Raw genomic sequence first — 43,661 nt, forward strand, 5'->3', positions numbered from 1 at the left:
GCCAGGGCCTCGTCCAGCGGGGGCTGATGCCCAGCTCGTGGCAGGTCTGGCGCCAGGTGTTCTTGGTGTAGGCCCAGGCGTTGTCGGTCAGCACGCGCTCGACGGTGACGCCTTGCTGGGCGAACCAGGCAGTTGCCCGTCGCAGGAAGGCTGCGCAGGTGGCGGCCTTCTCATCGGGCAGGTCCTCGGTGTAGGCGAGGCGGGTGTGGTCGTCCAGGGCGGTGTGCAGGTAGGCGTATCCGGTGCCGTTGCGGCGGTCCTGGTTGGCCCGGCCGGCTGCCCGGCCGAGGACCTTGTGGCCGCCGCCGTCGGGGATGCGGCCGAGCTTCTTGACGTCGATGTGGACCAGTTCGCCGGGCCGGGCACGCTCGTAGCGGCGGACGGGTTCGCCGGTGGCCCGGTCGCAGGCGGCGAGCGCGGGCAGGCCGTGCCGGACGAGGACGCGGTGGGCGGTGGAAGCGGCGATGCCGCAACGGGCGGCCAGCCGCACCGGACCGATCCGGTGTTCGCGTCGCAGCCGCACCACCTGCTGTTCGACCGGGGCGGGCGTCTGGCGCGGGCTGTGGTGGGGGCGGCTGGAGCGGTCGAGCATCCCGGCCGGGCCCAGTTGCCGGTAGCGGCCCGCCCAGCGTGCGGCGGTGGTGTGGCTGACCTGGAAGCGTTCCGCGGCCCGCCGCAGCGGCCAGCCTTCGTCCACGACACACCGGGCCAGGCGAAGCCGTCCGGTCGGAGTCAGCGGGGCGTTACGGTGGGACACGAGGGCCTCCTGCGGTCGGGCGTAGATGTCGCAATCCACACCGAACCCAGAAGGCCCTCACCTGTTCAAGCACCCAGCACGCGTGTCACCAACGTCCCGGGACAGCACACCTAGGGCGTCGAAACGGCGCGGTACGGGGCACGGCGGGGCGTTCAGCGGTTGATGGCCTGGATCTCCTGGACGACGACGTCCTGTGTCGCTCCGAAGTCGCCGTCGGGAAGGTCACCGCCCGCGCCGTCGGTGCCCGTCCAGTGGATCTCCCAGGTGACCGTGGCCCGGAGCGGGAACGAGCCGTCGCCTGAGGAGCGCAGGTACTTCACCCCGCACGGCGGCGTCTCGTCCGCCTTGCCCTTCGCGTAGGGCTCGCCGATACGGCCGTCGTTGATCTCGCAGACGCCCGAGGCCGGGTACGTCTCGGCGTCCGGGGTGCCCGGCTTGATCTGCAGCGAGACCGGCTCCGCCGTGGCGGTCGCCTGGATGCCGATCGTCGGCACCGACGCGGTGACCGAGACCGGCTTGAACTCCGCGCCGTCCAGCCAGGCCCAGGTCGGCAGGTTCACCTTGGTCGCCTCCGCCGGGGCCAGCGTCACCTCGGTGCCCGGGACGCGGATCTCCGCGTAGGCGAGTTCGGCGAGGACCTCCGGGGTGACGGCGTTCTCGATGCCGGCGGGCGGGGGGTCACCCTTGTCCACCCAGAAGTAGTCCTTGTCGCAGGCGTCCCAGCCGGGCGGGTAGCTCTCGTTGACGTACGAGCCCCACCAGTAACCTTCGCCGGACTTGTCCTTGTTGAAGGCCTTCTTCTCGTCGTCGGCGTTGTACTTCTTCCGCTGCTCGGCGTCCCACTCGTACCCCGTGGAGCCGGCTTCCCAGATCGGCTCCAGGTACTTCTGCAACTGCTCGGGCGTGTACTTGGGGGCGTACCAGCAGGCCGGGGGCGTCCATGACGTGGACGACGTCAGCGCGCCCGCGGAACCGCCGCTGCCGTTCTTCGAACGGTCGAAGACGATGCCGCCCACGGTCACGGAGACGGTTCCGTCGGGGCCGGTGTCGGCACGTTGCTCGGTGTCGCCATTGTTGCCGTACTTGCCCCGGTCGGCGAAAGCAGCCGGGACTGCGAAGAGGGACACGCTCAGGAAACCAAGTACCGTGGCGACCCTGAGTGAGTTCTTTACGGCTGGCACTCCTTGGCTCCCCTCTTCGAAACGATGTCGGTGGTCTGCCAGACTCCATCGCCGTTCTTCGCCAGCTTGGCGTTGTACAACACGTAGCTGTCGGAGGTCGCCGGCGACCTGTCGACCTTGTTGGTCTTCTTGCTCTTGATGTAGGACTTGCTCTCGTCCGAGCAATAGGTGACGTAGGCCTCGCTGTCGCTGCTGAGCGTCACCTTGCGGTCGAAGTACCGCGTGACACCGATCCAGGTGTCGTTGCCGTCGATGTAGCGCTGGGCGTACGTGATCGACGAACTCAGGGCCTTCTCGGTGTTGTAGAAGCCGAGCGCCTCCGTGTCCGTGCTGCCCGTGAAGATCGCTTCATCGACGGAGTTGATGCCCAGAGCACTGTCCGCGAGCACGGCGTCCTTCGTCGGGTCGCCCGTCTTCCCACCTTCGAAGACGTTCTTCGCGTCGGCGGGGAAGGTGATCTTCGGGCGATCGGCCGAGGCGGAGGCCGACGCGGTCGGGGACGCCGACTTCTCGGTGCCCGTGTCAGCGCCCGCGATCTTGTCGTTGTCCTTCGTGGAACTGTCGTCGTCGCTTCCGCACGCGGACAGCGTCAGGGCCGCGGTGGCGATCAGCGCGAACGCTGCGAGCAGGGTGGGGCGGCGGTTCACAGTCGGCTCCCGGTGGGGCGAGGCTTCTCTTGAGCGGACCCAAGCTATCCGCGTCATGCGTGACGACACCAGAGTGATGGATGCCAACCTGTGGGGACGAAAGCCCAATTGGAGCAGATCACCCGTGCCGCCGGCCCGCGGTGAGCGGCCCGCTTGCCGCCCGTCCCGGCAAGCGTGTGCGCGACGAGGGCGCCGGGCGCGGCCGTGACCCAGAGTGTTTTCGGCCTTCAGCCAGGCGACGAGCTTCATGTGTTCGCGCTGTCCGCGCTCTTCGCGCTGTCCGGCCGCCGTCCCGGCCGCCGGACGGCCGGGTCGGCTACCGGCGTCGGTCCGGGTCGGCGGGTTCCGTGATCGGGCGGGCGCTGATCAGGGCGGTGATGATCATGGGGGCGTCGCCGTCGGACTGGTTGAGGGAGACGGCCGCCCAGCGGGGGGCCGCGCCGGGCAGGGGGCCCCACACCGTCAGGTCGCCGTGGCAGTCCTTGGCGGACAGGGTGCGGAACGGCTCCGGGAAGGGCTGCGCGGTCCGGCCCCGCAGGAGGGGCAGGTGCAGGGGCACCGTGCGGTGGGGGCCCCAGTGGCGGTCCAGTTCCGCCGTGAGCGCGGTCAGATGGGCCTCGGCCGTCGCCTCGGCCTCGTTCCAGGCACGGCCGTACACGCCGGTGAGGGGGTCGCTCTCCCAGACGGGGAAGAGCAGGAAGCCCGCGCCGCGGGTCAGGGTCCACTCGCCGGTGACCGGCTCGCCCTCGTCGGCCGTCGGGCCGGTCGGCGGCACTGGGCCGGCCAGGTGGGCCAGGACGACGGACGCCGCCCGGCCGGCGTCGAAGGGCTCGCCGGAGCGGGCCGTCACAGCGTGGGCCTCGTCATCGGCTGCGGCAGCGGCTCCAGCGCCCCGGCCTCCTTGAGGGACCGGTAGGCCGTGACGACGGCGGCGACGTCACCGGGCGACGCGAGGGTGAGCAGCAGGCCGCCGCCGTCCGGGAGTTGGTGCCGGGAGCCGGCGGCCAGGGAGGCCGGGACGCGGCTCGCGCGGGACGGGGACAGGTACGCGATCCAGCCGACCGCAGGGGTGCCGACCTTGAAGCCGGCCTCCTTCTTCAGGGCCGACGTCACGGCGCGGTCGCCCACGTCGCCGTGATCCGGCTGCCAGGCCTCGGCGACGGCGGTGAGCAGCCGGTCGTCCGGCAGGTGCGCGTCGTCCGGGGCGACGACCGTGGCCACCAGGGACTGGAGCAGGAACTCGGAGGTGCCGCCCGCCAGTCCGGCGATCTCCACCTTCCAGCCGGGCGCGGTGTCGGCGAGCAGGCGCAGCGAGGTGCCGTTCGCGGCGGACCAGTCGTCGGCCGCCTGCGCCGTGCGCAGCGCCTCCGGCAGCGCCGTCCGGTCCGCCGGCCGCAGTGTCACGGCCGGTCCGGACGCGGGGACCGTGCGCCAGGTCCATCCCTCGTCGTCCGATCCCGGTGCCCCGGCGGCGGGCAGGAGCCGCGCGAACCGGTCCAGCGTGGTCGTCCACCGTCCGGCGAGGGCCTCCGCCGACTCCTGCCGGGGCCCCCAGAAGCCCCGCACCACTCGTCGCATGACCTGTGCTCTTCCCTTCCGCTGCCAGTCCGCTGCTTTCCGCTTCCTTTTTTCTGTTTCTTCTCCGCTTTTCTGTCTTCTCCGCTTTTCTGTTTCTTCTCCGCTGCCTTTCCGCGTCGTCGGCGGCCGTTCCCAGCCTAGGTTCGCCGACGCCGTCCGGCCCGTCAGCCGAACGCCTCGGGGCGGCGGTCGCCGGCGACGGGTGCGGGGGCGGTGTGGACGACCTCGATGTCCAGGTTGGCGTCGTCGAAGGCGTCCCGCGCCGCGTCGGCGACCTCCTCGTTGGAGAAGTGCCACTCGATGTCCTTGCCGTTCGCCGCGCTCACCTGCCTGCGGGCCTCGGCCAGCAGGCGTTCCCGGCCCGACGGGGTGAGTTCGGTGCGGTCGGCGCTCAGGAAGCTGTCGTAGCCGTTCTTGGCCTCCAGATAGGTCCGGCGGGAGGAGTCCCAGCCGTCGAACTCGACGTCCGGCACGTCCGGGTCGGGGTGCGGGACGACGTACTCGTGTCCGCGCTCGGTGCCGGTGACCTGTTCCTGGTAGCGCAGCCACGACTCGTTCTTCCAGGTGGGCGCCGGGTTGCGGTCGCGGCTCGCCCAGAAGCCGTCGCCGTGGTCGGCGTCCCCGTAGGTGCGGCCGTGCAGGTTCTCGGCCCAGTCCGGCGGGTTGTAGTTGCGCGGGTCGGCGGTGTCGCCGTGCCGGGGCTCGGGCCACGGCTTCTTGTTCTCCAGTGCCCGCCGGGCGCGTTCGGGTTCCTCGGCGCGCTTGCGTTCCAGGTAGGCGCGGCGTTCGTGCGCGCGGGCCTCGCGGGCCTGTTCCGCGGCCTCCTCGTCGCAGCCGCCCTCCGCGCGGACGGCGTACGGGGTGCGGGCGAGGGGCGCGGCGAGGACCGTGCCGCCGCCCTGGAGGTGCGGGGGCGTGCCGCCGCCGTACGGGATCCTGCGCGGCGGTGCGGAGAGGGTGCAGCCGGTCCTGCGGGCCGTCTCCTCCGCCTCGTCCGCCGCCTCGTCGGCGCGCCGCGCGGCGTCCTCGAGAGCGTCCAGGTCGCCGGTTTCGGCGGCGCGGCGGGCGTCCTGCGCCGCCTCGGACGCGTCGTCCACGACCCGGCTCAGCCTGCCGAGCGAGCCGACCTTCTCGGCGATCTTCACTTCGCCGTAGCCGGGGATGAAGAGGGAGCCGACGTTCCAGACGACGGTGGTGACGGCCCGGGTGCCGTTGCCGTCGTTCCACTGCTCGACGACGTCGTCGCCGACGAACGCGTCGAACAGGACGGTGCCGCCGGTGCCGAGCGAGGCGCCGCCCCAGTCCAGGACCGCGCCGAGGTAGTCGCCGTCGCCCCACATCCCGCGGGCGTCCTCGGTGGCGCCCCACCAGTCGTCGCCCAGTGAACGGCCGTAGTCCATCAGGCCGTTCCAGGTGTCGACCGGGTTCGTCGCCACGTCCCAGATGCCGGTGACGTCGCCCCAGATGCCGTCGACGAAGAGGCCCCCGCCGACCTGTCCCAGCTGGTCGCCGGCGCAGCCGAAGAAGGCGCCGAAACCGGAGAAGCAGCCCTCGCCCTCGCCCTCGCCGTCGCCGCCGTCGGCGTCGTTGTCCTCGTCGCCGTCGTCGCCGGCCGGTTCCTCGTACGGCGGCTCGTCGGTCTCGTCCTCGGCGGCCACGGGGTCCGCGGGGTCCACGACGGCCCCGTCGCCGGCGGGCGGGGCGTCGCGGTCCGGGTCGGTGCCGCCGGGGTCGCCGCCCGGGTTCCCGGTGCCGCCCGTTCCTCCGGTGCCGCCCGTGCCGTCGTCGCCCTCCGCGGTGGTCCGGCCGTCGTCGCCGCCCGGTGCGGGACACGCCGTCCCGGTGACGCGGCACACCTGCGCCTGGATGCCGTTGAGGACCTGGGTGCCGAGGCCGGAGACGACGAGGGCCGTGACGATCGCCGCGACGACCGCGACCAGGCCCGCGTACTCCACCGCCGTCTGGCCCTCGTCCCGGCGCATGCGGATCATCCGGGCGAGGGAGAAGGGGCGGCGTTCGCGCCGGTCCGGCCCGGGCAGGCGGTACCAGGCGCGCGCGTCCGGGCGGGTGAGGAGGAAGAGGACCGCGAGGGGCGGGAGGAGCTGGGTGAGGCCGCGGGCCGAGCCGTCGGCGAGGTTGGCCACCGCGCCGAGGACGAGCCAGGCCTGGACGGCGATCAGGCCGGACAGGATCGCCGTCCCGCCCCGCCAGGTGCGGCGGGCCAGCCACCAGCCGAGCGCGCCGGGAGCGGCGGCGTGGGCCACCTGGGCGAGCAGCGCACCGTCCACGGCGTCGAGCGAGGCGGCGGTCAGGAGCAGGCCCAGGCCGCCGAGGACCGTGAGCGCGAACAGCGTGTGGACGAGCAGCAGGGCCCGGGACAGGGACCGCGGCACGTCCCTGCGGCCCGCCCCGTCGCCCGGGGCCCGCGCGGGCCCCGGCTGCGCCCCTCCTCCGGTCCAGGCCATGGCCGCCCCCTTCTCGACTCCCCCGTCGGGCGCCGCGGCCGATGCGCGGCACGGCCCGAGGGTAGGGAGCGGCGGGCGCCGGGGCATGGGCCCGTGGGCCCAAAGCGGTGCCCCAAGTGCCCGACGGGAGGCCACCGGCCGCCGGGCGGCGGGCGTTGTCGGACCCGGGCGCTAGGGTCCCTGATCACCGTCACCGCCGCATGGCGGCAACGCGGTCCGATGACCAGTCAGGGAGCTTGAGCGCCATGGGATTTGATGTCACGTTCGCGGACTTCTCCGTCGATCCGGCCCGGTCGGCCAACGCCGAGGTCCGGTACCACGGGGCCCGCTTCGCGGGATCGCATGTGGCGCTCAGCGCGGGCGGGTCCGTGACGCTGGACTTCGAGGTGGCGCACCTCAAGGACGTCCCCCAGGCGACGCTCACCGTCACGGCCCTCGTCTCCAAGCTCGGCTCCTCCCCGGGTCACGCGCCCATGGACGTCCTCCTCCAGGGCGAGGTGCTGGCCGGGGGCCTGACCGTGCCCGGTGGCGGCGACCTTCCGCACGACAACGTCTTCGCCGTGCCCGGGGATCTGCTCGGGCCGGGCACCAACACGCTGGAGATACGCTCCTCGGCCGAGGCGAGCAGCATGCTGTGGCTGTACCGGATCACCCTGGACCCGGTGTGGGAGCGGGGCCGTTCGGAGCGTGCACGGACGGCGGAGGCCGCCCGCGACTCGGTCTTCACCTACCGCACGGAGCGCCGCCCGGCCCACGCCGCCTCCGCCCCCTGGCAGGCGGCCCCGCGCCTGCTGTTCCACATCGACCGGGACGAGCGCTCGCTGCCCGCGCAGCTCGGCTGGCGCACGGAGGACGGCGCCGAGTCCGCCATCAGCTTCCAGGCCAACATGTCCGACTTCCACGGCTGTCACCGCGCGGCGGACGGGACGGCGTACGAGTACCGGGGGCTGCTGACCGACCGCCGGCCGTTCTCGGAGGAGACGCCGAACCTCGCGGCGTCCCCGCTGTACCGCTTCTCCACCGAGGAGGGATGGGGCGGCCGCTGGCACGCCTCCGGGGAGCTGCGGCTGCTCGTGGACGACGGCGGCGCCCTGGTCGACCGGGTGACCTGGCGCGACCAGCGGGGCAACTCCGGCACGGCCGTACTGCACGCACCCGACGCGGAGGTCGAGGCGACCGGTGTGGAGGCGAGCGAGGAGTTCGACGACGGGGGCGAAGGAGCGGACAACCTGCTCGAGAGCCACCACGGCAAGTGGCTGGCGTTCGAGGACACCGCGCGGCTGGACTTCACCCTCGCCCGGCCGGCCGCCGTCGCCTCCTACTCCTTGACCTCGGCGAACGACTGCGCCGACCGGGACCCGCGCGACTGGACCCTGTACGGCTCGCACGACGGCCGGACCTGGACACCGCTGGACACGCGCAGCGGCGAGACGTTCCCCGAGCGCCACCACACCCGGGAGTTCCACCTGCGCACCACTGCCGCGCCCTACGGCCACTACCGTCTCGACATCACCCGCAACTCCGGCGCGGGCGAGACCCAGCTCGCCCGGGTCCGGTTCGCCGAGGCGCCCGCCGGGCGGGCGTTCACCGGCTACTACCAGCGCCACAACGAGGGCCCCATCGGCTACCGCGGCACGCCCGTCGCCGCCCCGGCCGTCCCCGTCGTCGCCCCGCGTGTGGCCGCGGAGCTGGAGAGCGCCGTGGCGAGCCTCGCGGCGACCGCCGAGGCGCTGGCCGCCCTGGCCGCGCAGTTGCGCCGGCACTGACGCCGGACGGCCACCGGGGATACGTTCGGTGCGGACGGTGGCCGGTGGGGACAGAGGGGGTCGGTGGCATGGCGCGCTGGCGGGACGGGCACGGGGAGCTGACGGTGGCGGCGGTGCCGGACGGCGGCGGTGAACTGCCGCCCGTACGGGTGCCGTTGGAGATCGCCACCTCCTACCGGGCCCGTACGAGGGGCCTGCTGGGCCGGGACGCGCTGGACGGGGCGCTGCTGCTCTCCCCCGCGAGCGGTGTGCACACCTTCCGGATGCGCATGCCCATCGACGTCGCCTACCTCGACCGGCGGCTGCGGGTCCTCGCCGTGCGCACCATGCCGCCGGGGCGGCTCGGGCTGCCCCGGCCGCGGGCCCGGCACGTGCTGGAGGCCGAGGCGGGGGCGATGGCGCGGTGGGGGCTGCGGGCCGGGGCCGAGGTGCGCGTGGTGCGCGAAGGGCCGTGACGGGCCCGTACCGCGCACCACGCGAACAGAACCGGCGTGGGGCTCAGATGGTGGCGGCGCCCCGCGTTCCGCCCTGCCCGGGGACGGTCGCCGAGCCGCCGCGTGCGCCCTGCCAGCCGGACCGGCGCAGATGACGCTCCGGGTCGCGGATGCCGGCGATCTCGCCGAGGCCGATGACGTACGGCCGCAGGTTCCGCTGGAGTTCCCGCAACGCCTGGCGGAACTCGGCGTTCAGCTCCCACGCCGACTCGTCCTCGCCGGGGTGTGCCTCCTCGAAGGCGCGCAGCCGGGGGTGCCAGGTGGCGAGGAACGGCGCCAGTTCGAAGTTGAGGATGTCCAGCACGAGTTCGTGGACGGAGTCGCCGTCGCGCGGAGGCGGCGGCGCGGTGCCGGACTCCAGGGGCTCGCGGTACATGTCGAACAGCGTCTTGAGGGACGTGAGGGCCTCGCGCAGATTGCCGCTGCCGTCGTCCAGCGGCCGGGTGGCGACCCGGGTCGCGGCCTGGAAGAACATGCGCAGCGCCGCCTGCCGCATGTCCGTGTTGACCTGGAACGTCATCTCGCTGCCGGGCAGGACGAGGCGCAGCTCGGTCAGCTGGACCGACCTGCGGTACAGATCGGCACCCAGCACGAGCGCCAGGCCGAGCACGGCGCCGACCACGACGGACAGCAGCCGGCCGCCGGTCTGCGCGATGGAGTAGGCGGCGATCCCCACGACGGCACCGAGCGCGGCGGCCACCGCCGCCCGCCCCGCCGTGCGTAACCCGTTGTTGACGCCCCGCCCCCGACGCACCGTCACTTGCGCTGTCCTTTCCCGAGTTCCGCAGAGGCACGGCCCGCTGTCCGTGCCGGTGGGGAAACCTACCCGGTCAGCGGTCCTGGCGCAGGCGGGCCAGGCCGCGGGCGGCCAGCGCGGTGATCTCGCCGGGGTCCCGGGAGCCGGCCAGCCGCCGGTTCTCCTCGTCGGTCAGGCCGTTGCCGGAGTTCCGCCGGGCCGCAGCGTCCGCGAGGGCGCGCAGGCGGGCCAGGCCGTCGAGGAGGCGGGGGTCGGGCGGGGTGGCGTCGGAGGGGTCGGGCAGGTGCGGGGCGCCGTCGATACCGAGGGCCTTCGCGATGTCGGCGGTGACTCCGCCGTATCCGGCCGCGGGGTAGACGGGCAGCCCGGCCTCCAGCGCCAGCAGCGCCTCCTCCACGAGGCCCGGCAGCGCTCCCTGGAACCCGCCGCGCCGCCCGCCGAGGAGCAGGTGCGCGTCCACCCGGCGCATCAGGTGGCGCCGCATCCCGGTGAGCGCGCGGTGGCGGGCGCCGGGGTCGGTCACGGGCTCGGGTGCCTCGCCGCGGCCGGTCGTGGCGTCGACGGGGCTGCCGTCGGCGTCCAGGCAGACGATCTCCGCCTGCCGGCCGAACCGTTCGAGGCGGCCGGCGAGTTCGGGCAGCGGCAGCGAGCGGTGCTCGCTGAAGGGGACGCAGGCGAGCAGCGGGCGCGAGCCGGGGGCGTGGAGGTGCGCCTGGCCGGCCAGGAAGGCGGTGTAGCCGTCCTCGCTCAGGTTGCCGCCGTAGGCCAGCCGGCCGTCCGCGGTGACGACGGACCGGGCGAGTTCACCGAGGACGGCACGGAACCGGGCCTCGGTGAGTCCCAGCCGGTCCAGATCCGCGCTCGGGGCGACCGAGACGCCGATCCGCAGTCCCTTCAAGCCGCCGGGCGGCAGTGCACCGGACATGTCCATCCCTCCGTGGTTCTGCCGGTAGCGTTTCCGCTCGGGACGGCCGGAAACCGCGCGCCGCGGCGGCCGGCACCGTGCACGTGCGCCACGAACGCGCCAACACGACCGCGTTCGGGCGGACTTCGCCGCTTCGCCCGCGTCCGTTCGTTCGTACAGGCTATGTTTTCTCCCCGCCCTGTGCAGGGAACTGAAGATACGCATGTGGCCCGACGGCCACTCGGCACGGACGCACCGCGGGACGCTCGGGGGACGGTGACCGTTCCCGCGGCTGCCGCATCGGGAGGTGGCACCGTAAGCCGCGAGTCGAGCACAGCCGTTGAGCACCCTGCCGCCGAGTACGACGCCTTCATCTCGTACAGCCATGCCTGGGACCGGGAGGTCGCCAAGGCGCTGCAGAACGGGCTGCAGAGTTTCGGCCGTCCCTGGTACCGGCCGAGGACCCTGCGGCTGTTCCGTGACGAGACCAACCTCACGGCGAGCCCGCACCTGTGGCGGGACATCGAGGCGGGGCTGTCCCGCTCCCGGTGGCTGGTGGTGATGGCCAGCCCGTCGGCCGCCGCGTCCCGGTGGGTGCGGCAGGAGATCGCCTGGTGGCTCACCCACCGGTCCGCGGACACGCTGCTCATCGCCTGGACCGACGGCACCCTGGCCTGGGACGCGGAACGGGAGTCGTTCGACTGGTCGAGGACCGACGCCCTGCCGTACGAGGTGATGTCCGGGGCGTTCGCGCAGCAGCCCCGCTGGGTGGACCTGCGCTGGCTGCGCAGCCCCGAGCAGACCCGGTCGGACCCGCGGCTCGTCGACTGCGTGGCGGAGTTCGTCGCGCCGCTGACCGGCCGGTCGAAGGACGAACTGATCGGCGACCACGTCCGTCAGCGGCGGCGGGCCCGCCGCCGGCTGCGGGCCACGGTCGCGGTGCTCACCGTGCTGCTGCTGCTCGCCGTGGCCGGCGGGATCACCGCCTACGACCAGCGCAACCGCGCCCGCGCGCAGACCCTGGTCGCGCAGTCCCGGCAGCTGGTCGCCGAGGCCGCGTCGATCAGCGACACCCATCCGGACCTGGCGCGCCAGTTGATGGTGCAGGCCTACCGGTTCGCGCCGACGGCCGAGGCGGTGGGAGCGCTCGTGGAGTCCCACGCGATGCCCCGGGCCGTGGAGCGGCACGGCACGGTCCGCGCCGCCGCGTACAGCAGCCGGGGCCTGCTCGTCGTGGCCGACGACACCGTCCGCCTCCTCGACCCCGCCCGTCCGGGCCGGCCGGTGACGGTGGACCGCGGGAAGCCGGGAGTGAGGGCGGTCGCGTTCAGCCCGGACGGTGACCTGCTGGCGCTCGCCCGCGCCGACGGCCGGATACGGCTGCTGGACGTGTCGGACACCGGCCGCGTCCGGACGCTGTCGACGGGGCGCGTGCCGGCCGGCCGCTGGGGCCTGGCCGCCCTGGACCTCACCTCGTCCGGACTGCTGGTCGCCATGAGGGAGACGGGCGGTGCCGTCCTCGACGTCCGGGACCCGGCGCGCCTGCGCCGCCTCGCCGACCTGCCCGGCGACCCGGTCGCGGTGAGTCCGACCGGTGAGCTGCTGGTGACGGCCACGCCGGAAGGGAAGCTGCGGCTGTGGACCGTGTCCGGTTCCGCGCGGCCGCGCGGGGTCGCCACCCTGCCAGCGCCGCCCAGGGGGCTGGAACAGCCGGTGCGGCGCGCCACGTTCAGCCCGGACGGCCAGACGCTCGCCGTCGCCGGCGGCGACAGCCGGGTGCTGGTGTGGGACGTCGCCGACCCCGCCCGTCCGGTCGCCCGGCCCGAGCTGTACGCGCAGAGCCGGTTCGGCATCCACGTCGTGGCGTTCTCCCCGGACGCGGCCACCCTGGCCGCGGGGGACAGTGACGGCACGGTCGCCCTGTGGGACCTGTCCGATCCGCTGCGGCCGCGCCCCGGCGACCGGCTGGCCGGCCACACGGCGGGGGTGCGCGCACTGTCCTTCGGCCCGGACGGGCACAGCCTGGCGTCCGTCGGCGCGACGGACGACGCGGCCGGAGCGGTACGGCTGTGGTCCGTCTCCGGGAGCGAACGGACCTCGGCGTCCACCACGCTGCCGGCCGACGGCGACCATCCCCCGTCGTTCAGCCGGGACAGCCGTCTGCTGGCCGCGGGCGGCCGGCCCACCACCGTCTGGCGGGTGGACGGCGCGGACACGCCCCGTTTCACGTCCGCCGTGGAGACGGTCAGCGTCACCGGCCAGGCCGCGGCCTTCGGCACGGACGGCCGCACCCTGTTCTCCGGTCTGCCGGTGACCGCGTGGGACCTGACCGATCCGCAGCGCCCGCGCGGCCTCACCCGGGGCACGTCCCGCACGTGGGGCGCGAGCGACGTGCAGGTCAACCCGGAACTGCCCGTGCTGGCCGTCGCGTCCCGCACCGGCGAAACCGTCGAGCTGTGGAACGTGCGCGACCGGACGCGGCCCCGGCTCCTCGCCGAACTGACCGATGTCGACACCTGGCCGCACGCGCTGGCGTTCAGCCCCGACGGCGCGCTGCTCGCCGCACCGGCCGACGACGGCGACCGGGTACGGCTGTGGAAGGTGAGCGCACGCGCCCGGCCCACACCGGCGGGGAACGTCCCGACGCCGGGCGGGAAGGCCACCGCGCTGGTCTTCGACCCGGACGACCGCACCCTGCTCGTCGGCGACGAGACGGGAACGCTCACCGTGTGGGACGTCTCACGGACCGGCCGGCCGGTCCGCAAGGGTGCCTCCACCCGGCACACCGGTGAGGTCAGCGGTGCCGCGGCCCACCCCGGCGGGGAACTGGCGGCCACCGCGGGCCTGGACGGCCGGGTCCGCCTGTGGAACGTCCGTGACCCGGCCCGGCCCGTCGAGGTGACCGTGCTGAGCAGCGGCGACCTCTATCCGGGCGCGGCCGTGGGGTTCAGCCCGGACGGACGCCTCCTGGCGGTGAGCGGGGACCGGGGCATGCGGCTGTGGACCGTGGACCCGGACACCCTGCTGCGGCGGCTGTGCGCGGAGTCCGCCGGCATCCGCCGCGACCAGTGGGCGCAGTACCTGCCCGACCGCCCCTACGACCCGCCCTGCGCCTGACGACAACCGTCCCTGCGACCCGGCATGCGTCCGCATCCGAACCGGAACGAACCGGAGGACACCGTGAGAACCGGCTTACCACGCGCCACCCCGCTCGCCGCGCTCCTGGCCGTCCTGGCCGTCCTGGCCGGGACCGGCGCCTGCGACAGCCCGAGCCCCGCTCCACCCGTCGAGTCGGCCGGCCGGGACACGTCCGCGCCGGCCACCGCGTCGCCGAGCGCCTCGTCGGTGTCCGGGCCGGTGGTCGTCGGGCCGGCACCGGCGGACCTGCACGACGTGGACTGGGCGCGGGTCCCCGTCCCGGGCACGTTCTGCGACGTGCCGGGCCTGGTGCGCTTCGGCGGCGAACCCGAGACACGGGCCACGTCCACGGTGTGGGGGACGGTCCGTGTCAGCAGGGGGAAGCACGTCCTGTACGGGGACACCGACGGCGACGGCCGGGACGAGGCCGCCGTGTACGTCGGCTGCCGCGACACGGTGACCATGAACGCCCAGATCGCCTCCGCCTACGTGGTCTACACCCACCAGGGGGACAACCTCGCCGCCCTCGGCACGATCACCCCGCGGCGCAAGGCCGGCCCCTACCCGACGATGGTCGTGGGGGCGGACTTCGAGCCGGGCCGGATCGTCGTGCAGGAGAAGTGGTGGCGCACCAACGACCCGCACTGCTGCCCGAGCGGCGACGCCACCACCGTCTGGTCCCGCGTCGGCGACCGGCTGACCGCGGGCACCACCCGCGTCACCTCGTGACGGGCCCGGCGCGGCCCACGGACGAGTCCCCCGCGGAGGCGTCCGGCGGCGACCCGACCGCGCGGCGGCCGGACGGCGACGCACCGCACTACGACGTCTTCATCTCCTACAGCCAGCACCTGGACCGCGACGTCGCGACGGTCTTCCAGCGCGGCATGGAGAACTTCGGGCGGCCCTGGTACCGGCCGGTGCGGCTGCGCGTGTTCCGCGACATGACCCATCTCGCCGCCAGCCCCGACCTCCAGGGGGACATCGAGCGGGCGCTGGCCCGTTCCCGCTGGCTGGTGGTGATGGCCTCTCCGCTGGCGGCGGCGTCCCCGTGGGTGCGCGCCGAGATCGACTGGTGGGTGGCGAACAAGCCCGGCACGCGTGTGCTCCTCGCCTGGACCGACGGGCAACTGGAGTGGGACCGCGAGGCGCAGGACTTCGACTGGTCCCGCACGGACGCGCTGCCGCGGGAGCAGATGCGGAAGCTGCTGGCGGTGGCGCCCGGCTGTCCGCGGTGGGTGGACCTGAGATGGCTGCGCGCGCAGATCGACGAGCGCGGCTCCGTCCCGGTCAACGATCCGCGGCTGCTGGCGGACGTCGCGGAGTTCGTGGCACCCGTCCAGGGCCGGTCGAAGGCCGATCTGATCGGGCACCACCTGCGGCTGAGACGACAGCGCAACCGGCTGGTCGCCGCGACGATCCTGGTCCTGACCGCGCTGCTGGTGACGGCCACGGCCCTCGGGCTGACCGCGGACCGCCAGCGCGACATCGCCACCGAACGCCAGCTGGCCGCCACCTCGCGGCAGTTGGTCGCGGAGGCCGCGTCCATCCAGGACGCCCGGCCCGACCTGGCCCGCCAGCTCCTGGTGGAGGCCTACCGCCTGTCGCACACCGAGCAGGCCGTCGGCGCCCTGCTCGGCAGCGGGTCCCTCCCCCGCGTCCTGCACACCGGCCCCACCTCCGGCGCCCTCGCCTTCGGCCCGCGCGGACGGCTGCTGGCCGCCGCCGACGACGGCGGCGTCACGCTGTTCGACACGGCGACGGGCAGGGCCGTGTCCACCCTCGACGGGCCGCGGCGCTTCACGCGGTCGGTCGCCTTCGCCGCGGACGGCCGCATGCTGGCCGAGGGCGACAACACCGGCCGCATCCGCCTGTGGGACGTGTCGGACGCGACCGCGCCGAGGCTGCTCGGGTCCGTTCGGCCCGTCGGCGACGCGCAGCACGTGGCGTTCGCGGGCACGGCACCGCTGCTCGTGGTGGACACCGGGACGCAGAGCGTCCTCCTCGACGTCCGCGACCCGGACCGCCCCCGGATCACCGGCGGCTCGCCCTCCGCCGAGTCGGCCCTCGGCTTCGGTGCCGCCGCGCACCCGGAGGGGCACCTGGTCGCGACGGGCGTGGGAGACGACCGCGTACGGCTGATGCGTCTGTCCCCGTCCGGGAAGCTGTCGTCACTCCACACGTTCGCGGCGCCGTCCGCAACCCTGGACTTCAGCCCTTCCGGCCATCTCCTCGCCACATCCGGTGAGGAAGGCGTGGTCGAGCTGTGGGACGTCGCCGATCCCCGGCACCCGGTACTGCGGACGACGCTCAACAACCCGAGCCCGTCGCTCTTCCCGGTGCTCGCCTTCGCCGCCGACGGGAGGACCCTGGCGACCGGAGCGGACGACGGGACGATCCAGCTGTGGGACCTCTCCGACCCCCTGCGCCCCCAGCAGGGTGACCGTCTCACCGGGCACACGCGGTCCCCCGACGCCCTCGCCTTCTCCCCGGACGGCCGCATCCTCGCGTCCTCCGCCGCGGACGGCCCGCCCCGGGCGGACGACGCGAACCTTCGGGAGACCACCGTGCGCCTGTGGAACGTCGCCGGCCCGCACGGTTCGTCCGCGCAGGCGTCCCTGCCCGCCGGCCAGTTGTCCGGCCAGCCGTTCGCTCCGGACGGCCGGACCGTCGTCACCGGCCGGCCCGGCGCTCTCTGGCAGGTGGGCGGAGTGCCGGAACCACGGCGCCTGGCCACGCTTCCCGCCTTCAACAGGGGCGGCCAGTCCTTCTCCTTCAGCCCGGACGGACGCACGCTCGCCACCGGTCACCCGCTCGGCTTCTGGGACGTGAGCGACCCGTCACACCCCCGCCGACGGGACGGCCCGCGCGAGGTCGAGGCCCCCCAGAACGTGGTGTACGGCCCCGACGGCACGCTCCTCGCCGCCGCCACGCCCCTCGGGCCCGTCCGCCTGTGGGACGTGCGCGACCCCGACCGCCCCCGGGCCCTGGGCACCCTGTCCGGTTCCGGTGCCGGCCCGTCGTCGTACATAGGAGGTGTCCCCGTCGCCTTCGCCGCGGACCGGGACCTCGTGGCCGCCGTACGCAAGGACGGCGGGGCCGTCCACCTGTGGGACATCAGCCGCCCCGACAAACCCGTCAGAACCGGTGCGATCACCCTGCGGAACGCGGGCGCCGGCGCCCTGACCACCAGCACCGACGGCCGCACCCTCTTCGTCGGGGACGCGCAGGGAACGGTGACGTCCTGGGACATCACCGACCCGCGCCGGCCGAGGAGCGTCGGCGCGTCACAGCGGCACTCCGGGAAGTTGACCCACCTCGCGGCGCACCCCACCCGGGACATGCTGGCCGGAGTCGACGAGTACGGGGCCATCCGCCTGTGGGACGTCGGCGACCCCGCCGCGCCCCGCGAGGTGGCCCTGCTCGCCGATGGCGGCTCCCACGACACGACGGGACTGGCGTTCAGCCCCGACGGAGGGCTCATCGCGGTCTCCACGATGAGCAGCACGCGGCTGTGGCACACGGACGTCGACACGATCCTCCAACGGCTGTGCGCCGAGTCCCCGCGCATCACCGAGTCCCAGTGGAAGCAGTACCTCCCCGACCGCCCCTACGACCCGCCGTGCGCCTGACGCACACGCCGGCCACCGCAACCACGGCCGCGCACCACGACATTCAGGAGGACACCGTGCGCCGACTCCCGACGTACCTCGGCACGACCGTGCTCGTGCTCGCCTGCGGCGTGGGCTGCTCGTCACCCACGCCCGACCCGAAGGTGCCGCGCGCCGCGCCGTCCTCGTACACCGAGACGTCCGAACCGCCGCCGGCCGCACCGCCCGCGGACGCCGGACCGGGGAGCGCACCCGACGACCTGCACGACCTCGACTGGGCGCGCCTGGCCGTGCCCGGCGACTTCTGCGACATCCCCGACCCCATCACCTTCACCGACGGTGAGGCCACGGCGCACTCCGACACCCACGGCACGGTCCACGCCGAGCACCACCCGGACGATGTCGTCTACGGCGACGTCGTCGGGGACTCCCGCACCGAGGCAGCGCTCCTCGTCGGCTGCGACACGGGCGGGCAGACGGCCAGCGGCCGGCTCGCCTGGGCCTATGTGGTGTTCAGCAGCGAGGAGGGACGGCTGCGTCACGTGGGCACGGTCACCCCGCAGCAGTACATCGGCGGACAGGCCAGCAGTTTCGTCAGCGTCCTCCTGGACCCCGGCCAGGTCATCGCCCACGAGAGCTGGCACCGGCGGACCGACGCCACCTGCTGCCCGTCCGGCAGCGCCGTCACCGTCTGGCGGGTGGACCGGGACGACCCCGACGGCACCCTGAAGCCGGGGCTGCCCCGCGTCATCCAGTGACCCGCCCGCCCCGTCGCCCCGCCCCGCCGTGCCTCAGCTCCCCGACCGCGGGAAGGAGATCTCCACCCTGCGGTTCTTCTTCCGGCCGGCCTCCGTGGAGTTGTCCGCGATCGGGTACTGCTCGCCGTAACCGCGGACCTCGTAGGTGAGGTCGGCGTCGTTCAGCTCCTGCTGGAGGACGCCGTGCACGGCGTTGGCGCGTTTGCGGGACAGGACGTCGCCGTGGGCGGAGGAGCCGAGGTCGTCGGTGAAGCCGAACACGCGGATCCGCGTGGCGTTCTGCGTCTTGATCTCCTGCGCGATCGCGGCGATCCGGGACTTGGCCGCGGCGCTCAGCCTGGCACTGTCCTTGCCGAACAACACCTCCGCCTGGAGCGCGAACTTCACGTCCGAGTTGGTGTCCTCGCGCCGCTCGTCACCGCTCTGGTCCTCGACGACGGATTTGATGTCGAGGACCTTGGGCTCCGTGAGAGTGGCCCCCTCGGGCAGCTTGAGGTCGGGGTCGTTCGGGTCGACCTCGACGGGCGCCGACGCGGACGCCTCGGTGCCCGGCGGGACGCTGGGACCGTCCTCCGCGTGCGCGGTCGCCGCACCGTAGAGGTTCGTGGCGACCATGACCGTGGCGGCCGAGAGGACCAGGGCAAGGCGCGGGGGCACCTGTCGGGTCGGGGTACGGGTCATGGCCGGCCTCATCCGGAGATCTTGATCGTGCCGCTGGAGAAGGTCGGTACCTGGAGGTCGACCTCTGCCGTGTCGGCCGGCGGAGCCGGGAACTGCATGAAGACCGGCAGGGTTTGTCCCGCTTCGAGATTGCCGAGACCGGTTGTCGTGAGCGGTCGGCCGTCCGTGTCACGCAACACGTAGTAGCGCTTCTTCCCCTTGGAATCCACGAGGGTGGCGCCACCGAGGGACGGACCGTGCTTGATGACCTCCGTCTCGTCACCGCTTGTCTGCGGCGGAACGACCACCGATTCGGCCCCGTCGTTCTTCACGGTGCCGTTCACCGTGATGAATCCGCCCGCATCGCGTTCGGCCGAGGTGATCTGGAGAAGCAGCCCGTCCGTACCGCGCAGTTCGGCCAGGGGCGTCTCTGCCTCCTGCTCCTGAGCACTCGGGTTCGATCCCCGGTCCTTCGACTCGGAAGCCGACGACTGCGGCTTCTTGTCGTCGTCCCCGCCGCCGCAGCCGGCCACTCCGAGGGCCAGACCGGCCACAGCTGTCAGTGCGACCATCCCCCTGCGGGCCTTCGCAGTGATCCGAATGCTCATCTCTCCGCTTCCTTCATCACTCGTCATTCGCTTGTCAGTCGGCCAGATGGACGTCGAACAGGTCCTCGGGGTCGGGGAGGAGTTCGGCGGGCCCCTTCGGGTCCAGGTCCCACTCCCGCCCCTTGCAGGTGAGCAGGGGCAGCACGTCGTCCCCGGCGTCCTCGGCCGGAAGCTTGAACGCGCAGCGCGGCTCGATCACGGCGGTGGCCGTCGCGTTGGACTTCCGCTGCTCCGTGCCCGGGACGATGGATTCCCCGACGGGCTTGTTGGTCTCGACCTCGACCGTGTAGCCCAGCAGTCCGTCCGGGGCGCAGCTCAGCACGGTGGCATCGTTCCGCGCCGCCAACTGGTCCGCACGCAGGCACGACAGGCCGAGTCCTTCTGCTTCACCGTCGAAGACGTCCTGCCACTCGGCCGGATCGAGGAGGTTCTGCACCCACGCGCCCGCGAGTTGGTCCCGCTTGTCCTGAGCCGCGGCGAGCGCGGCGGCGTCGGCGGCCGTCTGCGCGTCGTTCCGGTTCGCCGCGGCCTGGCCGACCGCGAAGTAGGCGAACGCAAGGAAGAGCAGGCCCCCCACCACCGTGATGTAGATGGGGAATGCCTGCCCTGCGTCGCCGTACGAGCGGATACGCCTCAAGGAGCGACCTTGGCGATCTGCGCCTGGATCTTGCCGAGAATGGTCTGGCCGATGTTCGTGCCGGTGATGGCGAGGACGATCAGCACCACCACCGCGATGATGCCCAGGTACTCGACCGCGGTCTGGCCCTTGTCGGCGTTGCGGCGCTGCATGGCCTCGACCGTGGTGTTCTTCCAGCCGTTGACGCGGACCTTGGTCACGACGGCGGTCTTCAGCATCAGGTCGCTCATGGTGTTCCCCTCCGGCTGACGCGGTGGCGGTCTTCTTCGTGAGGCCGCTTTCGACGTCTGCACCGTACGACCGGCCACGCCCTTCCCCGGAGGGTCCCTGGGCCCAAATTCGGGCCCATCGGCGGGCCCATGTCCTCGCCCATGTCCTCGTTCCCCGTGTGGTCACCGGACGTCACCCCGCCCCTCGGCCCGGGCCCGGTGCCGTGCCCAGCCACTTCGCTGCGGCTTCGGCGCGGCTGGTGCTGTGGAGCTTGGCGAAGATGCGGTTGATGTGGTTCTTGACCGTCTTCTCGCTGATGAAGCAGGTGGCGGCGATCTGCTGGTTGTTCATGCCGGACGCGATGAGGTCCATGATTTCCGCCTCCCTCGTGCTGAGTTGGTACCCCGACCGGTAAGACTGTGCCACAGGCGATTGCAATCGCGAAAGGTTTTCCGCAGAAGTAGGCGAAGGGTAGGCGGGGCGAGGCTCGAATCCCTTAAAATCAGCGCGAGTTGCATTCAGGCCACCCAGGTTTTCCGGAAGGGGCCGTTCAGGTGACGGTTCGCGGCGAAGTTGCTCCAGCAACGCACCGGCGGCCGTCGAGGTGAAGTGGGCCCTGCCCTCCCGGACGTCGCGCACCGCCGTCACCAGCTGGTCGGCCGTGAACTCGCCGTGGACCAGGTAGCCGCCCGCTCCCCGGCGCAGGGCCTCCTGGACGATCTCCGACTCCCTGCTGTACGTCAGCATCATGACCGGCGCGATCCCCACCAGGTACGGCAACGCCGAGAGGCCGTCCACCTGCGGCATGCGGACGTCCAGGAGGACCACGTCGGGGCGGTGGTCGCGGGCCGCCTCGCAGGCCTCGCGGCCGTCCGCGGCCTCCGCCACGACCGTGATGTCCTCGCGGCCGGTGAGCAGGGCGGTCAGGCCGGCCCGGACCACCGGGTTGTCGTCGGCCACCACCACCCGCAGCGGGGCGGGCGGCGGCACGTTCTCGAAGGGGGTCGGCGGTGTGTTCGTCACGTGGCCTCCGTGGGAGGTGTCGTCGTCACGGCCGCCAGCGGCAGTTCCAGCCGGACCTCCGTGCCGCTGGTGTGGGAGCCCCGGCCGATGCGGATGCGGGCACCGACCGAGGCCGCCCGCTCCACCATGCCGACCAGCCCGAAGTGGCCGGCCCTGCGGAGCTGTTCGAGGCTGGTGCCGGGCGGGAGGCCGCGGCCGTCGTCGTGGACGCTGATGCGCAGCAGGCCGCCGTGGACGCCCGCACTGACGTCGACCCGGGTGGGGCCGGCGTGCCGGTGGGCGTTCTCCATGGCTTCCGCGGCGATGGTGAGGAGCTGGCGGGCCACGGCCGGCGGGACCGGCGGGACCGTGTCGTCGCCCGTCGGGCGGTAGGTCGCGGCGAGACCGGTGCGGGTGCTGAAGTCACGGGTGCGGGCGGCGAGTTCCACCAGGACGTCGGTGCCGTGGTCCGGGTCCGACTCGCGGCGCAGGTCGGCGAGGAGTTCGCGGGACTCGGCGGCGGCGCGGCGGGCCGAGCGGGCGACGAGGTCGGCCTGCTGCCTGATCACGGCCGGGTCCATGCGGTCGGAGCCGGCGCGTGCGGCCAGGCCGTCGGCTGCCAGGGCGACGCCGTGCAGGGTCTTCGCCACCGAGTCGTGCATCTCCCGGGCGAGCCGGGCCCGTTCGGCGCCGACCGCCTCGGTGACGGCCAGGCGGGCCTGGACGGTGGTCAGGGCCTGGGTGGCCGTGCCGAGGCGGAGCATCAGGTTGCGCAGGCTGGAGCCGACGGCACCGGCGATGACGCACAGGCCGGGCAGCAGCAGGGTCTCCGCCGGGCCCGCCCGGGTGTCCTCCAGGGTGGCGTGGACGAGGAGGAGGATCAGGCCCTGGAGGGAGGCGAAGACGGCCGCGCCGCGCCAGCCGTAGACCAGGCCCGCCAGGAGCGGGGTGCAGACGCTGACGTAGGCGAGCGTGGTGTCCGGGCCGGCGGAGACGAGGAGCAGCGCGCCGAACAGGGTGTCGACGGCGAGGAGCGTGGGGTGGCGCAGGAGGAGCGGGCCGAAGCGCTCCCAGTCGCGGAAGAGGACGTAGGACGCCATGAAGGTGACGACGACGGCGCTGCCGACGAGTCGGGTGCCCCAGCCGGGGCCGGCGTTGAGGAGGGCGGCGGGGGCGGCGAGGGCGATCATCGCGAGGCGGAAGCCGAAGACCTGACGGCACAGCGCCTGGAGGGCGTTGACCTGGATCTGGACGTCGGGAGCCGGTGCGGGGTGCGGGGGGTGTGCCGGGGTGTCGGCGGGAGGGGGGTTGTGGGCCGGTGTGGCGGGGTGCGGTGTGTCGGCGGGTGCGGGCGGGGCCGGTGGGGGCGGGGCGGCGGCGGTCGCCGGGACGGCCGGTTCCCATCCCGGAGGCAGCGCCGGGGTCACCGTCGTCACCGGGACGTCCGGGGCGCCCGTCCGCGCGTAGTCCGGCAGGACGGTGCCCGCGGGCGGGGTGGTGATCTCGGCGGACCTCGCGGGGCGGCGGAACAGCCGCGCGCGTTCCCCGGTCGTCGTCATCGCAGCCGGCCCTCCGCCCTACTCGCCCGTGACCGCGCCGAAGTCGATGCCGGAGCCGAGGATCAGGCCGGCGCCGAGGAGGATCATCGTGGCCGGCACCATGAACGTGGTGATCATCATGGTGGCCTTGGGGACGGCGCGGGCCGCCTTGCGGCGGGCGTTCTGCGCGTCCGTGCGGCGCATGTCCCGGGCCAGCGACACCAGCGTGTCGACGATGGGCGCGCCCAGTTCCTCGCCCTGCTGCAGCGCCGTGACGAACATCGTCACCTGTTCGGAGTCGTTGCGGCGGCGCAGTTCCGCGAACGCCTGGCGGCGGCTCATGCCCAGGTCCATCTGGCGCAGGGTGATGCGCAGTTCGTCCGCCCACGGGCCCTCGTACCGGGACGCGACCCGGTCCAGGGCCTGGCGGAAGCCGAGGCCGGCGCTGACCACGACGGCCAGGACGTCCAGGAAGTCGGGCAGGGTGCGTTCGATGACGTCCTTGCGGATGCGGATCGCCGACCAGATGCCGACCTCCGTCCAGAACGCGCCGAAGGCGAGCAGCAGCAGCGCCACGAAGAGCTGGCCGCGCATCAGGAAGACCAGGAAGCCGGTGCATCCGAGGGCGCCGTAGACGGCGCGGCGGGCGGCGTAGCGGTCGATGGTGAGGCCGCCCGGGTTGCCCGCCAGGTCGATCTTGCGGCGGTACTTGGCGACCTGCTTGGGGCCCATGAGGCGCAGCACGGCGGGCGCGTAGCGCATGCCCATGCGGTCGATGAGGGAGTCGACCGCGCCGGTGCGGGTGGAGCCGACCTCCAGGGCGAGCATCAGGTCGCCGGGGAGTTTCGCCTCGGCCCGGTACATGCGGACGCCGGCGAAGACGCCGAAGACGGCGAGGCCCATGAGCAGTGCGAGCACGAGTGCCATGTCGGTCGTTTCCTCCTCTGCCGGTGCGGCTGTTCAGACGTCGATGCGGGACAGTCGGCGGATGAGGACGAAGCCGACGGCGTACAGGGCGAACGCGATGATCACGGCCAGTTGGCCGGCGGGTGAGCCGGTCATGCGTTCCAGGGCGCCGTCCTTCACGCCGTTCATCAGGAACAGCGAGCCGATGCCGAGGACGGGGACGGCGTAGGAGGTCATGCTGACCTGGGAGAGCTGGGTGCGTACCTCACGCCGGGTCTCCTTGCGTTCCTCCAGGGTCTCCGTGAGGTTGCGCAGGGCGCTCACCACCTGGCCGCCGGCGCGGTTGGACAGCACCAGCGTGGTGACGAGGACGACGAGTTCGCGGGAGGGGAGGCGGTCGGCGAGTTCGCCGAGCGCGTCGTCCATCGAGGCGCCGACGGCCAGCTGGTTGGCGACCTTGGCGAGTTCCTCGCCGGCCGGGGCCTCCAGTTCCTCCGCCGCCATGCCGATGGCGGTGCGCAGGGCGAGGCCGGCCTGGGTGGCGTTGGCGAGGATGCGGGCGAGTTCGGGAAGCTGGTTGATGAACTTCTCGATGCGTTTCTGGCGCTGCCAGTTGAGGAACTGCAGGGCGGCCCACGCGCCGAGCAGGCCGGCGATCGGGCCGAAGAACGGGGCGAGGGCGGCCTGCCCGACCAGCCAGAGGCCGGCGACCGTGGCGGCCATGGCGGCGGTGAACTCGCCGGGTGTGATGTCCAGGCCGGTGGCCAGCAGGCGCAGTTCCAGCTTGCGGCCGAGTTCGGTGCGGCGCAGGCGGCGGTCCAGGGTGGGGAAGTGGCGCCGGCGGCCGGTGACGGGGATCTGGCCGGTGGCGGTCAGCCGGTCCACCAGCGCCTGCCGCTGTGCCCGGCCGGCGGCGTAGGTGTGCACGCCGACGACGGCGAGCACGCACGTCAGCAGTGCGATGCCGGTGGTCAGCGTGATCAGGTTCTGCAGATCCATGGGGGTCGGGTTCCTAGCTGGCTTCTCGGGTGGCGAGCTGGTCGGAGGAGTGGGCGACGCCGAACGCCTGCGGGACGGGCTGGCTCGCCATGTAGAGGCGGTCGGCGGTGCGGCGCGGCAGCGGGTGGTGGGTGTAGGTGCCGTGGACGCGGCCGTCGGCGGTCATCGGCCGGGCGTTGAAGCGGGCGACGGTGGCCAGCCGGTACGGCTCGCCGCCGTGGCTCTCCAGCAGGGCGATCTCGGTGATGCGGCGGGCGCCGTCGGCGAAGCGGGTGAGCTGGACGATGACGTCGACGGCGCTGTTGATCTGGTCGTGCAGGGCGACGAAGGGGATCTCCACGTCGGACATGGAGGCGAGGGTCTGCAGGCGCATCAGCGCGTCCTCGGCGCTGTTGGCGTGGACGGTGGCGAGGGAGCCGTCGTGGCCGGTGGACATGGCCTGGAGCATGTCGAGGGACTCGCCGCCGCGGACCTCGCCGACGACGATGCGGTCGGGGCGCATGCGCAGGGAGTTGCGCACCAGGTCGCGGATGGTGACCCGGCCCTTGCCCTCGACGTTCGGCGGGCGGGACTCCAGGCGGATGACGTGCGGCTGCTGGAGCTGGAGTTCGGCGGAGTCCTCGATGGTGATGATGCGTTCGCCGGCCGGGATCAGGCCGGAGAGGGCGTTGAGGAGGGTGGTCTTGCCGGTGCCGGTGGCGCCGGAGACGATGATGTTGAAGCGGGCCTGCACCAGGCCGGCGAGCAGGTAGAGCATGTGCTCGTCGAGCGAGCCGAGGCCGATGAGCTCCTGGAGGGTGAAGGAGCGGGGGAAGCGGCGGATGGTGAGGGTGGCGCCGGTCAGGGACAGCGGCGGGATGATGACGTTGACGCGTTCGCCGGACGGGAGGCGGGCGTCGACCATGGGGTTGGACTCGTCGACGCGGCGGTTGACGGTGGAGACGATGCGTTCGATGGTCTGCATGAGCTGCTCGTTGGAGGCGAACCGCATCGGCAGCTGTTCGACCCGGCCGCCGCGCTCCACGAAGATCGCGTCGGGGCCGTTCACCATGATCTCGGTGATCGACGCGTCCTCCAGCAGCGGCTCGAGGATGCCGAGGCCCAGTGCCTCGTCGACGACCCTGCGGATCAGCTGGGAGCGTTCGACGGTGGACAGGACGGGGCCCTCGCGGCTGATGATGTGGCCGAGGACGCGTTCCAGGCGGGCCCGGCGTTCGGCCGCGGCCAGCGCACTCATCTCCGCGAGGTCGATCTCCTCCAGGAGTTTGGCGCGGTAGGAGGCGACCAGGTGGCCGTCCTCGCCGCGTCCGGCCGTCTCCTCGGGGGAGTTGATGCGTGCCCGCAGGCTCATGAGTCCGGTGCTCCTCAGTGGTCGAGCGGCATCGTGGCGGTCTTGCGGGCCGGGCCGAAGTCCCAGCCCGGCACGATCGAGGGGATGTCGACGGTCGCGGTGACGGTGACCTCGTCGCCGCCGGGGCTGCCCTCGCAGGAGGTGCCGTCGGCGAGCCAGGCGCTGACGGCGGCGGTGCAGGCTGAGCCGTAGGCCTGGTCGAGGGAGGCGCTGCGGGCCGCGGCGCGGGCGGCGGTGCCGGCCTGCTGGGCGGTGTAGGCGATCAGGCCGAGCTGTACGGCGGCCATGGCGACGATCAGCAGGACGGGCAGGAAGCCGAGGTATTCGAGGGCGACCTGTCCGCGGTCGCGGCGGCTGCGGCGGTACGGCATGTCAGTCCGTCTCCTCCTCGACCGCGCCCGCGTGGCCCTTCACGTCGAACGGGACGGAGAGGGTGCCCGGGAAGAGGAGGGGCACGCTCAGTTCCACGTCGGCGGTGACGAAGCCGCCTGCCGTCGCGCAGTTCACCGTCGCTCCCCCTGCCCACGCCCCCGACAGCTTGTCGAGCCCGGCCTCCTGGCAGGCTCCCTGGCGCGCGCCGGGCGCCGCCGCGGTGGCCGCCCGTACGGCCTCGTCCGCAGCATTCCCCGCAAGGGTGAACGTGTACCCCACGAGGACGAGCTGCCACAGGACCACCAGCGTCACCAGGATCGTCGGCGTCATGCCGAGGAACTCGACGGTGACCTGGCCCCGGTCGCGGGCCTCCCGTGCCACCGTCAGCTCCTGGACGCAGAGCCCGCGTGCCGCCGTCCGCCTCCGGTCGAGCGGTCCGGGTGCCGCCGTCCGCTCCCGCTCGCGGAAGCGCCGGACCGCCGCCCGTCCCCGGTCGCAGGACCGCCGTACCGCCTTCGGCCCCCGGTCGAGCCGTCCTGGTACCGCCGTCCGCCCCCGGTCCCGGGGCCTGTGTACCGCCGTCATGTCATCCCCCCGCGTCCTTGCGTCGCCGGAAGCTCACCGCGCCGCGGTCGCCGCGCAGCCGGCCCGTCCTGTGGGCGCCCTCGGCCGCCTTGACCAGGCCGAGTTCGCCGGCCAGGCCCCACAGGGCCTGCTTGACCGTGCTCCTGCTCTCCAGTTCGTGGACGCGGCCGGCGTCCACGACGCCCTGGAGTTCCTTGAAGTGGGCGGGGATCGTGGTGGCCGCCACCGCCGTGCCGGTGATCTTCCGGATGAGCGGGGGCTGGATCTCCGTGGACCGGGTGTGCCGGTTGATCACCACCGTGGTCTCCTCGGCCTTGCGGATCTGCAGCCGGTCCCACATCCGCACGGCCCGCTTGGCGCCCCGCACGGCGATCACGTCGGGTGTGGTGACCAGCAGCGCCGTGTCGGCCATCTCCACGGCCGCCGCGCCCGCCCCGCCGAGCTGGGCGCCGCAGTCGATGACGACGACGTCGTAGCGGGAGCGCAGGGCGCTGACGATCTGGCGGGCGGCGCGGTCGGTGACGTCCTCGCCGCGTTCGCCCTCGCCGGGTGCGAGGAGCAGGGCGACGCCGGTGTCGTGCCGGAAGACGGCGTCGGCCAGGACGCGCGGCGAGATGTCGGTGATGGCGGCGAGGTCGACCACGGAGCGGCGGAACTGGACGTCCAGGTAGGAGGCGATGTCGCCGGTCTGGAGGTCCATGTCGACCAGGGCGGTGCTGCGGCCGGACGCCTGCGCGGCGAGGGCCAGCTGGATCGCGGTGAGGGTCGCGCCGACGCCGCCCTTGGCGCCGCTGACGGTGACGACGGTGCCGCCGGCGCCGGTGAACACGTCGCCGCCGGAGCTCAGATGGCGGCGTACGCCGACGGACCACTGGGCGACGGCCTGGACGCGGCTGGCGAGTTCCTCGTAGCCGAGCGGCAGGGCGACCAGGCCGCGGGCGCCGTAGTCCATGGCGGCCTGGAACAGGCCGGGGCTCGCGTCGGAGGTGACGAGGATGACGCCGACGGACGGGAAGCGCAGGGCGACTTCGCGGATCAGCTCCAGCGCGGGCACGGGGCCGATCCGCTCGTGCACGACCACGACCTCGGGCAGCTCGTCGACGGACTCGGCGGCCAGGCGCGCGAGGGTGTCGACGAGCTGGGTGGAGTCGGCCACCGGAGCCACCGGCTCGGCGTCCGGGAGCTGGCTGAGCAGTGTGGTGATGGACCGGACGGCGTCCGCGTCGCCGACTGCCGGGAGGATCCTCGTGGGCATGCGGGCCTCTCACTTGTCCTTCGCGAGTTCGTAGGTCCGGTCCTGCTCCGGGACGGTGGTGTCGCCTCCGGGCGCGACCAGCGCCAGCCGGACCCGCTGGGCGAACGACTCGGCGTAGGTGATGCGCTGGGCGTCGATGGTGGACAGCGCGAAGGTGATCGGGACGGCGTCGGTGGCTTCGCGGCCGGGGTCGTCCTCGTCGGGCTTCAGGGCGGTGAGCCGGCCGACGTCGAGGACCTTGGCGTTCGTCACGATGATCTTGGACTGGGCGGGGTCGCCCTCCCGCTGACCCTCGAACGTGGCGTACACGTTGACCGTGGAGCCCGGTGTGATCTTGCCGGCGACGCCGGTCGCCGCGTCGATCATGATGGCGACCTCCTGCTGTCCGGGCCGGAGTGCGGGCTGGTCGACGACCATGTCGCTCTGGAGCAGGGAGCCCTCGCGCAGCGTGGTGACGGCGATCTTGTCCTGGATCTCCCGCAGATCGGTCACCGCGTTCTCGGACAGCCACCGCTCGGGCATCGAGATCTTCTCGAACTGGCCCCTGCTGAGCGGAGTGTAGGGCGCGACATCGGATTTCAGCCGGTACGCGGTGACCTCGGGGCCGACCTTGGACTCCACGTCGTCGATGACGGAGAGCACGCCGGCGAAGGCGCCGAGGGCGCACAGGACCGACAGGAGCAGGAGTATCACGCCGCGGCGCTGACGGGAGTTCATGAACCGTACAACCTCATCGGGGATATCGGTCGAGCGGGCGGGGGCGGTGCCGGGCGGTGGGCCGGGCGTGGTGCGGGACTCACCCGACGGCCGCCCGGTTCCCGGCCGGGCTGCCGGGTGGTGCGTCCTGGCCGGGTGGTGTGGCCGAACAGAACACGCAGCGGTCGCCGATGACGTCGATGCCGCACCAGTGGCAGGTGCTCCGCCGCACGGACGTGACCAGCTGATACAGGACGGACAGGTCGGGCAGATAGGTGCAGAACTCGATCAGTCTGCCGGTGCCCCACCAGGTCGGGGATTCGGCCGGAAGCGGACTCTCGCGCAGGCCCTGCACCTTCCAGGACGGCGCCAGGGTGGCGGTGACCCAGTCGGACTGGAACTGGCCCTTGGCGACGAGCATCCAGGTGCCGAACTCGGGGCCGTCGAGGGAGGTTCCGGGGCCGAGGCGGACCAGTTGCGGCTGCGGGTGGGCGAGTACGGCGAACTGGCTGCCGGGCATCCAGGAGCGGGCGTGCTGCTTGAGGTCGACCGGGACCCGGTCGAGGCGGGCGACGGAGCCGAGCAGCGCACCGCAGTGGAGGTAGTGGGTGAGCAGGCGTCCGGCGGAGGCGAGGACGCCGGGGCTGAGGTCGCAGGAGGCGAGCTGGCGCAACTGCCGCACCAGGACGGCCAGTCCGAGGGGCGGCAGGTCGGGGCGGAAGAGGGCTATCCGGTCGCTCTCCAGCAGGGAGCGCAGGGTGTGCAGGCGGCGCCGGACGGCGGTGGGGGTGGCCCGGGAGCAGACGACGATGACGTGGCCGTGCTGCTCGACGAGCAACTGCAGCTCGGCCAGGACCTGTTCGAGCGGGCGGGTGTCGACGTCCCGGAGCACCACGGCGGGCAGGGTCCGTTCGTCCTGCGCCGGCAGCGCCATGTCTGCGCTGGTCACGGCAATGGCAGTTGGCACGCGCGGCTCCCCGTTCTCCCCATGCCCGACGGTCCACCGGGCGTTACTCCGATGCACCCTGGTGACTTCACTGCGTGACTACCTCAGCACTGTATCCGCGGGTCCGTGGCCGGAGAACAGCGTTGGGGCAGCCGGACGGCAACTCCTGGTGCACAAGGCGCGCCAAACCGGGGCAGGTCGATCATCTCGTCGGTCTCGATCCGGACCCGCAGGTGTGGATCTTGTGCACCGGCTTGACGCCGGACCCCGCTTCGAGCCCTCGGGCCCACGTTTCCCTGGGGGACGCGGGCCTACTCCCGTGTGTGCCGGGCGTTTTTGGTCTGGACCCATTGACAAGCCTATTGGTCTGGACCACCTTGTCCTCCAACGGTGGCCACCGTCGTTCCTTCCTCTCCCCTCTCCCCCACCGGAGGCCCCAGTGGACCGCGCATCCCGAACGCCCGGCCGCGGCAGACGCGTCTGGGCCGGCGCCCTCGTCTCCGCCCTCGCCCTCACGCTCGCCGGCGCCGGCCAGGCGTCCGCGGCCGACGTCAACAACGCCAAGAACGCCGGCTTCGAGTCGGGTCTGAGCAACTGGACCTGCTCGGCGAACAGCGGCACCACCGTCTCCTCGCCGGTGCACGGCGGCACGGCCGCGCTCCGCGCCACACCGTCCGGGCAGGACAACGCCCGCTGCTCCCAGACCGTCGCGGTGAAGCCGAACTCCACGTACCGGCTGAGCGGCTGGGTGCAGGGCGGCTACGCCTACCTGGGCGTGACCGGCACCGGCGGCACGGACGTGTCGACTTGGACCCCGGACTCCGGCAGCTGGAAGCAGCTGTCGACGAGCTTCACCACCGGTTCCTCCACCACCTCGGTGACGGTCTACACGCACGGCTGGTACGGGCAGTCGGCGTACTACGTGGACGACGTGTCGGTTCTCGGGCCGGACGGGGGCGGCGGCGGTGACCAGGAGCCCACCGTCCCGGCCGTCCCGGGCGGGCTCGCCGTCTCCGGGACGACGTCCTCGTCGGTGTCGCTGACCTGGAACGCGGTGTCCGGCGCGACCGGTTACACCGTCTACCGGGACGGCACGAAGGTGACCGCCGTGACGGGCACCTCGGCGACGGTGACCGGCCTCGCGGCCGCCACCTCCTACTCCTTCCGGGTGGCCGCGACCAACGCGGCGGGCGAGTCGGCCACGTCCGCGGCGGTGACGGCCCGGACCGCGGACGGCGGCGACGGCGGAGGCCGCGACCTGCCCCGGCACGCGGTGACCGGCTACTGGCAGAACTTCAACAACGGCGCGGCCGTGCAGAAGATCTCCGACGTCCCGGACCAGTACGACATCATCGCCGTCGCCTTCGCGGACGCCACCGCGACGCCCGGAGCGGTCACCTTCAACCTGGACACCGCCGGACTGAACGGCTACACCGTCGACCAGTTCAAGGCGGACGTCCGCGCCAAGCAGGCCGCCGGGAAGAAGGTCATCATCTCGGTCGGCGGCGAGAAGGGCACCGTCGCGGTGAACGACTCCGCCTCGGCCACCAACTTCGCGAACTCCGTGTACGCGCTGATGCAGGAGTACGGCTTCGACGGCGTCGACATCGACCTGGAGAACGGCCTCAACGCCACCTACATGACGCAGGCACTGCGGTCGCTGTCGGCGAAGGCGGGCCCGTCGATGATCCTGACGATGGCGCCGCAGACGATCGACATGCAGTCGACGTCCGGCTCGTACTTCCGGACCGCGCTGAACGTGAAGGACATCCTCACGGTCGTCAACATGCAGTACTACAACAGCGGATCCATGCTGGGCTGTGACGGCAAGGTCTACAGCCAGGGCTCGGTGGACTTCCTGACCGCGCTCGCCTGCATCCAGCTGGAGGGCGGACTGGACCCGTCGCAGGTGGGCCTGGGCCTGCCGGCGTCGACCCGGGGCGCGGGCAGCGGCTACGTCTCCCCGTCCGTGGTGAACAACGCCCTGGACTGCCTGACGAAGGGCACGAACTGCGGCACCTTCAAGCCCTCCAGGACCTACCCGGACCTGCGGGGCGCGATGACCTGGTCCACCAACTGGGACGCGACGGCCGGCAACGCCTGGTCCAACGCGGTGGGCCCGCACGTGCACAACCTGCCGTGACCCGCTGAACGGCCGCCGCCCCTGTCCACGGTGCCGTGGACAGGGGCGGTCTGCGTGCCGGTGCGGGCCGGGTCAGAAGAACTCCGACCACGGCTGGTCCCAGATCTGCTTGACGCACAGCACCAGGAAGAGCAGGCCCGCGACGGCCAGCATGCCGTTGCTCAGCCAGCCGTTGCGCCACTCGCGCGGGGTGCGGGCGGAGTTGAGCAGCCACATCAGGGTGAGGGCGAGGAACGGCATGAAGGCGGCGCCGAGGACGCCGTAGATGATGATCAGGCGGAAGGGCTGGCCCTGGAAGAGCAGGATCATCGGCGGGAAGGTGAGCCAGAGCAGGTAGGCGCGGAACGCCCAGGAGCGTTCGCGGCGGCCGGAGGCCAGCTCGTCGCCGCGCGCCTCCCGCTCGCCCCGCCGCCGGGCCAGGAAGTCGGCGAACATCAGGCTCACGCCGTGCCAGACACCGATCAGGGAGGTGAAGGAGGTGGCGAAGAAGCCGATCAGGAACAGCTTGCCGGTCGCCGTGCCGTACTCGTCCTCCAGGATGTCGCCGAGCTGGACCAGGCCCTTGTCGCCGCTGGCGATCGCGATGTTCGCCGAGTGCAGCAGCTCGGCGCCGACGAACAGCATCGCGATGACGAAGAGTCCGGTGGTGGCGTAGGCGACCCGGTTGTCCAGGCGCATGATCTTCATCCAGCCGGTGTTCGTCCAGCCCTTGGCGTTGACCCAGTAGCCGTACGCGGCCAGCGTGATGGTGCCGCCGACGCCGCCGATCAGGCCGAGGGTGTTGAGGACCGAGTCCTTCTCGTCGGGCAGGACCGGCAGCAGGCCGGCGAAGGCGTCACCGAGGTTGGGCGTGACCCGGACGGCCAGGTAGACCGTCACCACGAACATGACGCCGACCAGGACCGTCATGACCTTCTCGAAGACGGCGTACTTGTTGAACCAGACGAAGACCAGGCCGACCAGACCGCTGGCGATGCCCCACCATTCGAGGTCCATGACGTCGGGGAAGAGGGCGTGCAGGGGCAGGGCGCTGGACGACATCGCCGCGGCGCCGTAGACGAAGCCCCAGATCACCGCGTACACGGCGAAGAACCAGGTCGTCCAGCTGCCGAGGCTCGCCCAGCCGTCGAACAGGGTGCGTCCGGTGGACAGGTGCCAGCGGCCGCACGCCTCGGCGAGGGAGATCTTGACGAGGCAGCCGATGATCGCGGCCCACAGCAGTGTGTAGCCGAAGTTGCTGCCCGCGATGAGGGTGGCGACGAGGTCGCCGGCGCCCACACCGGTGGCCGCGACGACGATGCCGGGCCCGATGTGGCGCCAGCTGGACTTGCGCGGGTGGAGGCCGGAGCCGCCCGCTGCTCCGGTGTCCTGGGTGTTTCCTGTGGTGTCCGCCATGCAGGTCAAGTAAGCCCATGGGTGCCGCTCGTACAAGAGGGCATGCGGGGATCTTCACCGGATGCACCTGCCCGAGTGCGGCCGGAACCCACACCTTGACCCGGCCATGTCACCCATTGAGGATGTCCGCACCGCACCACGCACGTCGTCATGAACCACCCCCACCTCCCACAAGGAGCCTTCATGCGACTCCGCATCCGCGGCAGACGCTCCACCGCGCTCGCCGCACTCCTCGCCCTCGCCCTCGCGGCACCGCTGTCCCTGACGGCCACCCAGGCCGGCGCGGACAGCGCCGACCGCCCCGCCGCCTCGGCCGAGGACGTCCGCCAGTACGAGATCCACCAGCGCACCACTCCCGTGACCCGCACGGCCATCCAGCGCTCCGGCGTCACCGTGGACGAGGCCGACGAGGAGACCGTGGTGGTCTCCGGGCGGGCCGACCAGATCCGCGCGCTGCGCCAACAGGGCTTCGAGGTCACGCCGTTGGGCTCCGCGCCCGACCGCTCGTCCGCCGCCGACGGCACGCGGCTGTACGACTTCCCCTCGGCCGACTCCCGCTACCACAACTACGCCGAGATGACCGCGGAGATCGACCAGCGGCTGGCGGCGTACCCGACCATCATGAGCAAGCGGGTGATCGGCAAGTCCTACCAGGGCCGGGACATCGTCGCCATCAAGATCAGCGACAACGTGGCGAGCGACGAGAGCGAGCCCGAGGTCCTGTTCACCCACCACCAGCACGCCCGTGAGCACCTGACGGTGGAGATGGCGCTCTACCTGCTGCGCGAACTCGGCGCCGGGTACAGCAGCGACGCCCGGATCACCGACATGGTGAACGGCCGGGAGATCTGGATCATCCCGGACCTCAACCCGGACGGCGGCGAGTACGACATCGCCTCCGGCTCCTACCGCTCCTGGCGCAAGAACCGCCAGCCCAACTCCGGTTCCTCGTACGTCGGCACCGACCTGAACCGCAACTGGGCCTACCGCTGGGGCTGCTGCGGCGGCTCCTCCGGCTCGCCGTCCTCCGACACCTACCGCGGTTCCGCCGCGGAGTCCGCGACCGAGGTGAAGGTCGTGGCGAACTTCGTGCGCAGCCGGGTCGTCGGCGGGGTGCAGCAGATCAAGGCCGGCGTGGACTTCCACACCTACAGCGAGCTGGTGCTGTGGCCGTTCGGCTACACCTACTCGGACACCACGACCGGGATGACGGCCGACGACTACGCCGCGTTCAAGGCGGTGGGCCAGAAGATGGCGGCCAGCAACGGCTACACGCCCCAGCAGTCCAGCGACCTGTACATCACGGACGGGTCGATCGACGACTACCTGTGGGGCACGCACAAGATCTTCGGCTACACCTTCGAGATGTACCCGGGCTCCAGCTCCGGCGGCGGCTTCTACCCGCCCGACGAGGTCATCGAGCGGGAGACGTCCCGCAACCGGGACGCCGTCCTGCACCTCCTGGAGAACGCCGACTGCATGTACCGCTCCATCGGCAAGGAGGCCCAGTACTGCCGCTAGGTGTGCTGTCCCGGGACGTTGGTGACACGCGTGCTGGGTGCTTGAACAGGTGAGGGCCTTCTGGGTTCGGTGTGGATTGCGACATCTACCGCCGAAGCTCAGGAGGCCCTCGTGTCCCACCGTAATGCCCCGCTGCCGCCGACCGGGAGGCTGCGTCTGGCCCGGTGTGTCGTGGACGACGGGCGGCCGCTGCGGCGGGCCGCGGAACGCTTCCAGGTCAGCCACACCACCGCCGCACGCTGGGCGAGCCGCTACCGGCAGCTGGGCGCGGCCGGCATGCACGACCGCTCCAGCCGCCCGCACCACAGCCCACGCCAGACGCCCGCCCGGGTCGAACAGCAAGTCCTGCGGCTGCGGCGCGAGCCCCGCATCGGTCCGCTGCGTCTGGCCGCCCGTGCCGGTATCGCCGCCTCCCCCGCCCCCCGCATCCTCGTCCGCCACGGCCTGCCGCAACTGGCCGCCACCGACCGCGCCACCGGCGAACCCGTACGCCGCTACGAACGCACCCGGCCCGGCGAACTGGTCCACATCGACGTCAAGAAGCTCGGCCGCATCCCCGACGGCGGCGGCCACAAGGCCCTCGGCCGCGCAGCCGGCCGGGCCAACCAGAACCGCCGCACCGGCACCGGATACGCCTACCTGCACACCGCCCTGGACGACCCCACCCGCCTCGCCTACACCGAGGACCTCCCCGACGAGAAGGCCTCCACCTGCGCAGCCTTCCTACGACGAGCAACCGCCTGGTTCGCCGCACGCGGCATCACCATTGAGCGGGTCCTGACCGACAACGCCTGGGCCTACACCAAGAACACCTGGCGCCAGACCTGCCACGAGCTGGGCATCAGCCCCCGCTGGACGAGGCCCTGGCGGCCGCAGACCAACGGCAAAGTCGAACGCTTCCACCGCACCCTGCTCGAGGAGTGGGCCTACCAGCGGCCCTACACCTCAGACCGCGAACGCCAGGCCACGTTTCCCGACTGGCTGGACTGGTACAACTACCGCCGACCCCACACCGGCATCGACGGCCAGACACCCGCCAGCCGCGTCACCAACCTGTCCGGACAGCACAGCTAGGGCCTGCCGTCAGCGCCTGTCGTTCGGATCGTCCCGGGGTCGCGGGGTGCGGCACGCGCTTCCGACCCCGCTCGGGCCGGCCGGGAGGGCACCGCACCTCACTGGCCGGGCCGATCCGAACGACGGACCCCGGTCCGCGTTACTCGGTGTCGTCCCCGGTGCCGGCCGTCGCCTCGTCCGGCTCCGGGGACTTGTCGGCCTCGTCCTCGAAGTACTCGTCCAGGACCGCGTCGAGACCGGCGTCCCACTCGGCGAACCGGCTCCTGGACGGGGCCTCGATCTCCAGCGGGTACCAGCGGCGGTCCGGGGTGTGGACGGTGACCGTCCAGCGCTTGCCGAAGCGGGCGGTCTCCGTCTCCACCGCGCCGATCTCGTCCCACCGGAACTCGCACTCCTGGTCGTCCAGGCGCAGCCGGACGCCGCTGTGGTCGGCGACGATCGCGGCGCGGCGGTCGGACGCCTCGAAGACGGGCCCGTCGGGGGCCGCCGTCTCCTCCTCGGGAGCGGACTCCTCCGCCCCGGAGGCGACGGCGGCCTCCTCGGAGGTGTCCTCCTCCGGTTCCGCCGCGGTCGCCTTGTCCTGCGGTTCCTCCGCCTTCGTGTCCTCCTCCCGGCCGGACGCGGGTGAGGTGAGCCCGGGGATGAAGGCCGGGTCGAACCCGGCGCCTTCCAGGGGCTGGCTGCTCGAACCTATGCGCTGCTCCACACCGCAGGAGTATGGCCGACAAACCTGTGCCGGACACAGTCGGCCCCGACTTCGTTATCGGACGCCTACACGAGCACCACGGCTCACACGACCAGGCTGAGCGCCGCGGCGACCACGAACCCGGCCACGGACAGCACGCTCTCCAGCACCGTCCACGTCCTGAGCGTGTCCCGCTCGCTGATGCCGAAGTACTTGGCGACCATCCAGAACCCGCCGTCGTTGACGTGCGAGGCGAAGATGGAGCCCGCCGAGATGGCCATGATGACGAGCGCCACGAACGCCTGCGAGTGGTCGCCCTCGGCGAGCAGCGGCGCGACGATGCCCGCCGTCGTCACGATCGCCACGGTCGCCGAGCCCTGCGCGACCCGCAGCACCACGGAGATCAGGTACGACAGCACGATCACCGGCAGGCCGACGTCGTTGAAGGTGTCCGAGAGCGCCTGGGCGACGCCGCTGGCCTTGAGGACCGCGCCGAACACGCCGCCCGCGCCGACCACCAGCAGGATGTTGCCGACCGGCTTCAGCGAGGACGTGGAGACGGTCTCCAGGGACTTGCGGGACCAGCCGCGCCGGATGCCCAGCAGGTAGTAGGCGAGGAACAGGGCGAGGGTGAGCGCCACGAAGGGGTGGCCGAAGAACTCGATGACCGAGCGGAGGGTGGAGGGGTCCAGGGCGATGGAGGAGAACGTCGCCGCGAGGATCAGGACCAGCGGCGTGCCGATGATGCCGAGGACCGTGCCGAGCGGCACCGGCGTCTCCCGCGGTTCCACGCCGGAGGCGCGCTGTTCGGTGACGACGGCCTGCTTGGCCTCCTCGGCCGCCTCGACCATGTCCTGCGGCACGGCGACGAAGATGCGCTTGCCGATCCAGGCGGAGTAGGCCCACGCGGCCACGACGGCGGGGATGCCGCAGACGACGCCCATGAGGATGACCCAGCCGAGGTCGACGTGGAGCAGTCCGGCGGCGGCCACCGGGCCCGGGTGCGGCGGCAGGAAGGCGTGGGTGACGGAGAGGCCGGCGAGCAGCGGCAGGCAGTACAGCAGGATCGACTTGCCGGAGCGCTTGGCGGCGGCGTACACGATCGGCGCGAGGACGAAGATGCCGACGTCGAAGAAGACCGGGATGCCGAAGATCAGGCCGGTGAGGCCCATGGCGAGGGGTGCCCGCTTCTCGCCGAACAGGCCGAGCAGCCGGCCGGCCAGCACTTCGGCGCCGCCGCTGACTTCGAGGATCGCGCCGAGCATGGTGCCCAGGCCGATGATGATCGCGACGTGGCCGAGGATGCCGCCCATGCCGGACTCGATGGTGGAGACCGCGTCGGAGCGCTGGACGGTGCCGAAGAGTTCGGTGACCGACAGGCCGGCCATCAGGCCGACGGCTATGGAGACGCCGAGCAGCGCGACGAACGGCTGGAGCCGCACCTTGATGATCAGGAAGAGCAGGAGCGCGATGCCGATGGCGGCGACGGTCAGCAGACCGGCGGTGCCGTCGAGGAGGAGGAGCAGTCCACCGGTGTGCGGTGGTGTCTCCGCCGGTGCGGACGCGGCGAGCGGGAGGGACGGATGGGACATGCGGGGGTCCTCTGGGTAAGGGCATGGGGCTTTCGGGCAGGGGGGCTCGCGGCACGGCGTCCCGAGGGGTGGGGGACGCCGTGCCGTGGCGGGTACGGCGTGCGGGCTGGGTGAGAGGGCGGGCTCGGGTCAGCCGAGGACGGCGAGCGCGTCGATCTCGATGAGGAGTCCGGCGGGCAGACCGACGTAGACGGTGGTGCGCGCGGCGGGCGGCTGGGTGAGGCCCTGCTCCTCGAAGTAGGTGTTGTAGAGGTCGTTCATCTCCGCGAAGTGGTCGACGTCGGTGAGGTAGACGCGGATCATCATCACGTCGTCCCAGCTCGCGCCGCCCTCTTCGAGGATCGCCTTGACGTTGGCGAGGGTCTGGAGGGTCTGCTCGCGCAGGGTGGGTCCGGCGGGCGTCGGCGGCTTGCCGTCCTCGGCGGGGAGGAACCCGACCTGACCGGCGACCTGGAGGATGTTCCCCTTGCGCACGCCGTGGGAGAACTTCGCGGGCGGAGTGGTGTGGGTCTTCGGGGTGAGGGCGGTCTTCTCGGTCATGCGGGGCTGTCCTTACTGGAGTTCTGCCGGGGTTCTGCCGGAGTACTCTCCGCTGATCGCGTCCGCGGTACGGCGCACCAGCGGGAGCAGGGTGAGGAGTTCGTCGGCGGTGACGACGACGTTCGGCGCGGAGACCGACATCGCGGCGACCACCTTGCCGTCGGCGCCGCGGATCGGCGCGGCGACGCAGTTGATGGACTCCTCGTGGCCGCCGAGGTCGGTGGCCCAGCCCTGTTCGCGCACCGTGTCCAGCTCGCGCAGGAACGCGGCCGGGTTGGGTGTCGAACGGGACGTGTACATGGGGTAGTCGAGCTTCTCCGCGAGGGCGCGGCGCTCGTGTTCGGGCAGGTCGGCCAGGAGCAGTTTGGCGACGGCGGCGACGGTGATCGCGACGGGCTTGCCGATCCGCGAGTACATGCGCACCGGGTAGCGGCTCTCCACCTTGTCGATGTAGAGGACCTCGTTCTCCTCGTACACGGCGAGGTGGACGGTGTGCCCGCACTCCTCGTTGAGGCGTACGAGGTGGGCGTGGGCGATCTCGCGGACGTCGAGGTTCTCCATCGCCTCCTGGGCGAGGGCGAAGAGGCGGGCGCCGAGGCGGTAGCGCTGGTCGGACTGGCGGTAGACCAGGCCGTGCTCGTGCAGGGTGCGCAGCAGGCGCAGGGCCGTGGACTTGTGCACGCCGAGGCGGTCGGCGACCTGCCCGAGGTCGGCGGGGCCCTCCGCGAGCAGCGGCAGGATGCTCAGTGCGCGGTCGACGGTCTGGCTCATGGGGTGCGTACCTCCTCCTCGGCCCCTTCGTCGGCCTGTGTCCAGCCGGGGCCGAGTCGCAGTCTCCCCCACGCGGTGTCGTCCAGGGCGGCCAGGCGGTCGGCGAGGGCGCGGGCGGGGGGTGCGGCGAGGTCGCCGGGGGCGGTGAGGGTGGCGGCGGCCCAGAGGTGTCCGTGCCGGATCCGGTCCCGTACGGGGAGGCCGCGCAGGGTGGCGGAGAGGAACCCGGCGGCGAAGGCGTCGCCGGCGCCGGTCGTGGCGACCACGTCGACGCGGAGGGCGGGGGCGGTCGCGGCGGGGCGGGGTGCGTGGCCGGGCGTCGAGGGGGTGCGGACGAAGGCCGCGGCGCCCCGTGCTCCCTGCTTGACGACCAGGACGTCCGGTTCGGGCAGGGCCGCGCGGAGGGCCGACGGGTCGCCGTCGATGCCCCAGGCCGCCTCCGCCTCGTCCTCGCCGACGAAGACGATGTCGGCCGCGCGGGCCAGTTCCAGCAGGACCTCGGGTCCGGGGCTGTCGCGCCACAGGCCCGGCCGGTGGTTGACGTCGAAGGAGACGAGCGGGCGGGCCGGAGCGGGCGCGGTCAGCCGGCGCATCAGGGCCAGGCAGTCGGCGGAGAGCGCGGCCGTGATGCCCGACAGGTGCAGGACGCGTCCGGCGTGGACGGCGTCGAGGTCCACTCCGGTGGCGCTCATCGCGGAGGCCGCGGAGCCGGCCCGGTAGTAGGCGACCTCGTGGGTGTCGCCGGCCCGGTCGCCGGCCGTGCGGAAGTAGATGCCGGTCGGGCGGGCCGGGTCGCGGTGGACGTGCCGCACGTCGACGCCGTGGCCGCCGATGGTGTCGAGGAGGTGGTCGCCGAAGCCGTCGGCGCCGACCCGGCTGATCCACCGGGTGGTGTGTCCGGCCGCGGCCAGCATGCACGCCACGTTGGACTCGGCGCCGCCGATCCCGCGGTCGAAGGAGGGCACGTCGGCGAGGCGGCCGGGCCGGGTGGGCAGGAACGTCACCATGGACTCGCCGAGCGCGACGACGTCCACGACGTCGGGGGCGTTGCGGGGTCCGGTGACGGTCACGATGGCGGGGCTCCTCGTCTCGGTGGGGCCGCGGTGTCCGTTGACCCCGCGTGGCCGAGATGTTAGACAGCGTTAAGCGATATACGCAATGCGTGTTGCACAAAATGCAACGCACCTGATCAGGGAGGTCTGATGGTCCTCGACCCCGGCTCCGACCCCGGCTCCGACGCCCGCGCCCGCCTCGCCCGTCTCACCGAGGAACGTGTCGACCACCGCTTCAAGGGCCTCCCGCCGGACGCCGAGGGGCTGACCGTCGGCGAGCTGGCCGCGCAGCGCCGCAACCTGTTCACCGGCGGCTTCACCACGCCCGTGCTCGCGCTCTCCGCCGAGCGCCTGGAGCACAACCTGAGGCTGATGGAGACGTACGCGGCCCGGCACGGGCTCGCCTTCGCCCCGCACGGCAAGACGTCCATGGCGCCGCAGCTCTTCCACCGCCAGATCGAGCACGGGGCGTGGGGCATCACGCTCGCCGTGCCGCACCAGGTGCGGGTGGCGCGGTCGTTCGGGATCCGGCGGGTCTTCCTCGCCAACGAGCTGGTGGACGCGGCGGCCCTGCGCTGGATCGCCGCGGAGCTGGACGCGGACCCGGACTTCCGGTTCGTCTGCTACGTCGACTCCGTGCGCGGGGTGGAGCTGATGGACGCGGCGCTCGCGGGGGCCTCGCGGCCGGTGGACGTGGTGGTGGAGCTGGCCGCCGGGGAGGGTGCGCGTACCGGCGTGCGGACGGAGGCGGAGTGCGCGGCCGTCGCCGACGCCGTCGCGGACGCCCGCGGGCTGCGGCTGGTCGGGGTCGCGGGGTACGAGGGCGAGGTGCCGCAGGCGGACTCCGAGCGGGTGCGCGCGTGGCTGCGGCGGCTGGTGGCGCTCGCCGTGGACTTCGACGAGGCGGGCCGGTTCACGGGCCTGGACGAGATCGTGGTGAGCGCGGGCGGCAGCGCCTGGTTCGACGCGGTCGCCGACGTCTTCGACGGGCTCCCGGACCTGTCCGTGCCCGTGCTGAAGCTGCTGCGTTCGGGAGCGTACGTCTCGCACGACGACGGCCACTACCGCAAGCTGACCCCGTTCAACCGGGTGCCGGAGGAGGGTGCGCTGGAGCCGGCGTTCCGGCTGTGGACGCAGGTCGTCTCCCGTCCCTCCGCCGAGCAGGCGTTCACCAACGCGGGCAAGCGGGACGCCGCCTACGACCTGGACCTGCCGTTCGCCCAGGTGGTCCGCCGGGACGGCGCCGAGCGCCCGGCCGACGGCATCGCGGTGACCGGACTGTCCGACCAGCACGCCTGGCTGCGCACCACCGGGGAGGCCGATCTGGAGGTCGGCGACTGGGTGGGCCTCGGGCTGTCCCACCCGTGCACGTCGTTCGACAAATGGGTGCTCATCCCCGTGGCCGAGGCGGACGGCACGGTGGTCGACTACATCCGTACGTTCTTCTAGGAGGCCGGCATGGAAGAGCTCGTCATCCGGGACGCGGACGTCGTGGACGGCTCCGGCGACCCCTCCTACCGCGCGGACGTGGTCGTGGACGGAGGACGGATCGTCTCGATCGTGAAGGAGGCGGCGGACGCGGGCTGCCAGCGTCCGACGGCCCGGCGTGAGCTGGACGCCGAGGGTCTGGTGCTGGCGCCCGGCTTCATCGACATGCACGCCCACAGCGATCTGGCGCTGCTGCGCGACCCCGACCACAGCGCCAAGGCCGCGCAGGGCGTCACGCTCGAAGTGCTCGGCCAGGACGGGCTGTCGTACGCGCCGGTCGACGACCGCACGCTCGGTGAGGTGCGCCGGGCGATCGCCGGCTGGAACGGCTCCGGCGACGACATCGACTTCGACTGGCGCACGGTCGGCGAGTACCTGGACCGCCTCGACCGGGGCATCGCGGTCAACGCCGCGTATCTGATCCCGCAGGGCACGGTCCGCGCGCTCGCCGTCGGCTGGGAGGACCGCGAGGCCACGCCGGAAGAGCTGGACCGGATGCGGCAGTTGGTCGCCGAGGGCATGGAGCAGGGCGCGGTCGGCATGTCGTCGGGGCTGACGTACACGCCCGGCATGTACGCCGAGGACGCCGAACTGACCGAGCTGTGCCGGGTGGTGGCGTCGTACGGCGGCTACTACTGCCCGCACCACCGCTCCTACGGGGCGGGCGCGCTGGAGGCGTACGAGGAGATGGTGGCGCTGACCAGGGAGGCGGGCTGCCCGCTGCACCTGGCGCACGCCACGATGAACTTCGGCGTGAACAGGGGCCGGGCGCCGGAGCTGCTGTCGCTGCTGGACGCGGCGCTGGACGCGGGCGCCGACATCAGCCTCGACACCTACCCGTACACGCCCGGCTGCACGACCCTGGTGGCGCTGCTGCCGAGCTGGGCGAGCGAGGGCGGTCCGCAGGAGATCCTGCGGCGGCTCGCGGACGAGGCGACGGCCGAGCGGATCCGGCACCACCTGGAGGTCACCGGCTCGGACGGCTGCCACGGCGTGCCGGTGGAGTGGGAGACGATCGAGATCTCGGGCGTCGGCGATCCGGCGCTGGGCGCGTACGTGGGCCGTACGGTCCTGGAGTCGGCGCGGGAGCGCGGCGAGAGTCCCTGGGCGGTGGCGCGTGAGCTGCTGCTGAAGGACCGGCTGGCGCCGACGATCCTCCAGCACGTCGGGCACGAGGAGAACGTGCGGGCGATCATGCGGCACCGGGTGCACACCGGCGGCTCGGACGGCATCCTCCAGGGCGCCAAGCCGCATCCGCGCGCCTACGGCACGTTCCCGCACTACCTCGGGCACTACGTACGGGAGTTGGGCGTGCTGTCGCTGGAGGAGTGCGTGGCGCATCTGACCTCGCGGCCGGCGGCGCGGCTGCGACTGCCGGACCGGGGGCTGGTGCGCGAGGGCTACCGGGCCGACCTGGTGCTGTTCGACCCGGCGACGGTGGCCGCGGGCTCGACCTTCGCAGAGCCGCGGACGTTGCCGACGGGCATCCCGCACGTGCTGGTCGACGGGCGGTTCGTGATCGAGGACGGGCGGCGCACGGACGAACTGGCGGGGGGGGGGGGGGGGGGGGGGGGGGGGCGGG

At 72.7% G+C, this 43,661-nt stretch carries 39 protein-coding genes; 11 read left to right on the top strand and 28 right to left on the bottom strand.

The features are described from left to right. The 6 genes from FGW31_RS12045 to FGW31_RS12070 form a co-directional block, all read right to left on the bottom strand. A partial coding sequence (locus tag FGW31_RS12045) for an IS481 family transposase (protein WP_142193408.1) occupies positions 1–757 on the bottom strand: 757 nt, incomplete at its 3' end. 152 nt (positions 758–909) lie between these two features. Beyond that, entirely contained in the window at positions 910–1,938 is a 1,029-nt protein-coding gene (locus FGW31_RS12050) for a hypothetical protein (protein WP_142193409.1), read from the bottom strand. Further along, positions 1,926–2,585: a hypothetical protein gene (locus FGW31_RS12055; RefSeq protein ID WP_142193410.1), complete on the bottom strand. Its 660-nt coding sequence runs from the start codon at positions 2,583–2,585 to the stop codon at positions 1,926–1,928. The genes FGW31_RS12050 and FGW31_RS12055 overlap by 13 nt, the downstream gene beginning before the upstream one ends. 316 nt (positions 2,586–2,901) lie before the next feature. Then, a complete protein-coding gene (locus tag FGW31_RS12060) occupies positions 2,902–3,435 on the bottom strand; it encodes a hypothetical protein (protein WP_142193411.1) in 534 nt (177 codons plus the stop codon). Continuing rightward, on the bottom strand, positions 3,432–4,163 hold the full coding sequence (locus FGW31_RS12065; protein WP_142193412.1) for a hypothetical protein: 732 nt from the start codon (positions 4,161–4,163) through the stop codon (positions 3,432–3,434). Before FGW31_RS12065 ends, FGW31_RS12060 begins: the two co-directional genes overlap by 4 nt. 164 nt (positions 4,164–4,327) lie before the next feature. Further along, the gene (locus FGW31_RS12070) at positions 4,328–6,628 is read right to left on the bottom strand and encodes a Tox-REase-5 domain-containing protein (RefSeq protein ID WP_142193413.1); all 2,301 of its coding nucleotides are present in this window, start codon (positions 6,626–6,628) and stop codon (positions 4,328–4,330) included. Between the two features lie 245 nt (positions 6,629–6,873). On the opposite strand from FGW31_RS12070, the gene FGW31_RS12075 reads away from it, so the two are divergent. Further along, the gene (locus FGW31_RS12075) at positions 6,874–8,394 is read left to right on the top strand and encodes a discoidin domain-containing protein (protein ID WP_142193414.1); all 1,521 of its coding nucleotides are present in this window, start codon (positions 6,874–6,876) and stop codon (positions 8,392–8,394) included. A gap of 68 nt (positions 8,395–8,462) precedes the next feature. Further along, entirely contained in the window at positions 8,463–8,849 is a 387-nt protein-coding gene (locus tag FGW31_RS12080; protein ID WP_142193415.1) for a DUF192 domain-containing protein, read from the top strand. A 43-nt stretch (positions 8,850–8,892) separates the two neighbouring features. On the opposite strand, the gene FGW31_RS12085 is transcribed toward FGW31_RS12080, so the two are convergent. Next, positions 8,893–9,648: a hypothetical protein gene (locus FGW31_RS12085; RefSeq protein WP_142193416.1), complete on the bottom strand. Its 756-nt coding sequence runs from the start codon at positions 9,646–9,648 to the stop codon at positions 8,893–8,895. 70 nt (positions 9,649–9,718) lie between these two features. Further along, complete coding sequence (locus FGW31_RS12090) at positions 9,719–10,570, bottom strand: hypothetical protein (RefSeq protein ID WP_142193417.1); 852 nt, start codon at positions 10,568–10,570, stop codon at positions 9,719–9,721. A 255-nt stretch (positions 10,571–10,825) separates the two neighbouring features. On the opposite strand from FGW31_RS12090, the gene FGW31_RS12095 reads away from it, so the two are divergent. From FGW31_RS12095 to FGW31_RS12110, 4 genes are all read left to right on the top strand, one after another. Then, positions 10,826–13,666, top strand: coding sequence for a WD40 domain-containing protein (locus tag FGW31_RS12095; RefSeq protein WP_233452469.1), 2,841 nt, complete (start codon positions 10,826–10,828; stop codon positions 13,664–13,666). Between the two features lie 63 nt (positions 13,667–13,729). After that, positions 13,730–14,416, top strand: a complete 687-nt coding sequence (locus FGW31_RS12100; protein ID WP_142193419.1) for a hypothetical protein — start codon at positions 13,730–13,732, stop codon at positions 14,414–14,416. Continuing rightward, positions 14,413–17,316 (top strand): TIR domain-containing protein, encoded by a 2,904-nt coding sequence (locus tag FGW31_RS12105; protein ID WP_233452470.1) that lies wholly within the window; start codon positions 14,413–14,415, stop codon positions 17,314–17,316. Before FGW31_RS12100 ends, FGW31_RS12105 begins: the two co-directional genes overlap by 4 nt. A gap of 56 nt (positions 17,317–17,372) precedes the next feature. Further along, positions 17,373–18,053, top strand: coding sequence for a hypothetical protein (locus FGW31_RS12110; protein ID WP_142193420.1), 681 nt, complete (start codon positions 17,373–17,375; stop codon positions 18,051–18,053). A gap of 33 nt (positions 18,054–18,086) precedes the next feature. On the opposite strand, the gene FGW31_RS12115 is transcribed toward FGW31_RS12110, so the two are convergent. From FGW31_RS12115 to FGW31_RS12180, 14 genes are all read right to left on the bottom strand, one after another. Beyond that, positions 18,087–18,734 carry an OmpA family protein gene (locus tag FGW31_RS12115; RefSeq protein WP_142193421.1) on the bottom strand — a complete coding sequence of 216 codons (648 nt, stop codon included), beginning with the start codon at positions 18,732–18,734 and terminating at the stop codon, positions 18,087–18,089. Between the two features lie 8 nt (positions 18,735–18,742). Continuing rightward, positions 18,743–19,321, bottom strand: a complete 579-nt coding sequence (locus FGW31_RS12120; protein WP_142193422.1) for a hypothetical protein — start codon at positions 19,319–19,321, stop codon at positions 18,743–18,745. 34 nt (positions 19,322–19,355) lie between these two features. Next, positions 19,356–19,958, bottom strand: a complete 603-nt coding sequence (locus tag FGW31_RS12125) for a pilus assembly protein TadG-related protein (protein ID WP_142193423.1) — start codon at positions 19,956–19,958, stop codon at positions 19,356–19,358. Then, the gene (locus FGW31_RS12130) at positions 19,955–20,188 is read right to left on the bottom strand and encodes a hypothetical protein (protein ID WP_142193424.1); all 234 of its coding nucleotides are present in this window, start codon (positions 20,186–20,188) and stop codon (positions 19,955–19,957) included. Before FGW31_RS12130 ends, FGW31_RS12125 begins: the two co-directional genes overlap by 4 nt. A 172-nt stretch (positions 20,189–20,360) precedes the next feature. Then, the gene (locus FGW31_RS12135) at positions 20,361–21,191 is read right to left on the bottom strand and encodes a response regulator transcription factor (protein ID WP_142193425.1); all 831 of its coding nucleotides are present in this window, start codon (positions 21,189–21,191) and stop codon (positions 20,361–20,363) included. Then, positions 21,188–22,729, bottom strand: coding sequence for a sensor histidine kinase (locus tag FGW31_RS12140; RefSeq protein WP_142193426.1), 1,542 nt, complete (start codon positions 22,727–22,729; stop codon positions 21,188–21,190). The genes FGW31_RS12135 and FGW31_RS12140 overlap by 4 nt, the downstream gene beginning before the upstream one ends. 18 nt (positions 22,730–22,747) lie before the next feature. After that, entirely contained in the window at positions 22,748–23,635 is an 888-nt protein-coding gene (locus tag FGW31_RS12145) for a DUF5936 domain-containing protein (protein WP_142193427.1), read from the bottom strand. A gap of 33 nt (positions 23,636–23,668) precedes the next feature. Further along, on the bottom strand, positions 23,669–24,613 hold the full coding sequence (locus tag FGW31_RS12150; protein ID WP_142193428.1) for a type II secretion system F family protein: 945 nt from the start codon (positions 24,611–24,613) through the stop codon (positions 23,669–23,671). Between the two features lie 13 nt (positions 24,614–24,626). Further along, the gene (locus tag FGW31_RS12155) at positions 24,627–25,964 is read right to left on the bottom strand and encodes a CpaF family protein (RefSeq protein WP_142193429.1); all 1,338 of its coding nucleotides are present in this window, start codon (positions 25,962–25,964) and stop codon (positions 24,627–24,629) included. Positions 25,965–25,978: 14 nt separating this feature from the next. Further along, entirely contained in the window at positions 25,979–26,335 is a 357-nt protein-coding gene (locus FGW31_RS12160) for a TadE/TadG family type IV pilus assembly protein (protein WP_142193430.1), read from the bottom strand. Position 26,336: 1 nt separating this feature from the next. Continuing rightward, positions 26,337–26,666, bottom strand: coding sequence for a pilus assembly protein (locus FGW31_RS12165; RefSeq protein WP_233452471.1), 330 nt, complete (start codon positions 26,664–26,666; stop codon positions 26,337–26,339). 256 nt (positions 26,667–26,922) lie between these two features. Next, positions 26,923–28,176: an AAA family ATPase gene (locus FGW31_RS12170; protein WP_142193431.1), complete on the bottom strand. Its 1,254-nt coding sequence runs from the start codon at positions 28,174–28,176 to the stop codon at positions 26,923–26,925. A 9-nt stretch (positions 28,177–28,185) separates the two neighbouring features. After that, on the bottom strand, positions 28,186–28,893 hold the full coding sequence (cpaB, locus tag FGW31_RS12175; RefSeq protein WP_142193432.1) for a Flp pilus assembly protein CpaB: 708 nt from the start codon (positions 28,891–28,893) through the stop codon (positions 28,186–28,188). A gap of 79 nt (positions 28,894–28,972) precedes the next feature. Continuing rightward, entirely contained in the window at positions 28,973–29,821 is an 849-nt protein-coding gene (locus tag FGW31_RS12180; protein WP_161173937.1) for a hypothetical protein, read from the bottom strand. A gap of 436 nt (positions 29,822–30,257) precedes the next feature. Between FGW31_RS12180 and FGW31_RS12185 the strand changes: the two genes are divergently transcribed. Then, the gene (locus tag FGW31_RS12185; protein ID WP_142193433.1) at positions 30,258–31,961 is read left to right on the top strand and encodes a chitinase; all 1,704 of its coding nucleotides are present in this window, start codon (positions 30,258–30,260) and stop codon (positions 31,959–31,961) included. 72 nt (positions 31,962–32,033) lie between these two features. Here FGW31_RS12185 and FGW31_RS12190 read toward each other — a convergent pair whose 3' ends face one another. Beyond that, on the bottom strand, positions 32,034–33,356 hold the full coding sequence (locus FGW31_RS12190) for an Nramp family divalent metal transporter (protein ID WP_142193434.1): 1,323 nt from the start codon (positions 33,354–33,356) through the stop codon (positions 32,034–32,036). A gap of 183 nt (positions 33,357–33,539) precedes the next feature. Here FGW31_RS12190 and FGW31_RS12195 point away from each other — a divergent pair, with 183 nt between their 5' ends. Together FGW31_RS12195 and FGW31_RS12200 are read left to right on the top strand one after the other, a co-directional pair. Further along, positions 33,540–34,877 (top strand): M14 family metallopeptidase, encoded by a 1,338-nt coding sequence (locus tag FGW31_RS12195; protein ID WP_142193435.1) that lies wholly within the window; start codon positions 33,540–33,542, stop codon positions 34,875–34,877. A 111-nt stretch (positions 34,878–34,988) separates the two neighbouring features. After that, complete coding sequence (locus tag FGW31_RS12200) at positions 34,989–35,951, top strand: IS481 family transposase (RefSeq protein WP_142193436.1); 963 nt, start codon at positions 34,989–34,991, stop codon at positions 35,949–35,951. Between the two features lie 139 nt (positions 35,952–36,090). Here the strand turns inward: FGW31_RS12200 and FGW31_RS12205 are convergent, their stop codons facing one another. From FGW31_RS12205 to FGW31_RS12225, 5 genes are all read right to left on the bottom strand, one after another. After that, positions 36,091–36,657 carry a hypothetical protein gene (locus FGW31_RS12205; RefSeq protein WP_142193437.1) on the bottom strand — a complete coding sequence of 189 codons (567 nt, stop codon included), beginning with the start codon at positions 36,655–36,657 and terminating at the stop codon, positions 36,091–36,093. An 83-nt stretch (positions 36,658–36,740) separates the two neighbouring features. Further along, positions 36,741–38,228, bottom strand: a complete 1,488-nt coding sequence (locus FGW31_RS12210; protein WP_142193438.1) for a GntP family permease — start codon at positions 38,226–38,228, stop codon at positions 36,741–36,743. A 129-nt stretch (positions 38,229–38,357) separates the two neighbouring features. Further along, complete coding sequence (locus FGW31_RS12215; RefSeq protein ID WP_142193439.1) at positions 38,358–38,768, bottom strand: RidA family protein; 411 nt, start codon at positions 38,766–38,768, stop codon at positions 38,358–38,360. A 12-nt stretch (positions 38,769–38,780) separates the two neighbouring features. Next, complete coding sequence (locus FGW31_RS12220) at positions 38,781–39,539, bottom strand: IclR family transcriptional regulator (RefSeq protein WP_142193440.1); 759 nt, start codon at positions 39,537–39,539, stop codon at positions 38,781–38,783. Further along, positions 39,536–40,609 (bottom strand): sugar kinase, encoded by a 1,074-nt coding sequence (locus FGW31_RS12225; RefSeq protein WP_142193441.1) that lies wholly within the window; start codon positions 40,607–40,609, stop codon positions 39,536–39,538. The genes FGW31_RS12220 and FGW31_RS12225 overlap by 4 nt, the downstream gene beginning before the upstream one ends. Before the next feature lie 132 nt (positions 40,610–40,741). Between FGW31_RS12225 and FGW31_RS12230 the strand changes: the two genes are divergently transcribed. Then, positions 40,742–42,040, top strand: a complete 1,299-nt coding sequence (locus FGW31_RS12230; protein ID WP_142193442.1) for an amino acid deaminase — start codon at positions 40,742–40,744, stop codon at positions 42,038–42,040. A gap of 9 nt (positions 42,041–42,049) precedes the next feature. Further along, on the top strand, positions 42,050–43,661 hold a 1,612-nt coding region (locus FGW31_RS12235; RefSeq protein ID WP_142193443.1), incomplete at its 3' end, for an N-acyl-D-amino-acid deacylase family protein.

Origin of the sequence: Streptomyces calvus, from assembly GCF_006782915.1 — a bacterium.
GTDB classification, from domain to species: Bacteria; Actinomycetota; Actinomycetes; order Streptomycetales; family Streptomycetaceae; genus Streptomyces; species Streptomyces calvus.

Coding starts and splice junctions, on each gene's coding strand:
- FGW31_RS12065 (WP_142193412.1), bottom strand. CDS start 4,163: ATGCGACGAGTGGTGCGGGGCTTCTGGGGGCCCCGGCAGGAGTCGGCG.
- FGW31_RS12070 (WP_142193413.1), bottom strand. CDS start 6,628: ATGGCCTGGACCGGAGGAGGGGCGCAGCCGGGGCCCGCGCGGGCCCCG.
- FGW31_RS12075 (WP_142193414.1), top strand. CDS start 6,874: ATGGGATTTGATGTCACGTTCGCGGACTTCTCCGTCGATCCGGCCCGG.
- FGW31_RS12080 (WP_142193415.1), top strand. CDS start 8,463: ATGGCGCGCTGGCGGGACGGGCACGGGGAGCTGACGGTGGCGGCGGTG.
- FGW31_RS12090 (WP_142193417.1), bottom strand. CDS start 10,570: ATGTCCGGTGCACTGCCGCCCGGCGGCTTGAAGGGACTGCGGATCGGC.
- FGW31_RS12115 (WP_142193421.1), bottom strand. CDS start 18,734: ATGACCCGTACCCCGACCCGACAGGTGCCCCCGCGCCTTGCCCTGGTC.
- FGW31_RS12120 (WP_142193422.1), bottom strand. CDS start 19,321: ATGAGCATTCGGATCACTGCGAAGGCCCGCAGGGGGATGGTCGCACTG.
- FGW31_RS12130 (WP_142193424.1), bottom strand. CDS start 20,188: ATGAGCGACCTGATGCTGAAGACCGCCGTCGTGACCAAGGTCCGCGTC.
- FGW31_RS12140 (WP_142193426.1), bottom strand. CDS start 22,729: ATGACGACGACCGGGGAACGCGCGCGGCTGTTCCGCCGCCCCGCGAGG.
- FGW31_RS12145 (WP_142193427.1), bottom strand. CDS start 23,635: ATGGCACTCGTGCTCGCACTGCTCATGGGCCTCGCCGTCTTCGGCGTC.
- FGW31_RS12150 (WP_142193428.1), bottom strand. CDS start 24,613: ATGGATCTGCAGAACCTGATCACGCTGACCACCGGCATCGCACTGCTG.
- FGW31_RS12155 (WP_142193429.1), bottom strand. CDS start 25,964: ATGAGCCTGCGGGCACGCATCAACTCCCCCGAGGAGACGGCCGGACGC.
- FGW31_RS12160 (WP_142193430.1), bottom strand. CDS start 26,335: ATGCCGTACCGCCGCAGCCGCCGCGACCGCGGACAGGTCGCCCTCGAA.
- FGW31_RS12165 (WP_233452471.1), bottom strand. CDS start 26,666: ATGACGCCGACGATCCTGGTGACGCTGGTGGTCCTGTGGCAGCTCGTC.
- FGW31_RS12170 (WP_142193431.1), bottom strand. CDS start 28,176: ATGCCCACGAGGATCCTCCCGGCAGTCGGCGACGCGGACGCCGTCCGG.
- cpaB (WP_142193432.1), bottom strand. CDS start 28,893: ATGAACTCCCGTCAGCGCCGCGGCGTGATACTCCTGCTCCTGTCGGTC.
- FGW31_RS12190 (WP_142193434.1), bottom strand. CDS start 33,356: ATGGCGGACACCACAGGAAACACCCAGGACACCGGAGCAGCGGGCGGC.
- FGW31_RS12195 (WP_142193435.1), top strand. CDS start 33,540: ATGCGACTCCGCATCCGCGGCAGACGCTCCACCGCGCTCGCCGCACTC.
- FGW31_RS12210 (WP_142193438.1), bottom strand. CDS start 38,228: ATGTCCCATCCGTCCCTCCCGCTCGCCGCGTCCGCACCGGCGGAGACA.
- FGW31_RS12215 (WP_142193439.1), bottom strand. CDS start 38,768: ATGACCGAGAAGACCGCCCTCACCCCGAAGACCCACACCACTCCGCCC.
- FGW31_RS12220 (WP_142193440.1), bottom strand. CDS start 39,539: ATGAGCCAGACCGTCGACCGCGCACTGAGCATCCTGCCGCTGCTCGCG.
- FGW31_RS12230 (WP_142193442.1), top strand. CDS start 40,742: ATGGTCCTCGACCCCGGCTCCGACCCCGGCTCCGACGCCCGCGCCCGC.